The sequence below is a fragment of the Aquabacterium sp. genome, from assembly GCF_036279655.1.
Lineage (GTDB): Bacteria > Pseudomonadota > Gammaproteobacteria > Burkholderiales > Burkholderiaceae_C > Aquabacterium.
Map to the genome: position 1 here is coordinate 1 of NZ_DASUIT010000122.1, position 40,791 is coordinate 40,791.

Annotated in this window: 41 protein-coding genes; 12 read left to right on the forward strand and 29 right to left on the reverse strand. The window is 65.4% G+C overall.

Annotated elements, in window-relative coordinates:
* The 8 genes from VFW84_RS13730 to argS all read right to left on the reverse strand — a co-directional run.
* Window positions 1-1,268: THUMP domain-containing class I SAM-dependent RNA methyltransferase (locus tag VFW84_RS13730; protein WP_329681024.1), on the reverse strand; the 1,268-nt coding region annotated here is incomplete at its 3' end.
* A 55-nt stretch (window positions 1,269-1,323) separates the two neighbouring features.
* Window positions 1,324-2,061, reverse strand: coding sequence for a DUF599 domain-containing protein (locus VFW84_RS13735; protein WP_329681025.1), 738 nt, complete (start codon window positions 2,059-2,061; stop codon window positions 1,324-1,326).
* 23 nt (window positions 2,062-2,084) lie between these two features.
* Window positions 2,085-3,626, reverse strand: a complete 1,542-nt coding sequence (locus VFW84_RS13740) for an RNA polymerase factor sigma-54 (protein ID WP_329681026.1) — start codon at window positions 3,624-3,626, stop codon at window positions 2,085-2,087.
* A gap of 15 nt (window positions 3,627-3,641) precedes the next feature.
* Window positions 3,642-4,424, reverse strand: coding sequence for an LPS export ABC transporter ATP-binding protein (lptB, locus tag VFW84_RS13745; protein WP_329681027.1), 783 nt, complete (start codon window positions 4,422-4,424; stop codon window positions 3,642-3,644).
* On the reverse strand, window positions 4,424-5,098 hold the full coding sequence (lptA, locus tag VFW84_RS13750; RefSeq protein WP_329681028.1) for a lipopolysaccharide transport periplasmic protein LptA: 675 nt from the start codon (window positions 5,096-5,098) through the stop codon (window positions 4,424-4,426). Before lptA ends, lptB begins: the two co-directional genes overlap by 1 nt.
* Before the next feature lie 129 nt (window positions 5,099-5,227).
* Complete coding sequence (locus VFW84_RS13755) at window positions 5,228-5,887, reverse strand: thiol:disulfide interchange protein DsbA/DsbL (protein WP_329681029.1); 660 nt, start codon at window positions 5,885-5,887, stop codon at window positions 5,228-5,230.
* 29 nt (window positions 5,888-5,916) lie between these two features.
* Window positions 5,917-6,582, reverse strand: a complete 666-nt coding sequence (locus VFW84_RS13760) for an SPOR domain-containing protein (protein WP_414638997.1) — start codon at window positions 6,580-6,582, stop codon at window positions 5,917-5,919.
* Between the two features lie 35 nt (window positions 6,583-6,617).
* Window positions 6,618-8,306, reverse strand: a complete 1,689-nt coding sequence (gene argS / locus VFW84_RS13765; protein ID WP_329681031.1) for an arginine--tRNA ligase — start codon at window positions 8,304-8,306, stop codon at window positions 6,618-6,620.
* A 140-nt stretch (window positions 8,307-8,446) separates the two neighbouring features.
* Between argS and VFW84_RS13770 the strand changes: the two genes are divergently transcribed.
* Together VFW84_RS13770 and VFW84_RS13775 are read left to right on the forward strand one after the other, a co-directional pair.
* Window positions 8,447-9,787 carry a serine/threonine-protein kinase gene (locus VFW84_RS13770; RefSeq protein WP_329681032.1) on the forward strand — a complete coding sequence of 447 codons (1,341 nt, stop codon included), beginning with the start codon at window positions 8,447-8,449 and terminating at the stop codon, window positions 9,785-9,787.
* Window positions 9,788-9,914: 127 nt separating this feature from the next.
* Window positions 9,915-10,184, forward strand: a complete 270-nt coding sequence (locus tag VFW84_RS13775) for a hypothetical protein (protein WP_329681033.1) — start codon at window positions 9,915-9,917, stop codon at window positions 10,182-10,184.
* Window positions 10,185-10,186: 2 nt separating this feature from the next.
* Here the strand turns inward: VFW84_RS13775 and VFW84_RS13780 are convergent, their stop codons facing one another.
* Together VFW84_RS13780 and VFW84_RS13785 are read right to left on the reverse strand one after the other, a co-directional pair.
* The gene (locus VFW84_RS13780; RefSeq protein WP_329681034.1) at window positions 10,187-10,642 is read right to left on the reverse strand and encodes a DUF2214 family protein; all 456 of its coding nucleotides are present in this window, start codon (window positions 10,640-10,642) and stop codon (window positions 10,187-10,189) included.
* Window positions 10,636-11,568 (reverse strand): LysR family transcriptional regulator, encoded by a 933-nt coding sequence (locus tag VFW84_RS13785; protein ID WP_329681035.1) that lies wholly within the window; start codon window positions 11,566-11,568, stop codon window positions 10,636-10,638. Before VFW84_RS13785 ends, VFW84_RS13780 begins: the two co-directional genes overlap by 7 nt.
* A 58-nt stretch (window positions 11,569-11,626) precedes the next feature.
* On the opposite strand from VFW84_RS13785, the gene VFW84_RS13790 reads away from it, so the two are divergent.
* A complete protein-coding gene (locus VFW84_RS13790; protein ID WP_329681036.1) occupies window positions 11,627-13,930 on the forward strand; it encodes a putative bifunctional diguanylate cyclase/phosphodiesterase in 2,304 nt (767 codons plus the stop codon).
* A gap of 175 nt (window positions 13,931-14,105) precedes the next feature.
* On the forward strand, window positions 14,106-16,292 hold the full coding sequence (locus VFW84_RS13795; RefSeq protein ID WP_329681037.1) for a malate synthase G: 2,187 nt from the start codon (window positions 14,106-14,108) through the stop codon (window positions 16,290-16,292).
* Between the two features lie 74 nt (window positions 16,293-16,366).
* Here VFW84_RS13795 and VFW84_RS13800 read toward each other — a convergent pair whose 3' ends face one another.
* Window positions 16,367-16,672 (reverse strand): hypothetical protein, encoded by a 306-nt coding sequence (locus VFW84_RS13800; RefSeq protein ID WP_329681038.1) that lies wholly within the window; start codon window positions 16,670-16,672, stop codon window positions 16,367-16,369.
* A 255-nt stretch (window positions 16,673-16,927) separates the two neighbouring features.
* On the opposite strand from VFW84_RS13800, the gene VFW84_RS13805 reads away from it, so the two are divergent.
* On the forward strand, window positions 16,928-18,037 hold the full coding sequence (locus VFW84_RS13805) for an acyltransferase (RefSeq protein ID WP_329681039.1): 1,110 nt from the start codon (window positions 16,928-16,930) through the stop codon (window positions 18,035-18,037).
* Here VFW84_RS13805 and VFW84_RS13810 read toward each other — a convergent pair.
* The 6 genes from VFW84_RS13810 to VFW84_RS13835 all read right to left on the reverse strand — a co-directional run bounded on the left by VFW84_RS13810 (window position 17,994) and on the right by VFW84_RS13835 (window position 23,787).
* A complete protein-coding gene (locus VFW84_RS13810; RefSeq protein ID WP_329681040.1) occupies window positions 17,994-18,746 on the reverse strand; it encodes an SDR family oxidoreductase in 753 nt (250 codons plus the stop codon). The genes VFW84_RS13805 and VFW84_RS13810 overlap by 44 nt on opposite strands.
* Entirely contained in the window at window positions 18,743-19,696 is a 954-nt protein-coding gene (locus VFW84_RS13815; RefSeq protein WP_329681041.1) for an alpha/beta hydrolase, read from the reverse strand. The genes VFW84_RS13810 and VFW84_RS13815 overlap by 4 nt, the downstream gene beginning before the upstream one ends.
* Before the next feature lie 30 nt (window positions 19,697-19,726).
* Window positions 19,727-20,419 (reverse strand): histidine phosphatase family protein, encoded by a 693-nt coding sequence (locus VFW84_RS13820; protein WP_329681042.1) that lies wholly within the window; start codon window positions 20,417-20,419, stop codon window positions 19,727-19,729.
* A gap of 10 nt (window positions 20,420-20,429) precedes the next feature.
* Window positions 20,430-21,518 (reverse strand): phosphotransferase family protein, encoded by a 1,089-nt coding sequence (locus VFW84_RS13825; protein ID WP_329681043.1) that lies wholly within the window; start codon window positions 21,516-21,518, stop codon window positions 20,430-20,432.
* Window positions 21,519-21,530: 12 nt separating this feature from the next.
* A complete protein-coding gene (locus tag VFW84_RS13830; RefSeq protein ID WP_329681044.1) occupies window positions 21,531-22,763 on the reverse strand; it encodes an acyl-CoA dehydrogenase family protein in 1,233 nt (410 codons plus the stop codon).
* 85 nt (window positions 22,764-22,848) lie between these two features.
* On the reverse strand, window positions 22,849-23,787 hold the full coding sequence (locus VFW84_RS13835) for a LysR family transcriptional regulator (RefSeq protein ID WP_329681045.1): 939 nt from the start codon (window positions 23,785-23,787) through the stop codon (window positions 22,849-22,851).
* Between the two features lie 295 nt (window positions 23,788-24,082).
* On the opposite strand from VFW84_RS13835, the gene corA reads away from it, so the two are divergent.
* Together corA and VFW84_RS13845 are read left to right on the forward strand one after the other, a co-directional pair.
* Entirely contained in the window at window positions 24,083-25,042 is a 960-nt protein-coding gene (corA, locus tag VFW84_RS13840; protein WP_329681046.1) for a magnesium/cobalt transporter CorA, read from the forward strand.
* Between the two features lie 47 nt (window positions 25,043-25,089).
* Window positions 25,090-26,208, forward strand: a complete 1,119-nt coding sequence (locus tag VFW84_RS13845) for an MFS transporter (RefSeq protein WP_329681047.1) — start codon at window positions 25,090-25,092, stop codon at window positions 26,206-26,208.
* Here VFW84_RS13845 and VFW84_RS13850 read toward each other — a convergent pair.
* The 5 genes from VFW84_RS13850 to VFW84_RS13870 form a co-directional block, all read right to left on the reverse strand.
* Window positions 26,153-28,000, reverse strand: coding sequence for a hybrid sensor histidine kinase/response regulator (locus tag VFW84_RS13850; RefSeq protein ID WP_329681048.1), 1,848 nt, complete (start codon window positions 27,998-28,000; stop codon window positions 26,153-26,155). The genes VFW84_RS13845 and VFW84_RS13850 overlap by 56 nt on opposite strands.
* Window positions 27,997-28,704, reverse strand: coding sequence for a response regulator transcription factor (locus tag VFW84_RS13855; RefSeq protein WP_329681049.1), 708 nt, complete (start codon window positions 28,702-28,704; stop codon window positions 27,997-27,999). The genes VFW84_RS13850 and VFW84_RS13855 overlap by 4 nt, the downstream gene beginning before the upstream one ends.
* 67 nt (window positions 28,705-28,771) lie before the next feature.
* Window positions 28,772-29,887, reverse strand: coding sequence for a 3-deoxy-7-phosphoheptulonate synthase (locus VFW84_RS13860; RefSeq protein WP_329681050.1), 1,116 nt, complete (start codon window positions 29,885-29,887; stop codon window positions 28,772-28,774).
* Window positions 29,888-30,145: 258 nt separating this feature from the next.
* Window positions 30,146-31,261, reverse strand: a complete 1,116-nt coding sequence (ald, locus tag VFW84_RS13865; protein WP_329681064.1) for an alanine dehydrogenase — start codon at window positions 31,259-31,261, stop codon at window positions 30,146-30,148.
* 61 nt (window positions 31,262-31,322) lie between these two features.
* Entirely contained in the window at window positions 31,323-32,534 is a 1,212-nt protein-coding gene (locus VFW84_RS13870) for an oxygenase MpaB family protein (RefSeq protein WP_329681051.1), read from the reverse strand.
* Between the two features lie 151 nt (window positions 32,535-32,685).
* Between VFW84_RS13870 and VFW84_RS13875 the strand changes: the two genes are divergently transcribed.
* Window positions 32,686-33,744, forward strand: coding sequence for an AraC family transcriptional regulator (locus tag VFW84_RS13875; RefSeq protein WP_329681052.1), 1,059 nt, complete (start codon window positions 32,686-32,688; stop codon window positions 33,742-33,744).
* A 106-nt stretch (window positions 33,745-33,850) separates the two neighbouring features.
* The gene (locus VFW84_RS13880) at window positions 33,851-34,225 is read left to right on the forward strand and encodes an HU family DNA-binding protein (RefSeq protein ID WP_329681053.1); all 375 of its coding nucleotides are present in this window, start codon (window positions 33,851-33,853) and stop codon (window positions 34,223-34,225) included.
* Between the two features lie 79 nt (window positions 34,226-34,304).
* Here the strand turns inward: VFW84_RS13880 and yegQ are convergent, their stop codons facing one another.
* Entirely contained in the window at window positions 34,305-35,681 is a 1,377-nt protein-coding gene (gene yegQ, locus VFW84_RS13885) for a tRNA 5-hydroxyuridine modification protein YegQ (RefSeq protein ID WP_329681054.1), read from the reverse strand.
* 62 nt (window positions 35,682-35,743) lie between these two features.
* Here yegQ and VFW84_RS13890 point away from each other — a divergent pair, with 62 nt between their 5' ends.
* Window positions 35,744-37,207, forward strand: coding sequence for an aminoacyl-histidine dipeptidase (locus tag VFW84_RS13890; RefSeq protein ID WP_329681055.1), 1,464 nt, complete (start codon window positions 35,744-35,746; stop codon window positions 37,205-37,207).
* A 7-nt stretch (window positions 37,208-37,214) separates the two neighbouring features.
* Here VFW84_RS13890 and VFW84_RS13895 read toward each other — a convergent pair whose 3' ends face one another.
* Window positions 37,215-37,568 (reverse strand): hypothetical protein, encoded by a 354-nt coding sequence (locus tag VFW84_RS13895; RefSeq protein ID WP_329681056.1) that lies wholly within the window; start codon window positions 37,566-37,568, stop codon window positions 37,215-37,217.
* A 148-nt stretch (window positions 37,569-37,716) separates the two neighbouring features.
* On the opposite strand from VFW84_RS13895, the gene VFW84_RS13900 reads away from it, so the two are divergent.
* Window positions 37,717-37,935, forward strand: coding sequence for a SlyX family protein (locus tag VFW84_RS13900; protein WP_329681057.1), 219 nt, complete (start codon window positions 37,717-37,719; stop codon window positions 37,933-37,935).
* A gap of 100 nt (window positions 37,936-38,035) precedes the next feature.
* Complete coding sequence (locus tag VFW84_RS13905; RefSeq protein ID WP_329681058.1) at window positions 38,036-38,551, forward strand: DUF962 domain-containing protein; 516 nt, start codon at window positions 38,036-38,038, stop codon at window positions 38,549-38,551.
* A gap of 22 nt (window positions 38,552-38,573) precedes the next feature.
* On the opposite strand, the gene VFW84_RS13910 is transcribed toward VFW84_RS13905, so the two are convergent.
* From VFW84_RS13910 to rpsC, 5 genes are all read right to left on the reverse strand, one after another.
* Window positions 38,574-39,080: a peroxiredoxin gene (locus VFW84_RS13910; RefSeq protein WP_329681059.1), complete on the reverse strand. Its 507-nt coding sequence runs from the start codon at window positions 39,078-39,080 to the stop codon at window positions 38,574-38,576.
* A 208-nt stretch (window positions 39,081-39,288) separates the two neighbouring features.
* Window positions 39,289-39,564: a 30S ribosomal protein S17 gene (rpsQ, locus tag VFW84_RS13915; RefSeq protein ID WP_329681060.1), complete on the reverse strand. Its 276-nt coding sequence runs from the start codon at window positions 39,562-39,564 to the stop codon at window positions 39,289-39,291.
* Complete coding sequence (rpmC, locus tag VFW84_RS13920; RefSeq protein WP_329681061.1) at window positions 39,561-39,764, reverse strand: 50S ribosomal protein L29; 204 nt, start codon at window positions 39,762-39,764, stop codon at window positions 39,561-39,563. Before rpmC ends, rpsQ begins: the two co-directional genes overlap by 4 nt.
* Before the next feature lie 19 nt (window positions 39,765-39,783).
* Entirely contained in the window at window positions 39,784-40,200 is a 417-nt protein-coding gene (gene rplP, locus VFW84_RS13925) for a 50S ribosomal protein L16 (RefSeq protein WP_329681062.1), read from the reverse strand.
* Between the two features lie 2 nt (window positions 40,201-40,202).
* On the reverse strand, window positions 40,203-40,791 hold a 589-nt coding region (gene rpsC, locus VFW84_RS13930; protein WP_329681063.1), incomplete at its 5' end, for a 30S ribosomal protein S3.

A 40,791-nucleotide genomic window follows, 5' to 3' on the forward strand; every position in this document is an offset into this window, starting at 1 on the left:
TTCCAGTGGCTGGCCAGGCGGCTGAAGAAGTCACCGGCATCACGCTCGGTGAAGTCTTCGCGCACCGCCCGTGCGCCGCCCCCATGGCCCGTGCCCTTGGGGTCGATGCGTTCGCCATAAGGCGGGTTGAACATCATCACGCCGGAGGGACCCGGCGCAGGGCGCTGGAGGGCATCGGCCGTCTTGAATTCGATGGCGTGCAGCACGCCCGCCCGCTCGGCGTTGCGGGTGGCGAAGTCGGTCATGCGGAAGGCCACATCGCCGGTGTAGATGCGCACGGCCGGCGGGTGGACCTGGGCGCGCGCCTGTTCACGCAACTGGTGCCAGAGCGCCTCATGACCTGCAAAGGGGAGCAGGCGCTCGAAGGCAAAGCGCCGCTTCATGCCGGGCGCGATGCCGCAGGCGATCTGGGCCGCCTCAATGGCGATGGTGCCCGAGCCGCAGCAGGGATCCAGCAGCGGCCCATCTTCGGCGCGCCCCTTCCAGCCTGCGGCAGCCAGCATGGCGGCGGCCAGGGTTTCCTTCAGGGGTGCCTCGCCCTTGTCTTCTCGCCAGCCCCGCTTGAACAAGGCCTCACCCGAGGTGTCGACCGAAATGTGCGCGGCCTCGCCGTCGAGGTGCAGGTGCAGATTCAGGTCGGGGTGACGGGTGTCGACGCTGGGGCGCTCGCCGTGCTCCTCACGCAACTGGTCGCAGACGGCGTCCTTGATGCGCAAGCCTGCAAAGTTGAGGCTCTGCAATGGGCTGTTGCGGGCCGTGACGTCCACGCGCAGGGTGTGTCGGGGGGTGATCCAGTCGCTCCAGACCACACAGCGGGCCAGCTGATAGAGCTGCTCTTCACTGGCGTAGGGCCCCAGGGCCACGCGCCAGTACACACGCTGCGCCAGACGGCTGTGCAGGTTGAGCAGGAAAACGGCCTGGACAATGGTGGGGGTGAGTTCGCTGCCCATGTCGTAGGGCAGGTCGGCCGGCAGGCGACCCTGTGAGGTCGGACTGACCAGAACCCCCCCTTTGTCGACGGACACCGTCAGGGGCAGGTGGGCCAGCAAGGGCGCCACTTCTTCCTGCAACAGGGGCTCGACCCCCATGGCACAGGACAGGAACAAGGCCGGCGTCAGATCGCGACGCACAGGAGGGGCGGGGCGCCGGGCGCCGTCGAAGGGGCGCGAGCCGCGCGCATCCGGGCGTGACGGACCACGACGATCGTCGTGACGTGCGGCACTGGCGGGGATGCGGACAGGGGGGCGGCGGGGAGGCGTGGAACTCATGGGCGCAAGTGTCGCAGGAATCGCCCCGGATGCGGGACTGCGATCGTCAGAAGCGTCAGTGGACGGACCCGCCCATGGGGGCGTCGGCACGCAGCACGACGGACACATCGGAGCGGAACTCCCGGCGATAGAGAACGAACAGGACGGCCAGCGTCAGCAAGGCAAAGAGCACGGGGGAGACCAGCCAGCCGATGACGGCAAAGGACATGTAGTAGGCGCGCAGACCATCGGCAAAACTTTCGGCGGCCATGCCCATGAGCTGGCCGGCCCGGTTGGCGAACTCGATGCGATCGGCCTTGCCTTCATCGAAGAGCTCGACGTTGGGGGCCGAGCCCACCATGATGGCGCCGAAGGAGTAGACCCGCATCGACCAGGTGAAACGGAAGAAGGCGTAGACGAAGACCGCCAGCAGCACCATGATCTTGAGGTCAAAGACCAGCATGGAGGTGCGTGCGGCAAAGGGCAGGTCCTTGACCAGCTCGGTCGCTTTCTCGCTGGTGCCCAGCACGGCCAGCAAGCCGCCGAGCACCAGGATGGTGGTAGAGGCCCAGAAGGAGGGGCTGGAGGCCAGGTTCTGCGTGATGGCAGCATCGACGATGCGCTGATCACGGTAGGTGACCTGCATCATCCACAGCTTGCGGTAGTGGTTGGTGCTCGACAGCAGGGTGCGGGCCACTTTGGCGCGCCAACTGGCGAATGCCGCATAGGCAATCCAGCCAAAGACGAACAGGGCCAGCGCAGCCCAGTCCTGCCAGGGCAGAAGGATCAGCAGGCGCTCAAGGAAGACGGGCATGGTTCAGGCTCTCTCGGCGGCGCTCACATCGACTTGCGGAGATTGGCCGGAGCGATCTTGAGGGCTTCACGGTACTTGGCCACGGTGCGGCGCGCCACCTGGATGCCCTGCTCTTCCAGCATCTGGCTGAGCTGACTGTCGGACAGGGGCTTCTTGGCATCCTCAGCCGACACCAGTTGCTTGATGAGGGCGCGCACCGCCGTGCTGGAGGCATTGCCCCCGGCCTCGGTGTTGAGCGAGGAGCCAAAAAAGTACTTGAGCTCGAAAGTGCCGAACATGGTGGCCATGTATTTGGCCGTGGTCACGCGCGAAATGGTGGACTCGTGCAGGCCCAGTTCGTCGGCAATCTCACGCAGCACCAGGGGTTTCATGGCGATCTCGCCATGGGTGAAGAAGTTCTTCTGTCGATCGACGATGGCCTGGGACACCCGCAGGATGGTGTCAAAGCGCTGCTGGATGTTCTTGACGAACCAGCGTGCCTCTTGCAGGCGAGCGCTCATATTGGTGTGCCCCTCGGTGGCCGCCGTGCCACGCGGCGAGCGACTTTGCCGCAAGGCCTGCGCGTACAGGTCGTTGATGCGCAGCTTGGGCATCACATCGGGGTTGAGCACCACCTTGAACCCGCGGCCGGACTTCTGCACGATGACGTCGGGCACGATGATGTTGGCCTCGGCGCGGGTGAAGGCCCGCCCAGGTTTGGGCTCGAGGTGCACGATGAGGCTCTGGGCCTGCTTGAGCAGCTCCTCGTCGGCACCGGTGGCGGCCATCAGCTTCTTGTAGTCGCGCCGGGCCAGAAGATCCAGGTGGCTCTTGCAGATCAGGATGGCGATGGCCTGGGCCTCGCTGCGTGGCTGGGCACGCAACTGCAGGATGAGGCACTCGGAGAGGTCGGCTGCGCCCACCCCCAATGGATCGAGGTTCTGCAGCCAGCGCAGCGCGCAACGCAGGCGGGACATGAGCTCGTCGCGGGTGTCTTCATCGGCCTCGGGCGTCAGCAGGGACTCGGCGATGTCTTCCAGCGGGTCGGCCAGATAGCCATCCTCGTTGAGAGATTCGATGAGCATGTCGACTGCGGCCATCTCCTCGGGGCCCAGGCGGGTGCCGCGCAGTTGCTCGCGCAGGTGCTCTTGCAGGCTGATGGCGACACTGTTGCGCTCGAGCGGGTCGTAGTCATCGTCATCACCACGCGAGGGGGTTTCGCGAATGCCGTCGAAGTCATCGCGCTCGGTGCCGTTTTCCCAGTCGTCGCGCTCGGTGGTGCCCAGCTCGGCGGTGTCCACGCCTGCCGCGTCACCGTCACGCTCGGGGGTCTCGCTGCTGGCCGCACGTTCGTCGCGAACTTCGTCACGGGTCAGGCGCTCGGCCTGCTGGCGTTCGGCGTCGAGGCTGACCAGATTGTCGAAACTGCCGTCGTCTTCAGGCTCCAGGAAGGGATTCTGCTCGAGCATCTGCTCGATTTCCTGGTGCAGCTCCAGCGTGGACAGCTGCAGCAAACGGATCGATTGCTGCAGTTGCGGCGTGAGCGAGAGGTGCTGGGAGAGGCGGAACTGCAGGGCGGGTTTCATGACCGGCTCCAGGCCTCACATGCGGAAATGCTCACCCAGGTAGACCTTGCGGACTTCCGGGTTCTGAACGATGTCGGACGGTCGGCCTTCGGCCAGCACACGTCCTTCGCTGATGATGTAGGCACGATCGCAGATGCCCAGGGTCTCGCGCACATTGTGGTCCGTGATGAGCACGCCGATGCCGCGGGCCTTGAGGAAGCTGATGATGCGCTGGATCTCGATGACCGCGATGGGATCGACCCCGGCAAAGGGCTCGTCCAGCAGGATGAAGCGCGGCTGGGTGGCCAGGGCCCGGGCGATCTCGACGCGACGACGCTCGCCACCGGACAAGGCCATGGACGGGCTGGTGCGCAGGCGCTCGATGCTCAGGTCGTGCAGCAGGGCGTTCAGGCGCCGCTCGATCTCGGCCGAGCGCAGCGGTTTGCCTTGCTCGTCGTGCTGGAGCTCCAGCACGGCGCGGATGTTGTCCTCGACATTGAGCTTGCGAAAGATCGAGGCCTCCTGGGGCAGGTAGCTCAGGCCCATGCGCGCGCGCTGATGGATGGGCAGTCGCTCCACACGCTGCCCGTCGATGTCGATCATGCCCGCATCGGCGGGCACCAGGCCCACGATCATGTAGAAGCTGGTGGTCTTGCCGGCGCCGTTGGGGCCCAGCAGGCCGACGACCTCGCCAGCGCTGACCGCCACGTGGACATCATGGACGACCGTGCGGGCACCGTAGCGCTTTTTCAGGCCTTCGGCGCGCAAACGGCTGACCGGCGCCGCCGTGTCGACGGGAGCATGTTCGGGAGAGGACATCAGCGCGCACTCTCCAGCTCTGGCTTGGACAGGGTGCGCGTGGGGGCCAGGCGGGTCTCGCCCTCCGCCGCACCCGACGGCTCCGCCGAGGTCTTGCGAGGTGCAATGACCCCGCGAACACGCCCGCTGGGAGCGGCGGAGCCCGCCCCGCCCACCACCTGGAAGACTTCGGTCTTGTTGTCGTAGATGATGCTCTGTCCGACGACTTCGTCGGCCACGACACCGCCGCTCAGGCGACGCATCACGGCACGACCATGGAAGCGCACCACATCGGAGCGACCGTCGTACTCGACTTTTTCGGCCTCACCCTCGATGAACTCATCCAGCCCTTCACGGCGCTGACGAAAGAGCGCTCGCCCGCCCTGCCCACCCGAGGCCACGGCCGTCTGGCTGCCATCGGCCCCCTGGCGAACCTCGACCTGATGGGCGCGCAGGACAATGCTGCCCTTGGTGATCTCGACGTTGCCCGTGAGGATGTTGACGCGCTGGTTGTCGTCGACCCGCGCGCTGTCGGCCGCGAAGTTCAGCGGCTGCATGCGATCGGATTTGTCGGCGTGAGCGACGCTCAGCCCGCACAGCAGCCCCAGCGTCAGCACGACGCGCAGACGCACCGTGAATCGAAGGAAAGTCAGCAGGGACAGAGGGGCGTGCATGCGGGGCGATTTCATCGGCATGAAAATTGCATTCATTGTAGCCATGAAGCGGCTTGAACGCACGGATGTCCGAGTGATTTCCGCAGTGCAGCATGCCAAAGCGCACACCAAGGCGCCGGTGACGGGCCCTGGCGCACCAGGGCCGTGCGATCACTTGCTCTTGCGCGCCTGGCCCACGAGGAAATCCGTGGTGGCCAGAGTCTTCTCAGGCGAGCCGTTGAGGGACACCGAGGTGAAGAAGCGCCCGGCAATGCCCAGGGCGGGCACGCCATCGATCTTGTAGGCCTCGGCCAGCGCGCGGGCCTGCTTGATCTTGCTCTGCATGCCGAAGGAGTTGAACATGGCCTGGAACTTGGCTCCGTCCACACCGTGACGCACCACGAATTCGGTGATGGACTCCGGCGTGTCCAGGCGCAGCTTTTCTTCGTGCATGGCATGGAAGACCTTGGCATGCAGGGTCGACAACAGGCCCAGACCCTCCAGGGCATAGAACAGGCGCTGGTGCATGCCGAAGGGGTTCTCGCGGAAGGCCACCGGCACGCGGCGGAAGACCACGTCCGCCGGCAGCTTGGCGATCCAGGGCAGCAGCGAGGGTTCGAAGTGGTAGCAATGCGGGCAGCCGTACCAGAAGAATTCGACGACCTCGACCTTGCCGGCAGGCGCCGACACCGGCGCACGTTGAGACAACTTGACGTAGTTGCTGCCTTCGACCGGATCGGCAGCATGCGCCAGACCCCAGGGGGCCATGCCGGCGGCCAGCCCCAGGCCGGTCATGGCGGCGGTCTGCTTGGAAAACTCACGGCGATTCATGTGGTGCCCTTTCAGACGAGACAGTCAGCTTATTTCTGGATGCGCACCAGGGCGGAGTCGATGCCACTGCCCGACAGCTTGACGCGCGCCTCTTCGGCCTGCTCACGCTGCGAGAAGGGGCCCACCCGGACCCGGTACATCGTGCGGCCGTTGACCTCGCGCTCGGAGATGCGGGGCTCCATGCCCATCATCGACAGCTTGGCGCGCTGCTGCTCGGCTTCGGCGGAACTGCCATAGGCACCCGCCTGCACGTAGTACGTCAACGGATCAGCCGGTGGATTGGTGGACACGGCCTCGCCAGAAAGGATGGCCGCCGGGTTGCGGACAGCAGGTGCCGTCGCACTGGCGGCCTTGGCAGCACGTGCGGCCGATGCCGGCGACACGCCAGCGGATGCGGCCTCGTCCGCCGCTGGCGCCGACGCTGCGGCCAACGGCTCGGAGGCAATCTCTTCGAGCACCGGCTTGGGCACGGCCTTGGGTTTGGCGGGGTTGGCGCCATACAGCGGCGCGTTGGGATCCCAGTTCTTGTTGTGCTCGGCTTCCGCGGCGTCCTGCTCGGCCGTGCGCTGGGGCACCTTGTCCACAAAGGGCAAGGGCACCTTGGTCACGTACAGGGCCACCGCCAGCGCCATGGCCAGGCCGATCAACAGGCCCACGATCATGCCCAGGAAAAAGCCGCCACGTTGGGATTTCATCAAGATAGGTCCTTTGCTTCGGGTCACCGGGGTGCTCACATCTTCTCGGGCGCGCTCACACCCAGCAGTGCCAGGGCATTGCGCAGCACCTGCGCCGTCGCCGACAGCAGGGCCACGCGGGCACGGCTGAGTTCGACATCGTCGACCAGGAAACGTTCCGCCGCGTAGTAGCTATGGAAGGCACTGGCCAGGTCACGCAGGTAGAAGGCCACGTCGTGGGGCGCCAGCCCCTGCGCCGCCTGAGTCAGCATGCCAGGGTATTCGGCCAGACGCGTCATGAGGGCCAGTTCGGTGTCGGCTGTCAGCAACGACAAGTTGGCCTGGGTCAAGGATGACAGATCGCCCCCCTTGTCGGCGTACTGCTGGCGCACCGAGCAGATCCGCGCATGGGCGTACTGCACGTAGAACACCGGGTTCTCGTCGTTCTGTTTGAGCGCCAGATCCACGTCGAAGACGAATTCGGTGTCGGCCTTGCGGCTGATCAGGAAGAAGCGCACGGCGTCCTTGCTGGTCCACTCGATCAGATCGCGCAAGGTGACGTAGCTGCCGGCCCGCTTGGAGATCTTGACCTCCTCACCATTCTTGAGCACGGTGACCATCTTGTGCAGCACGTAGTCAGGCCAGCCCTGCGGGATGCCCACACCGGCGGCCTGCAGGCCGGCGCGCACGCGGGCGATGGTGCCGTGGTGATCCGAGCCCTGGATGTTGACGCATTGCTCGAAGCCGCGCTCCCACTTGGCGATGTGATAGGCCACATCGGGCACGAAGTAGGTGTAGCCGCCGTCGGACTTGCGCATGACGCGGTCCTTGTCGTCACCGTAGTCAGTGGAGCGCAGCCACAGGGCACCGCCTTCTTCGAAGGTCTTGCCGGCGTCGCTCAGGCGCTGGACGGCGTCCTCGACCCGACCGGAGGTGTAGAGGCTGGACTCCAGGTAGTAGTTGTCAAAGCGCACCCCGAAGGCCTTCAGGTCCAGATCCTGCTCATGACGCAGATAGGCCACAGCGAACTGGCGGATGCCATCGATGTCTTCGGGATCGCCCGAGGCGGTGAACTCGCGGTCGTCGGCCTTGACGGTCTTTTTGGCCAGGAAATCCGCCGCGATGTCGGCGATGTAGTCACCGTTGTAGGCCGACTCGGGCCAATGCTCGTCACCGGGCTTGTAGCCCTTGATGCGCGCATGCGTGGACCAGGCCAGGGTGCTGATCTGCACGCCAGCGTCGTTGTAGTAGAACTCGCGGGTGACGTCCTGGCCCTGAGTATCGAACAGATTGCACAGGGCGTCGCCCAGGGCACCCTGGCGACCATGGCCAACGTGCAGGGGGCCCGTGGGGTTGGCCGAAACGAACTCGACCAGCACCTTGCGGCCGGTGGCGGGCTGACGGCCGAAACGCTCGCCCTCGCTCAGCACATCGCTGACGATGGATTGTTTGGCCTCGGGCTTGAGACGCAGGTTGATGAAACCCGGGCCGGCAATCTCCAGTGCAGAGACCCACTGTTGCACGGCGCTCTGGGCCTGCAGCGCAGCCACCAGGGCCGTGGCCAGTTCGCGGGGGTTTTTCTTGAGGGGTTTGGCCAGTTGCATGGCCGCCGTCACGGCGAGGTCACCGTGGGCCGCCTGCTTGGGCGCCTCGAAGACGGGGGTGAACGATGCATCTGCATCGGGCGCAACGTTGCGCAGGGCCTCACCCAGGGCCTTCAGGAGTTCACGCTTGGCTTGAATCATCCCGGGATTCTACGGGGAGCCTCGACTGTCCCCCAAGGACACCGAAAAGCGGTAAATTGCCACGGCCCTCTGGCGCTTTTCGCGCCATGAAAGGCAGGGCGTCGTGAAAAGATCGGCGTATTCACAGGACACAGGCATCCATGGAAGGCATCGACATCGACACGAGCGTGACGGGCCAGATCGGCAAGTACGACGTCATCCGTCGGCTGGGCGAAGGCGCCACCAGCGAAGTCTTCCTGTGTCGCGACGAGTTCTTTCAGCGCAATGTCGCACTCAAGCGCGTGCGATCGGCAGCGCTGATGGATGCCGTGGACGGCCCGGTCTACGCGCGATTCTTCGCAGCCGAGGCCGCCCTGGTGGGCCGCCTGCAGCACCCCAATGTGGTCCAGATCTACGACGCCGTGGCCGACCCCACCGCGCCCTACCTGGTCATGGAGTATGTGCCGGGGACCACGCTCAAGGCCTTCTGCCGACCCGATCAGTTGCTGCCCCTGGAGCTGATCGTGGAAATCGGCTTCAAGCTGGCCATGGCCCTGAGCTATGTCTACCGCGAAGGCCTGATCCACCGGGACGTCAAACCGGCCAACATCCTGGCCATCACCAATGAGCAGGGGCTGGTGACGGATGTCAAGATCACCGACTTCGGCAGCGTGCTCAACATGGCCGCCGACGCCACCCAGGTGCATCAGGTGGGATCGCTGGCCTACATGTCGCCCGAGCAACTGGACGGACAGGTGCTGGACTGCCGCGCCGACATCTATTCGCTCGGGGCCGTGCTCTACCACCTGATCGCCGGCCGTCCCCCCTTCGAGGCCAGCTCGCAGGCCGTGCTGATGAACCTGATCTACAACCAGGATCCCAGCCCACTGTCAGGGCTGCGCTCGGGCGTGAACCAGGCCGTCGACGAGGTCATCCTCAAGGCCCTGGCCAAGGACCCCAAGGACCGCTATGCGAACTGGGATGCCTTTGCCCAGGCCCTGTCGGGGCTGATCGCCGACCATAAGGTGCCTCGCGGCCAGTTGCAGGGGGTGCTCGATTCGGAGCGCTTCAACCTGCTGCGATCGCTGGACTTCTTCACCAGCTTCGGCGATGTCGAGCTGTGGGAGGTGGTGCACCGGGCACGCTGGCAGCGCTTCAGCTTCGGGCATGCCTTGTACCGCCGTGGCGAGGAGGGGCGCACCTTCCACATCATTGCCCAGGGCAGTGTGGAGGTCTTCCGCACGGGCAAGCGCGTGGCGCTGCTGGGGGCCGGCACCTCGGTGGGCGAGATGGCCTACCTGGCGCCCAACCCTGAACTGCGGCGACACAGCACGGATGTGATCGTGTCGGAGCCGGCGACAACGATTTCCTTCACGCCGGAATCGCTGGGGCAGGTCAGCCCCAATTGTCGACATCTGTTCGATGAGGCTTTCATTCGTGTGCTGGTGCGGCGTCTGCACGCCGCGCACGAGGCGCTGGCCCACCCGCGCCGGATCATGTGACACAACACCCTCATGCCGGTGTCAACCGCAGGCCACGCCTGCAGCGTTAAACCCTGGCGCCATCTGTGACCTGAACGTAGACTGCTTTGTCTGCCCATTTTTCGAAACACAACTTAGGAGTGCTGACATGCGCTTGTTGATTGCCTCTCTGACCCTCGCCATGACCGCGAGCCTGGCCCACGCTGACGCCACTTGTGATGCCAAAGTCGCTGAACGCAAGCTGTCTGGCGCCGCCAAAACCAGCTTCCTCAAACGCTGTAACCGTGAGGCAGCCAAGGCCGCTTGCGTGACCACGGCCGCCGACAAGAAGCTCGCTGGCGCCGCCAAGAACAGCTTCATGAAGAAGTGCGAGAAGGATGCTGCAGCACCCGCCGCCTCGGCCGCATCGTCCAAGTAAGCTCAGCGCGTCCAGACCCCTCGGGCCAGCAAGGTCGCGGCCAGAGGCACCAGCACCAGCAGGTGGGTCTGGACCATGATCCGGTGCCTCACGGCCCGGATCTCCGTCTCGGGTGGCAGCGCTCCCGTGAGGTCCAGTTCACGACGCCAGCGGCGGAACTGCCGGGTCGGCTTGATCGACATCAGCGCGACGAGGACAAAGACCGAGACCTTGGCATGCAGCAGGGGCTGACTCCAGTACCACCCCCAGCCCTTGAGTCCCCACCAGGTGCGCGCCAGCCCCGTGAGCAGCACCAGCACCGCTGACACCAGATAGAGTGCATCGAGGCGATTCAGCCGCCGCACGATGGCCGCATTGAGCCACTCGGGCCGACACAAGGCTGCCTCACCGGTGACAAAAACCACCAGCATCAAGATGGCCGCGATGTGCGCATAGGCCAGCAGGGATTCCATCAGCATGTCGAGGCGCCTTCCTGAGCCGGGGCGGACCAATAAGCGGTATCCCCGAAAGTGTTCTTGAGAAAATCGATCCACAGACGCAGACGCAAGGGCAAATGCTTGCGCTGCGGAAAGACGGCGTAGATGCCCGTGGGCGGAGCGGCAAAGTCCTCCAGCACGCTCACCAGCCGACCGCGGCGCAGATCGGACTCCACCTCCCAGAGCGAGCGCCACGCCAGCCCCAGCCCTTCCAGGCACCAGGCATGCAAGACCTGGCCATCGGAGCAGTCGAGCCGGGCGGGGGGGCGCACATGGCTGACCACGCCGTCCACGGTGAAGGCCCAGCCCCGCGTCTGGCTGGCTTCCGAACTCAGGGTGAGGCACTCGTGGCGCACCACGTCCGCGGGATGCGCCGGCACGCCACGCGCCGCCAGGTAGGCCGGACTGGCCACGCACAGGCGCCGGTTGTCCGCCAGACGCACACTCACCAGACTGGAGTCGGGCAGATCGCCCACGCGCACGGCGCAGTCGATGCCTTCGTTGACCAGGTCCACCAGTCGGTCCGACAGATTCAGCGAGATCGACACCTCCGGATGCCGTGCCACGAAATGCGGCACCAGAGGCGCCACATGCCGGCGGCCGAAACCCGCCGGAGCCGTGATGCGCAAGTGGCCACTGGCCTGCACGCTGCCCGCACTGACGCTGGCCTCGGCATCGGCCAGATCCGTCAGCAGACGCTGCGCATCTTCCAGGAAGGCCGACCCTTCGTGGGTCAGGCTGATGCGACGTGTGGTGCGCACCAGCAGCTTGACGCCCAGGCGCTCCTCCAGCGCATCCAGGCGACGCCCGATCACCGCCGGTGCGACGCCTTCAGCTTGCCCTGCGGCAGTCAGGCTCCCCTTGGTGGCCACGGCCACGAACGATTCAATCTGCTTGAGACGGTCCATCACCAGCACGCCTGATCGATCCGGTCGGAAAGATGTCCGCCGGTGACCTTCATTCTGCATGCAATCCACACCGTGCCCGCCCTTTGTCGACACGCTGTCCATGCGCCCCCTCAAGTCGAGATCTGTGACGCCCGATAACAAAACCCATGGACTGCTGACAACAAACCCCGACCCTGGAGTGGATGTGGCCGCCGAGTACCTGAGCAAGAGCTTCCACGCTGGCAGCGGCCTGATCGCCTCGATCGTCGCGCTGTACGCGTGCGTCATGCTGATCGAAGTGATTCGACGCATTCGGCTGGCCGAGCGTGACCTGGCCATCGGCTGGACCCTTCACGGCGCCCTGAGCATCGGCAGCGGTCTGTGGGCGGCCCATTTTCTGGGCCTGTTCTCGCTGGATCTGCCCATCGAGGTGGGCTACGACAAGACCCTGACCGTCCTGTCGTGGTTGCCCAGCGTGCTGTCCATCGCCGTGATCCTCTCTTTCATGGGGCGACCCCACCAGCCTGCGCACTGGCGCATCGTCGGCGGGCTGGTGTGGGCAGTCGGGGTGAGCCTCACGCTGTACCTGGGCATCGCCTCCATGGGCATCCACACCGGCATCGACTGGGATGCCAGCATCCTGCTGGTCGTGGGCCTGCCGTCCCTGGCGGTCATGGCCCTGGGATCGGTGATGATCCGCCGCACCCTCGATGGCGGCATCCCCATCACCGCAGCGCGGCGGCTGCTGCTGGCCACGCCTTGCGCCATTGGCGTGCGCGGTGTGCAATACGCGGCACTGGCGTCGGCCAACTTCCCCTTCGAAGCACAGAGCCTGTCATCCGGTCAGTTGTCGGGCGATGCGATGGTCGGGCTGGTCACCGGCGCCATCGTGCTGCTGTTTGTCAGCACCCAGATGGCCATCCTGCTGGACCAGCGCATGCGTCAGCAACACGACCGGTTGACCCACACCCTGCAGGATGCCCACCACGAACTGCAAGACTCCGCCCACCGAGACACACTGACGCGACTGCTCAACCGCCAGGGGGTCGAACGCCACCTGCATCAGCTGCTGTCCGCCGCGTCATCCATGCCTCACGATCTGGTGCTGATGTTCATCAACCTGGATGGCTTCAAGATGGTCAACCAGTCGCTTGGACACGGGCAGGGCGATGCACTGCTCAAGCAGGCGGCCCAGCGGCTGGGCGACCTCATCCGCCGGGATGATCTGGTGGCACGGGTGGCGGCCGACGAGTTCGTGATGCTGTTTCAGGGTCAGATCGACCGGGGCAGCGCCAGCAACCTTGCACGCAGGGTGGATCAGGCCCTGTCTTTGCCCTTCTTGCTGGACAAGCACGAGATCACCTTGTCGAGCTCCATCGGAATCATGCTGCATCCACCCACCGGCACATCCTCACCCGAGCTGGCGCCTGGCGATGTACCCCTTGATGCCTGCACACTGATCCGTCGGGCTGAAACGGCCATGCGCCATGCCAAGGCGGCCGGCGGCGGCGTCCAATGCTTTTACGAAGCGGGCATGACGACGAGCAACACCGAAGAGCTGGATCTGCAGCGCGATCTGCGCCAGGCCATCGATCGCCATGAGCTCATGCTCTTTTATCAGCCCAAACGCCATGCGCGCTCAGGCCAATGCAGTGGCGCCGAGGCCCTGCTGCGCTGGAAGCACGGCACACGGGGCATGATCAGTCCGGGTGTCTTCATCCCCCTGGCCGAACGCTTTGGCCTGATCAGCACCCTCGGCGCCTGGGTGATCACCGAAGCCTGCCGCCAGATCCGCGCCTGGCAGGATGAGGGCATCGAGCTGCAGGTGGCCGTGAATCTGTCGGTTCACCAGTTGCGCCAGCCCGATCTGGCCGACCGCATCCGCGACACCATCGAGCAGCATGGGATCGAAGCTCGGCTGCTGATCTTCGAGATCACCGAGTCGGTGGCCATGGACAACGTTCAGGCATCCCTGAAAGTGTTCGAGCGGCTGGCCGCCATCGGCGTGCAGTTGTCGATCGACGACTTTGGCACGGGCTACTCCAGCCTGAGCTACCTGAGCAAGCTGCCCGCCAGCCAGCTCAAGATCGACCGCAGCTTCGTGATGGAGCTCGAAGACAGCCACCATGCCCAGGCCATCGTGGAGGCCGTGGTGCGACTGGCCCATGCCCTGCGCCTCAAGGTCGTGGCCGAAGGGGTGGAAACCGAAACCCAGCATCAGGCGCTGCTGGCACTGGGTTGCGATGAACTGCAGGGCTTCCTGTTTGCTCGACCCATGCCGCCCGAGGAGTTGAGCATCCTGCTGCATCCCCAGCCACAACCGTCTGCCGTCCGCCCCGTTCAAGCCCGCACCAGTGACAGCGATTTTGCGGTGCTTCACTGAATTCCCAGGCAATTACATGTCATTTGGTCATCAATCAATGACTTTTTTGACTGGTAATGCGCGGATAAGTATCGAATAAACTCTCGTCATGGGGAAGGGGCACACTCCGCCTTGCGCCGAGCCATCCGCCTGACTTCCTCCCCCGCTTCCATCCCATCCTTTGACGAGGTTCACCATGACCGCACGCACCACCGTCCACGGCCTCCAAGTGGCCACCGAGCTTTACCGTTTCATCGAAGACAAGGTGCTGCCGGGCACCGGTGTCGAGAGCGCCGCCTTCTGGGCCGGTTTCGACAAGATCGTGACTGATCTGGCCCCCAAGAACGCCGCCCTGCTGGCCGAGCGCGACCGCATTCAGGCCGAGATGGACGCCTGGCACACGGCCCACCCCGGTCCGATCGCCGACATGGCCGCCTACCGCGCCCACCTGGAGAAGATCGGCTACCTGGTGCCCGTGCCTGCCGACACCCAGATCACCACCTCCAACGTGGACGCCGAGCTGGCCACGATGGCTGGACCTCAGCTGGTGGTGCCCATTCTGAATGCCCGTTACGCCCTGAACGCCGCCAACGCCCGTTGGGGCAGCCTGTATGACGCCCTGTATGGCACCGATGCCATCAGCGAGGCGGACGGTGCAGAAAAGGGCAAGGGCTACAACCCCGTGCGCGGCGCCAAGGTCATTGCCTTCGCCCGCAACCTGCTGGATCAGGCCACACCGCTGGAAGGCGCCTCGCACAAGGAGGCCGCAGGCTACCGTGTCGAGGGCGGCACGCTGGTCGTGGCCCTGATCAACGGCAAGACCACCGGCCTGAAGAACCCGGCCCAGTTCGTGGGTTTCCAGGGTGACGCCACCGCACCGAGCAGCGTGCTGCTGGTCAACAACGGCATGCACATCGACATCCAGATCAACCGTGACACCCCGATCGGCAAGACCGACGCGGCAGGCGTGTCCGACCTGGTGCTGGAATCGGCGGTCTCCACCATCCTGGATCTGGAAGACTCCGTGGCGGCCGTGGACGCGCAAGACAAGGTGCTGGGCTACAGCAACTGGCTGGGCATCCAGCTGGGCACCCTGACGGAAGAAGTGAACAAGGGTGGCAAGACCTTCACCCGCGCTCTCAATGGCGATCGCGTGTACACCGGCGCCAACGGCGGCGAGGTCAAGCTGCATGGCCGCTCGCTGATGTTCGTGCGCAACGTCGGCCACCTGATGACCAACCCCGCCATCCTGTGGGGCGCCGAAGGGCGTGAGATCCCCGAAGGCATCATGGACGCCGTGGTGACCACCACCATCGCCCTGCACGACCTGCAGCGCCATGGCCGCAACGGCATCACCAACTCGCGCACGGGCTCGGTCTACATCGTCAAACCCAAGATGCACGGCCCCGCGGAAGTGGCCTTCGCCAACGAGCTGTTCGGCCGTGTCGAACAACTGCTGGGCCTGCCCGACAGCACCGTCAAGCTGGGCATCATGGACGAAGAGCGCCGCACCAGCGCCAACCTGAAGGCCTGTATCGCTGCAGCCAGCAGCCGTGTGGCCTTCATCAACACCGGCTTCCTGGACCGCACCGGCGACGAAATGCACACCGCCATGCTGGCGGGCCCGATGATGCGCAAGGGCGACATCAAGAACAGCGCCTGGATCGCTGCCTATGAGCGTCGCAATGTGCTGATCGGCCTGCAATGCGGCCTGCGCGGCCGCGCTCAGATCGGCAAGGGCATGTGGGCCATGCCCGACCTGATGGCTGGCATGCTGGAGCAGAAGATCGCCCACCCCAAGGCTGGCGCCAACACGGCCTGGGTGCCCTCGCCCACGGGTGCCACCCTGCACGCCACCCACTACCACCAGGTGAACGTGGCCGCCGTCCAGATCGAGATCGAGAAGCTCAACGAGTCTCCCGAAGCCCTGCTGGACAAGCTGCTGACCATCCCTGTGGCCCCTGAAGCCAACTGGTCTGCCGCCGACAAGCAGCAGGAGCTGGACAACAACATCCAGGGCATCCTGGGTTATGTGGTGCGCTGGATCGACCAGGGCGTGGGTTGCTCCAAGGTGCCCGACATCCACAACATCGGCCTGATGGAAGACCGCGCCACGCTGCGCATTTCCAGCCAGCACGTGGCCAACTGGCTGCACCATGGTGTGGTGACCGAAGCCCAGGTGCGCGAGACCTTCAGCCGCATGGCCGCCGTGGTCGACGGCCAGAACGCGGGCGATCCGCTGTACAAGTCCCTGGTGGCCCACCCCGAAGGCTGCGCTTTCCAGGCGGCCCTGGATCTGGTCTTCAAGGGCAAGGAGCAGCCCAGCGGCTACACCGAGCCCCTGCTGCACGCCTGGCGTCAGAAGGCCAAGGCGCAGGCCTGATCCCTGGCGCGGCCCGTGCCGCGCTTCACAACCCCAAAGGCCCCTCGCGGGCCTTTGTTGCTTTCAGAGCCGGCTCATTCACCTTCGCCCACGGGCTCCGCCCCGGTGCCCAGGAAGCCGCGGCCCTGCGCGAAATACACGTTGATCGGCTTTTCATGGCGCAGCACGTCCAGCACGTTCTGGAACATGGTGGATGGCAGATGCATCCGGATGATGCCGTTCTCTTCGACATCGTTCTCGAAAATCATGCCCGGGTCATTGAAACGCACCCACGCCACCGACTTGCCGGCCGCATCCATCAACTGGATCTGCGCCCGGTTGGTCTGATAGCCCTCCGGGGACCCGTAAAACAACACGCTGTAGCTGGCGACCGCTGGCATGACATCACTCCTCAAGGATGAATACCGCCCCGACATGGGACGACCAACCCATCCTAGACCTGCGCTCCTGCCTTCGATACCCCTAGCTTGTGGCTGACCCTCCCCCCTCAAATGCAGAGGGCCTTTTTTTCATCTAAGGGAAAACGCTTGCCAGGCGTAGCAATGCTTACAAGTTGGCAAGGTTGTTCCTCCCTCCATCCGGTCAGAATTCACACAAAGAACGAAATCACAACGACACAGCCAGGGGAAAACCGTATGCGCATTGCAGCCATCGACATCGTCAGGGGTCTGTGCATCGTCCTGGTGGTGTTCGGGCACAACCCCGTGTTCTCCGACAGTGTGCTCGACACGATGCTCAGCACCGTTCGCATGCCCTTGATGTTCTTCATCGCAGGGGCTTTTCTGAACACCCGCATGTCCTGGCGTGACATGCTGATCGACAAGGCCGATGCGCTGCTCAAGCCCTTCGTGGTGATGGCCCTGCTGCAGGCCCCGCTTCGACTGATGCTGGGACATACCTCACCCGAAGCTCTGACCGCAGGGGTGCTGGCCGGCGGCGGCGCCTATCTGGTCTGGATCTTCCCGCTGTGGTACCTCACCCATCTGTGGTGGGTGTTTGCCGCAGGGCACGCCCTGGTGGTGCGCGGCCAGTTCCATCGATGGTCTGCGCCCGTTCAGGTGCTCTTCCTGCTGGGGTGTTTTGCCCTGGGGCACACCCTGAACGCCCAGCACTGGCTGAGCGACATGCCCGCCACACAAGCGCCCACAGAGGCCCATTGGCGAGGCGTGCCCTTCCAGTTGGATCAGCTGCCCTGCAATCTGGTGTTCTTCCTGCTGGGCCAACGCTGCCAGGCGCTCTTGCGACACTGGCAGTTTTCGGCCTGGCGTCTGATCGGAAGCAGCGCCTTGTTCCTGGCCACCTACACCCTGGCCCACGGCCTGCCTGGCACACCGATCGCAGAGCCGTCCCCTTCACCCTGGTCGGTGCTGGTGCCGCTGGCGGGCATGGCCATGCTGGTGACTGTGGCCACCGGATTGGCCCATCTGCCCCTGCTGCGCTCAGGCCTGGCACAGTGCGGACGCGACAGCCTCTTCATCTTGCTGTTCCACTCGCCCTTGCAGACCCTGAGTTTTCAGCTCTGGAGCATGGCACTGCCGCACTCGCCTTGGCTGTGCGGCACCCTTGGCTGGGCCAGCAGCCTGGGTCTGAGCCTGGGCCTGGCCCACGTGATTCGCCAACACCACTGGATCGCCCTGCTCTGGCTGCCTCGGCGCCAGGTTCAGGCGCGGCGGACAGCCCCCGGGGTCCGCCTGCCGGGGCTCACGAGCTTCGTGCCACCCAAGCCAGGGGCGCATTCCTCATGAACCAGCCCACCAGGGTCCAGGGCCAGGCGGGCACACAGGCCGTGGCGGGTTCACGCTCGATCGCCGCCACCAGGGCCTTGCAACCCGAGACGGTGTCCACCATCAAGGGCGTTTTCTGTGCCTTGCTGCTGAGCTCGGTCTCGATGTAGCCCGGAAAGATCGTGGTGACCCGGATGGGCGTGTGCATCAGCTCCGCACGGATGCCCTCGGTCAGCGCTGCCAGCCCCGCCTTGGTTGCTGCGTAGGTGGTGAGGTTGCGCGGCAGACCCCGCATGGCGCTCATCGATGAGATGCTGACCAGATGACCGCTGTTTTGCGCACGGAAGATCTCCACCGCCGCCTCGCACTGCGCCAGCGCCGCGATGAAGTTGGTCTGTGCGGTCTGCAAATTGGCATCGAAGCGCCCCTTGCCGATGGGCTGGCCCTTGCCCAGACCCGCATTGACGATCACCCGGTCCAGCGTGCCGAACTCCTGGGCAAAGGCCTTGAACACCTCGAACACCTGGGCGTGGTCATTGACGTCCAGCGAGCGCACGGACACCTTGACCCCAGGGTGCCGCGCCTCCAGCTCGCCCTTGAGCTCCAGCAGGCGGTCGATGCGCCGTGCGCACAGCGCCAGGTGGCGGCCCATGGCGGCGAACTGACGCGCCATGCCTTCCCCCAGGCCCGAGCTGGCGCCCGTGATCAGGATGGTCTGACGTGTGCTCATCGCGGGGTCTCCAGAAACGCTTGCGCCACGGTCACGGTGTGGGCTGGGTCTTCTTCATGGGGAACGTGTCCCAGGGTGTCAAATACCACCAGTGCACTGCCCCGGATGTCCTGCCGGAAACGCTGTGCCGTACTGGGGGGAATCAGGCGGTCGCGGCCACCCCAGAGGATGAGCGTGGGCGCCTGGATCTGCGGGATCTGCGCAGCAAACTCGCCACCGGGCGACTGCCGGAAACGCTCGACCAGGGCCTGCCGGTTGCCCGCACGCAGGGTCAGCTCGTAGTAACGCTCGACCAACTCGGCCGTGACACGCTCGGGATCCCCGTAGACGTTGCGCACGCTGGATTCGATCATGCTGCGAGGCAGCACATTGTTGAGAATGGGCGAGAGCGCGGGATAGCGCGCCAACCGAAACCCAATGGGGACGGACGCAGATTCATAAGGGTAGCCACCGGCATCGATCAGGATCAGGCGGCTCACACGTGCGGGGTGGTCTGCGGCGGTTTTCCAGGCCACCGCGCCGCCGAAGGAGTTGCCGACCAGCACGGCGCGCTGCACACCCAGTTGGTCCATCAGGTGGGTGACAAAGGTGGCGTAGCGCGGCAGGCTGTAGTCCCCATCCGGGGCAGGCCCGGTCAAACCGAAGCCCGGCAAATCCATCCGGATCACGCGGCGGCCCGGCGCCAGGGCGGCCACCCAGCCATCCCAGGTGTGCAGGCTGGCCGAGGTGCCATGCAGCAGCACGATGGGTTCGGGGTCATCGCGACGGCCCTCGTCGCGCAGGTGGACCTGCATGCCGTCGATGAGGACAAAACGCGAGGGCTGGGGCGCCCAGCGGGGCGAGAGTTCGGCCACGCTGCGATCAGGCGCCCAGTTCATGGCCAGCCCCACGCCCAGCGCCAACAGGGCCAGCAACACCACCCCCAGGGTGGCCTTCAACAATGTCTTCATGGGCAGCGGTCCGGATGAGTCAGCAGGGCCTCAACGATACGTCAACAAGCCGGGCTCACCGCCCTCCAGGTGCGCGTGTTCATTGATCGACACCAGATGCAGCCCATCTCGACCCGACAGGATCTTGGTGATGCCAGCGTTGGCCAGGGTCCAGTTGATGGTGAAGGCCTGCGCGTCATTGAGCCCCAGCAGGTGGGCGCAGATCACGCTGATGGTGCCCCCCGAGGTGAAGACCAGGGTCACGCCCTTGGGCGGCGTGAGCTGCACCAGATCCTCCAGCGCACTCACGCAGCGCAGCTTGAAGACCGACCAGGGCTCCTGGTATTCGTCGTCGTGGTTGCCGCCCACCCAGCGCGAGACGGCATCTTGAAAGAACTTCTGAAAGGCGCGACGAGGATCGCCCGAGGCGGCCATCTCGCCCATCATCACGAGCTTGTCGGCATAACGGGGCTGGGCCACTTCGATGACGTTTTCGTGATCGAACTCATTGACCCCGGGGTGTGGCTGCAAGTCCTTGGTGAGCTCCAGGCCCGCCAGGGCACCGGCCGCAGTCTCCTGGTGGCGCTGCATGGTGCCGCTGATGACGACATTCGGCAGGACACCCCGACGCCGCAGGGCCTCACCCAGCACCCGGGACTGCCGTTGCCCCATCGGCGAGAGCTGGTCGTAGTTGTTGCTGCCAAACGAGGCCTGGCCGTGGCGGAGAAGGTAGATGGCACCCATGGTGTGTGGCTCACTGCTTGGCGCGTTTGATCAAGCCCTTGCAGCGCCAGTCCAGGTAGTTGGCCAGGATCCAGAAGTTCTTGAACGCAGGGTTGCGGGTCTGATGGTGGTGGTAGCGGTAGTAGATCTGCTGCACGATCACCGCCAGGCGGAACAGGCCATAGACCTCGTAGAAGGTCCAGTCGGCGCGGTCGACTCGGTAGCCGCTCTTGTCCAGGTAGTACGCCACCACCTCTTCGCGGCGCAGCATGCCCGGCAAGTGGGTGGGCTGGCGGCGCACGGCCTTGAACAGCATGTTGTCATCGGCATGCACCCAGTAGGCCAGGGAATTGCCCAGGTCCATGAGCGGATCGCCCAAGGTGGCCATCTCCCAGTCCAGCACGCCGATCACGCGGGTGGGGTCCTGCTCGTCCAGCACGACGTTGTCAAAGCGCCAATCGTTGTGGATCACGACGTTGGCCACATCCTCGGGCGTGCGCTCCTTCAGCCAGGCCATGACGCGGGCATAGCTGGGCACGTTCCAGGTACGGGCACGGGTGTAGCGCTCGCTCCAGCCCTCGATCTGGCGGCGGCAGTAGCCGCTGCCCTTGCCCAGGGACGCCAACCCGGCGGCCTGCACATCCACCTGATGCAGCTCGACCAGCTTGTCGAGCACATTCGTGCACAGGCGGCGGGTGGTGCCCGCGTCCAGCACCAGACCGCGCGGCAAGTTCTTGCGCGGGATGATGCCGGCAATGCGCTCCATCACGTAGAACTCGGAGCCCGTGACGGCCTCGTCCTCGCACAAGCCGATCATGGTGGGCACAACCGGGTAGACCGGCTTGAGCGCCTGCTGGACGCGGAACTCGCGGCCCATGTCATGCGCCCCCTTGGCCTTGGTGCCCTTGGGCGGTCGGCGCAGGATGTAGTCGCCGTTGGGGTACTTCAGGCGATACGTCCAGTTGGATGCCCCTCCCGAGAACTGCGTGACCTCGGGCAGGCCCTGCAACGACGGAACCCGGGCCTTGAGCCAGGCATCGACCCGGGCGGTATCGAGTTCTTCCCCGGCCCGAACGCGGCCGCCCTGGTCTTGCAAACCGGTGTGGTGTGTGTCGCTCAAGCTTGGTCCCACTTATTTCATGACGCCGTATTTCATCAGCTCCAGACGGGCGATCATGCCCTTGTGGACCTCATCGGGGCCATCGGCCAGACGCAGGCTGCGCGCCTGGTTGAAAAAGGCCGTCAGGGGCACATCATGGGAGACACCCATGCCACCGTGCATCTGGATGGCAAAGTCCACCACGTTCTGCAGCATGGTGGGGGCCACCACCTTGATGGCCGACACATCGGTCAGCGCGGCCATGACGCCCAGGTTGTCGATCTTCCAGGCCGCCTGCAGGGTCAGCAGACGGGCCTGATCGATGGCCACGCGGGCATCGGCGATACGCTCGCGGTTTCCACCCAGATTGATGAGCTGCTTGCGGAAGGCCGTGCGCGCGATGCCCCGCTGGATGGCCAGCTCCAGGGATTTTTCGGCCGCACCGATGCAGCGCATGCAGTGGTGGATGCGGCCCGGACCCAGGCGCCCTTGCGCGATCTCGAAGCCGCGGCCGGGGCCGGCGATGAAGTTCTCGACGGGCACACGCACATTGGTGAAGTGGACCTCACCGTGGCCATGGGGCTCATCCCACTCGCCAAAGACAGGCAGCATGCGCTTGATCTCGACACCCGGGGTGTCCATGGGCACCAGCACCATGGAGTGCTGGTTGTGGCGCCCGGCCTCCGGGTTGGGCGTCAGGGCCATGAAGATGCCGATCTTGCAGCGCGGATCACCCACACCGGAGGACCACCACTTCTTGCCATTGAGCACGATCTCGTCGCCATCGACCACCGCCGTGGCCTCCATATTGGTGGCGTCCGACGAGGCCACATCCGGCTCCGTCATGAAGAAGACGGAACGGATCTCGCCGGCCAGCAAGGGCTGGAGCCACTGCGCCTTCTGCTGTGCATTGCCGTACTTCCAGAGCACTTCCATGTTGCCGGAGTCGGGCGCGTTGCAATTGAAGATCTCGGGCGCCATCATGCTCTTGCCGGTCTCTTCGGCGCTGAAGGCGTATTCCAGGGTGCTCAGGCCGGCGCCCAGTTCGGGATCGGGCATGAACAGGTTCCACAGGCCCTCGGCACGCGCCTTGGCCTTGAGCTCTTCCACACGGGGCGGGATGGTCCACTGGGTCCAGTCCTCACCATGGCGCTCACGGAAGATGCCCTCCCAGTGCTCCTTCTCGACCGGCTCGATGTAGGCCTTGATGAAGTCGCGCACCTTCGCTGCCGTCTTGGCGGCGCGCTCGCTGGGCTGGAAGTTCATGTCCGTCTCCTGAAAGGGGCCCCAAGGGCCGGTGGGAATGGCGAGATGCTACGCCCCGCCAGGTTGTGCAGCAAATGATGAATTTTCATCGCAAGTCATGCATTTGCTGCATGGCATCGCGAGCGCCTTGCGCCACACTCTCGCGCATCCAGCGGTGCACCGGATCGCCTTCCCGATCGGCATGCCAGTACATCCAGATGGCGATGGGCGGCACCGGCACGGGCAACTCGCACACGGTCAGCGGCAAGGTCTGCGCCAGTTGCTCGGCATAGGTGTGCGGCAAGGTCAACAAGGCATCGCTGTGGGCCACCACCTTGGCCGCGGCAAAGTAATGCTGGCAGCGCAGCGTGACCCGTCTGGTGCCCAGCCCCAGGGCATCCCAGACCGCCTGCAGAGGATCGTCCTGATCCGGCCGGAGTGTGACCATGACATGGGATGCCTGAAAGTAATCACTCACACTCAACCCATGCTGCAAGGCGGGATGCCCTTGCCTCAGGATCACGGCCAGGCGCTCCTGGGCCAGCGGCTCGCCATGCACCCGGGCACTGACACGGCGCTGCCGGTCGATCACCAGATCGACCTCGCCCAGCGTGAGGGCCCGCTCCAGCGTCTCGCGCGGCACCCGCACGCTGCTCAGGCGCACCCCGGGCGCCACTTCGGCCAGTCGGGCCATGAGCGGCGGCAGGGTGATGGCTTCGAGCACATCGCGCATGCCCAGCCTCAAGGTCATGTTCAAGGTGCGTGGATCAAAGGCGTCCGCCTGGGCCAGGCAGGCCTGCAATCCGCGCAGATGGGCCTGCACCTCGCCAATCACCCGGCGGGTCAACTCCGTGGGCACCATCTGATTGCCGTGGCGCACAAAGAGCGGGTCACCCCACAGTCGGCGCAGGCGGGCCAGGGCGTGGCTCACGGCTGGCTGGCTCAGGTGCAGATGGCGGGCCGCGCCCGAGATGCCTCCATGCTCATGCACTGCATCGAGCACACGAAAAAGATTGAGATCGACGCGCGAAGCCGGGGTGGTCATGGCTGGATTATCGAGGCGTGGGCCATAATATGGGCATGCCGACACATCGGCGCTTTTGGAGCCATCACCTTGGACAGTCACCCTCGGTGACCGCCCACTCCAGCCACCAGGTCAACCCGCCCCGAGCTTGATGAGGGTGTGGAGCCCGGTGACTCAGGCCCCGGCCAGCCCCTGACGATCAGGGCCGCCGCGCGGGCCTGTCCTGCGGGAGGGGGCGGTACACACCTCACCCCCTTTCGACCCTGTGAGCGCGCTCAGGCCTGATGCGGTCTGGCGCCCACGTGCTGGAGTTTCCATGCTCAACGTCTTCACGCTGGCCAACGGCCGGCTGTTCCAGGAAGAAATCGACCAACTGGCCGATCTGCCGCCGGTCAACCCGGTCTGGGTCGACCTCGAAGACCCGACCCCGGAAGAAAAAGGCTGGATCGCCCTGCGCTTCAACCTCGTCATTCCCCAGGACATCATCGACGATGACCTGGAAGAATCCGCGCGTTTTTATGAAGAAGACGGCGCCATCCACATCCGCTCCGACTTCCTGATCGACGACGACGAGACCCCGCGCAACGTGCGCGTGGCCTTCATCCTGCACAACAACGTGCTGTTCTCGATCCACAAGGAAGACCTGCCGGTGTTCCGCCTGCTGCGCATGCGCGCGCGCCGCATCCCCGCCCTGATCGAGGATGCCAAGGACGTGCTGCTCAAGCTGTACGACGCCGATGCGGAGTACTCGGCCGACACGCTGGAGGGCATCTACGACGACCTGGAAAAGGTCAGCAAGCGCGTGCTGCAGGACGAGGTCCATGACCAGGCCGCCGCCGAAGCGCTGGCCGCCATCGCCCGCCAGGAAGACTTGAACGGCCGCATCCGGCGCAATGTGATGGACACCCGCCGCGCCGTGAGCTTCATGATGCGCGCGCGCATGCTGAGCGCCGAGCAATTCGAAGAAGCCCGCCAGATCCTGCGCGACATCGATTCACTCGACAGCCACACGGCCTTCCTGTTCGACAAGATCAACTTCCTGATGGACGCCACGGTCGGTTTCATCAACATCAATCAGAACAAGATCATCAAGATCTTCTCGGTGGCCTCCGTCGCCTTCCTGCCCCCGACGCTGATCGCCAGCATCTACGGCATGAACTTCAACGCCATGCCCGAGCTGAACTGGCGCTGGGGCTATCCGTTTGCGGTGATCGTGATGATCGCCTCGGCCATCACGCCCTTCCTGTATTTCCGTCGCAAAGGCTGGCTGAACTGAACACCGCCGCGATTTTCAAGCAACTGCCCGCCGGCCTGGGGCGCGTGATGCTGGGCACCACCCTGGTGGTGCTGAGCTACAGCCTGCTCAACCCGGTGCTGGCCGTGCGCCTGCAACAGGCGGGCGCCAGCAGCACGGCCATCGGCATCGTCGCCATGCTGCCCTTCGTGGCCGTGGCTCTGCTGGTGCCCATCGTGCCCGCCCTGTTTGCGCGCATCGGCGTGGGGCAGGCTTACCGCCTGGGGCTGGCGCTGGAGCTGGTGGCCTGCCTCGGCTACCTGCTCACGGACCACTATGGGGTGTGGTGCGTGCTGGGCCTGATGGCCGGCATGGGGGCCGCCGCCGCCTGGAACGCCACGGAAGGCCTGATCGCGCACAACGTGCCACCCAGCCACCGAGGGCGCCTGACGGGGCTCTACCAGACCCTGCTGGGTGCGGCCATGGCCGTGGGCCCCCTGCTGCCCGGCCTGTTGCGCCTGAGCCCCGTGATGGCCAATGTCCTGGCGGCGCTGGGGCTGGCGGCAGGTCTGGCACTGACCCTGAGCCCCGCCGTGCGCCACCTGCGTGCCAGCCATGTCGATCAGGCCCACATGAGCCTGCTGTCGGCCTGGCGCTTTCGGCCCGCCCTGGGCTGGGCGGCCGTGGTGGGCGGGGTGTTCGAGGTCGGCCTGGGCTCGATCACCACGGCCTATGGCTCGCAGATCGGCCTCAACCTGGCGGCCGCTACTTCAATCGCCGGGGCGGTGGGCATCGGCAGCTTCATCCTGCAATACCCCACGGGCTGGTTGGCCGACCACGTCCGCTCACGCCACCTCTTTGCCTCGGGGGCGGCGCTGCTGCTGCTGAGTGCGCTGGCCTTCGTGCAGGCTGCACATTGGCCCGTGCTGATCTGGGTGTGTGCCGTGGTCTGGGGTGCGGTGGGCGGGGCCCTCTACACGCTCAGCATGATCCGCGTGGCCCATGATTTTGCGGACACGTCGGCCCTGGCAGGCACCTCGGCCATGATCGCCGGCTACACGGCCGGCGGGGCCCTGGGCCCCCTGGTCAGCGGATGGATGCTGGACCATTTCGGTGTCGGGGGGCAGGGCTGGTGGCTCGGCGCCCTGGCGCTCAGTCTGCTGCTGATGCAGGGCCGACGCCCGTCGTCCCCCACTGACGATTGCTGAGCACATCGCCGCGCAGCAGCTCCAGCAGGGCTTCATGCAACTGCGCGGACGGCACCGGTTTGTGCAGCAAAGGCAGACCACTGGCCTGAGCCTCACGCAAGCGGTCCGCCGCGGTGTCCCCGGTGACCAGCACAGCCGGGATTTCCTGCCCGGCCTGGGCACGCACCATTTCGATGGCTTCGCGCCCGTGGCGGTGCCCCCGCAAGCGGTAATCGGCCACGATGACCTGAGGCGTGAAACGCGCCATCAGGGCCAAGGCATCTTCGGCGGACTCGACCACCTCGCACCAGGCGCCCCAGCTTGTGAGCAGCTCGGCCATGGCCGCGCGCACGCCCTCGTCATCGTCGATGACCAGCACGCGGGCACCGGCCAGATCCGAGCCATCGGGGAGGGGTCGCGCCATGTCCAGCACCGCCTCCTGGCTCAGAGGCAAGGTGAGACGGAACACGGAACCCCGACCAGGCACCGACGCCAGGGTCACCGACACGCTCATGGCGCGCGCCAGACCCTCGACGATCGCCAGCCCCAGCCCCAGGCCCTTGCGGCGGTCACGCTCCGGATTGCCCAGTTGGTGGAACTCACGGAAGATGGCCTCGTGCTGCCCGGCTTCGATGCCCACGCCGGTGTCCCACACCTCCACCACCGCCAGCACGCCCCGCCGACGCACGCCCACCAGGATGCCGCCACGCTCGGTATAGCGCAGGGCATTGCTGATGAGGTTGCGCAGGATGCGCTCGACCAGGGCCGCATCCGCCAGCACAACGGCCTTGGTGTCGTGTGTGCGATAAACCAGCCCGATGGCAGCCGCCTGGGGCGCGAACTCCTGCTCCAGATGGTGCAGCATGGGCTGCAGTGCGAAGGGCTGCGGGTGGGGCGTCACCACGCCCGCATCCACCTTGGAGAAATCCAGCAAGGTACCCAGCATGTCGCGGGCGGCCTCGGCGGAGTGATCGATCTGATCCAGCAACCCGCGTTGCTGCGGCGAGAGATAGGTGCGCCGCAAGGTGCTGGCAAACAGTCCCAGCGCATGCAAGGGCTGGCGCAGATCGTGACTGGCGGCCGCCATGAACACCACCTTGGCGCGGTTGGCCGACTCAGCCTCGATGAGGGCCTCCTCGGCCACCTGCCGCGCATTGAACGCCCGCTGGGTCTGATCCCTCAGGCGTCCTACCAGATCGGCATTCTCGAAGCGCAGCTCGATGGACTCGCGCACCGACCGGGCTGCGTGGTACGAAAAGACCAGCATCACCACCAAGTAGATCAGCACAGCCACACCCAGGGTCTGATCGTGGGGGTTGGGAGAGGCCAGCAGACTGAAGATGGCCGGCGGAATCGTGGTCAGCAGATAGGCCACCGACAAGGGCCAGGCCGGCGCGAACAGCACCATGCCACCGGAGTTGAGCCCTGCGGTGGCCCCCAGCACCAGGTTGGTGGTGTGGGGCACCTCGGTGCGCATGAAGAACCAGGCCAGCGCCCCCCAGGTGCTCCCCATGAGCACCGCAGCGACCTGCAATAGACGGGCCTGCCGCTGCATCTGCAGCTCATGGCCGGGGCTCAGATTCCGCTGCCCGATCCGCCAGCCCAGCACGCTGACCACAATCGCACACACACCCCAGCCGAGCACATACGGATCACGGCTCATGTAGTAGTGCATGGCCGACATGATGGCGCCCACCAGTGCGGACGCCAGCATGGCCAACGGCAGATTGCGATGGATCAGGGCCACCTGGGAGGCCAGAAGGCGCGGCTCGTCAAAGTGGAAGGCCCCGCGCCAGCGTTGCCAGACGTTCACAACAGGCGTCCTTTCTCGAGCGACTGAGGCGACGTGGCCTCCCCGGGCTCGATCCACCCCAGCTTCGTCGCCGCCTTCAGGGCCGCCTCCCGGCTGATGACACCCAGGCGCTCCATCACGGTCGACATTTCGGCGCGCACCTGCTGCTCGCTCATGTTCAAGGCCCGGCTCAACGCCTTGTTGGAGCGGTGAGACGGCCACAGGGTCAGCATGCGCCGCTGCAAGGGCGACGGCGTCCAGCCCCCCGGCTCACCGGCTGCGGTCTCCAGGCTCAGCCCCCCTGTCACAGCAGAGGTGCCCGCCTGCCCGATCCAGACCGACTGGCCTTGCCAGACTCGACGCAAGCCCTCGGCCAGCACATCGGCCGACACGGACTTGGTGAGAAAACCGGCGGCACCCTGCTCACGCACGCGCCGCATCATGGTCTCGTCGCCAAAAGATGACACCACCACCACGGGGACCGGCCCCAGATGGCTCCGCAGGGCCTTGAACCCCGTCATGCCATCCATGCCGGGCAGGTGCAGATCCAGCACGATCAGATCGGGCCGGGGCCAGTCCGGCTCCGCCAGCACCTGATCCAGCGAATCGGCCTCTCGCAGGACAGCCTGCGGCCAGTGATCGGCCAGCAGCAGACGCAAGCCCGTGCGGAACAAGGCGTGGTCATCGATCAACAGCACCAGGGGGGTGGCTTGAGGCGTCTCCATGTTCATGACACCCTAAGCGACAACGATGCGCCTCGGCAAGCCCACCCCCCTGTGTGCAGGGGCGGCATCAAGCCTTGCGGCGCGCCTTGACGGCGTCCGACAGGATCTGCAGTACCTTCTCGGAGTCGTCCCAGCCGATGCAGGCATCGGTGATGCTCTGGCCATAAGCCAGCTTGGCGGGATCGTCCTTGCCCGGAGTGAACTTCTGGGCACCGGCGCACAGGTGGCTCTCCACCATGACACCGAAGACCTTGTCCGACCCGCCGCGCACCTGTTCGGCGATGTCCTCGGCCACGACGACCTGACGCTCGTGCTGCTTGGAGCTGTTAGCGTGCGAGAAGTCGACCATCAGCGAGGGACGCAGCTTGGCAGCCTCCAGATCCTTGCAGGCGGCGTCGACGCTGGCGGCATCGTAGTTGGGCGCCTTGCCCCCACGCAGGATGACGTGACAGTCCGGATTGCCGGCCGTCTCGACGATGGCGACCTGGCCATTCTTGTGCACCGACAGGAAGTGGTGAGGGCGCGCCGCCGCCTGGATGGCATCGGTGGCGATCTTGATGTTGCCATCCGTGCCGTTCTTGAAGCCAATGGGCGCGCTGATGCCCGAGGACAGTTCACGGTGGATCTGGCTCTCAGTCGTGCGCGCACCGATGGCGCCCCAGCTGATGAGGTCGCCGATGTACTGCGGCGAGATCACGTCCAGGAACTCGCTGCCGGCCGGCATGCCCAGGCGGTTGATCTCCAGCAGCAGATGACGGGCCATGCGCAGACCTTCGTCGATCTTGTAGCTCTCGTCCAGGTAGGGATCGTTGATCAGACCCTTCCAGCCCACGGTGGTGCGGGGCTTCTCGAAGTACACGCGCATGACCACTTCCAGCGTGTCGGCGTACTTCTCGCGCTGGGTCACCAGCTTGCGGGCGTACTCGATGGCCGCCGCCGGATCATGGATGGAGCAGGGGCCAATGATGACCAGCAGGCGATCGTCCTTGCCCGTCATGATCTTGCGGATGGCCTTGCGTGTGCCCGAGACCAGTGTTTCCACCGGCGTGCCGCGGATCGGGAAGAAGCGGATGAGGTGCTCCGGCGGGGGCAGGGGGGTCACGTTCTTGATCCGTTGGTCATCCGTGCTGGACGTTCTGTCGGCAGGCGGTTCATAACCGGCGGAGGCGCTGGACTTGCTCATCGTGGGCTCTCTCGAAGGATGAAGGGAAGAGGGTGGGCTCGGGTCGAAAAAAAACCGCCGGGGACTCCGGCGGTCTTCAGGATGTTCAGTGGCTGCTTCAAGCGTTGGCCACTCCTGCGCCGGTGTTCAGCGGGAGTTCAAAGTGCCAAAAATAAAAGCTTGCCATGTGCATGCGTAGAAATGTAGCACGAGCGGAGGGCCCGCGCGCAAGCGACTCTCCACCGGAATGCACGATCTCGCCCAGATGGGTGGCTCCGCTCACGCCGACAGTGCGGCCAGAGGATCCATCAAGGGCAGATCCAGCGCCTGGGCCACACCGGGATGCGTGATCTGTCCGCGGTGCACATTGAGCCCGCGCAGCAGATGGGGATCCTCCCGCAGCGCCTGTCGCCCTTTGGCGGCCAGCGCCAGCACGAAGGGCAGCGTGGCATGACCCAGCGCATGGGCCGACGTGCGCGGCACGGCCCCCGGCATGTTGGCCACGCAATAGTGCACCACGCCATCGACCACAAAGACGGGATCGTCGTGGGTGGTGGCATGCGAGGTCTCGCAACATCCGCCCTGGTCGATGGCCACATCCACGATGACCGATCCCGGCCTCATCCGCCGGACCAGATCCCGCGTCACCAGCTTGGGAGCGGCCGCGCCCGGCACCAGCACCCCGCCAATGACCAGATCGGCCTGCATGCAGTGCTGCTCGATCGCATCACGCGTGGCGTAGACAGTTTGCACGGCATGACCGAACTGTGCCCACAGACGACGCAAGACGTCCAGGCTGCGGTCGATGACCACCACGCGGGCACCCAGGCCTTGCGCCATGGACGCCGCGTGCATGCCCACCACGCCGCCTCCCAGGATCACCACCTGAGCCGGCGTCACACCGGGCACCCCGCCCAGCAAGACGCCGCAGCCACCCTGATGTCTCAGCAGCGACTGCGCCCCGGCCATGATGGACAGGCGTCCTGCCACCTCGGACATCGGCGCCAGCAAGGGCAGGCCCCCTGCAGGCGAGGTCACGGTTTCATAGGCGATGCAGGTGGCGCCGCTGGCAATGAGCTCACGCGTTTGCTCGGGGTCTGGCGCCAGGTGCAGGTAGGTGAACAGGATCTGCCCATCGCGCAGCAGACGCCGCTCGGCGGCCTGAGGCTCCTTGACCTTGACGATCAGCTCGGCAGCGGCGAACACCTGGGCCGCATCGGCGGCGATCACCGCGCCCGCCGCCGCATAGTCGGCATCCGACGCCCCGATGCCCTCGCCCGCGCCGGTCTCGACCAGCACCTCGTGACCCTGCAGCACCAGCTCTCGCACCGCCGAGGGCACCAGCCCCACGCGGAACTCCTGCACCTTGATCTCTCTGGGCACACCCACGCGCATGATGATCTCCAGCCGTCGCGATGACGATGGCTTCATGCTAGCAGCGCCCGCGACGGGTCGGCTAGTGCCCCGCGACACCCGGTTGATGATTTCCAAACATGATGGGCAAATAGGCCACTTGTCGCCGACGTCCACCGCGCACCAGATGCTGGTAAGCCCCAGGCACCAGCCGATGCAGGCCCGTCCACAGCAGGCGCGGCCCGAACGTCAGGGCCGGATACCAGGGCAGCGTCGGCGGCAGGCCCAGATGGCGCATGCCCTGCCGCCCCACAAACAGTCGCGCCACACTCAGATGTCGCTGCTTGTTGAAGCGGCCCACCCAGGCGCCGCCCCAGGGGTAGTGTCGCTGCAGAGGCTCGTCCATCAAGGCGCGCCCCAGGGCCACGCTCGACTCATCGGGAGGGGCCTGGCTGATGACGTTGTGGTACAGGCCAATGCGCCCGGCCATCTCATCGTCATAGAGCAAGCCCTCTTCCACCCCCATCAACCAGCCGATGTAGCGCCACAAGTGCATCATCGCGCGCGCATCGGCGTCCGGCACCACCACCCCGGTCACCTTCAGGGCCAGCAGGTGCACCACACTGAAACCCAGATACGTGGCCTGCATGTCCACCTGATTGATGGGCAGCCCCAGCGCCTGCGCATCCCACTGCGGTCGCTGGCGCACATTCTGACGCACCAGCGCATGCATCACCCGCACGCGCAAGGTCGTCTTGAAACCGGGCGCATGGCGTGCCAGACCACCTTCGCTGGTGCAGTCGATCCACCACGAGGTCGTCTCGGCCACACGCCGCTGAGCCCCGCGCTGCAGGGAGCCTGTCATCACCAGGGTCTGATTGATGGCGCCGGCCTGATAGCCCGCCATCAGGCCGGCATCGCGCAGCACCAGCATGCCGTAGCGCCCGGTGCTGTGGATGAAGCGCGCCCCCGCGGCCAGCAGGTCCGGATCGACCCAGGCGGGCGTGCGCTCCACCGCCTCGATGAAGCGACGCAGGGCCGGTGGCGCATCGGGCACGGCCGCCAGACCCTGCTCAATCGCACGCTCCAGCTTGGGTCGCGCCGAGTTCATGCCTTCGCTGTGCAGCCAGGCCACGACTTCGTCGGCGAGGGGATCACCACGCCACAAGGCCATGCCCAGGGCCTGCCATTGCGCGGGCGACGGTTCGCAATCGCCGCGAATGCTCAGGCGCAATCCGCGGGCGATGCGGCGGGTGGTGGGCAGATCGGCCCCATGGCGCCGGGGAGGGGACGAAGGCACAACGTCTTCAAACATCGCCTGGGCAGTGGACATCGGGACCCTTTCATCAATGCAACGGTATGGCGCCATGGTGGGCAATGACACGCCCCGCGTCACTGTCAGCACACACCAGCGCATTGACCGTGGAGCCTGGCGTGGGCGGAGGGCGCGCTAACATGCACGCCTGATGAACGCACCCCGTCTTCCACAACCCGGCTTCAGCGCGCTGTTCGTGCGCGTGGTGGTCGACTACGTGCAGGCGCAAGGCATCGAGACCGCCCCCCTGTACGAAGCCTTCGGGCTGAACGATGCCCAGTTGAGCGACCCCAGCGAACGGGTGCCGTCGCAGACCCTGGCGCACGTGATCCACATCGCTGCACGCCTGTGCAACGACCCGCTGGTGTCACTGCGCATTGGCTGCTTCGTGCGGCCCGCGCACATGGGAGCCCTGGGCTATGCCTTGATGAGCTGCACCGAAGGGCGCGTCGGTCTGGCCATGTTCGAGCAGATGCAAGCGCTGCTGTGCAATGAAATCCGGGGCCACCACCAGGTCACGGCCTCCTTGCTGGAGACACGCCACGAGTTGCTGGGGCCCGTGCCTCGCGACACAGGCTTCTGGATCTTCTTTGTGGCGGCACGCCTGGCGTTCGCGCGCTGGGTGTCGGGTCGGGTCATGTCACCGCTGCGCATCGATCTGCCGTGCCCGCCCCCTGTCGACCCCACCCCTTTGCAGCAGTTCCTGGGCGGACCTGTGCGCTTTGACACCCCGGATTGCCGCGAAGTCTTCCCTGCGGACTGGCTGGACTGGGCCAACCCCAATGCCGACCCCCAGGTCCACGGCCTGATGTCCTCGCTGGCCAGCAGTCAGTGGCAGGCCATCCAGCACCGTGGCGATGAAGTCGTGGCCTTGCTCTCACAGCGCATCGTGCTGAGCCTGCGTGAGGGCAGCGTCCCCACCCTGGAGAGCATGGCGCAGCAACTGGCCACCCCAGGGCACGCCGACACCGGCCCCTCCATGCGGCAACTACAGCGGCGTCTGGCCGAGCAGGGTCTGAGCTTCAAGGATCTGGTCGAGCAGGTGCGTAAGGAGCAGGCCCTCAGCCACCTACGCCACACCGACATGCCCCTGGCCGAAGTGGCCCAGCGCGTCGGCTATGCCGAGCCCAGCTCCTTCCACCGCGCTGTGCGTCGCTGGACAGGTCTGACCCCGCTGGCGGTGCGTGAAGAAGCGAAAAAGACCCTCTGATCGCCATCCGACCCATCTCATCGGGTCCCTGCGGGTCAGAACGGGTGCACAACCGGTGCACAATCAGAAGGCCCACACCGTGTGGGTATAGCCACATGACCACATCATGAATAAAACCGATCTGATTCAGCAACTGGCTGACAAGCACCAACTGTCCAAGGCCGAAGCAGGCCGCGTTCTGGAAACGCTGCTGGACACCATCGTGACCGCCGTCAAGAAGAACGACGCCGTGACCATCCCCGGCTTCGGTTCCTTCAAGCAGCACGCACGTGCCGCACGTTCGGGCGTGAACCCCAGCACCGGCGAGAAGATCAAGATCGCCGCAGCCAAGCTGCCCAAGTTCACTCCTGGCGCCACCTTCAAGGCCGCCGTGGATCCCAAGGCTGCGGCTCGCAAGGCCGCCAAGGCTGCGGATGCCAAGCCCGCTGCCAAGCCTGCCAAGAAGGCCGCCGCTCCGGCCAAGAAGGCCAAGAAGGGCTGATCCCTTCGCCTTCAGGCGCCCAACGCAGGCAGGGCCATGTCCCGGCCCATCGCCCTGCGTTGACGCCGCCCTTGCAGGCTCAGTCCGCCTTCAGGCGGCGTGCCAGCAAGGCGCCCGCAAAGCGCTCCTGCAAGGGGATGCGCACCCGCCAGGGGCTGCCTGGCGCCACCTCGATGGCCTCCCCCTCCAGATCGCGCATCGTCTCCAGCGTCAGCACCTGATTGCCGCCCGGATGGATGACCTCCAGCGTGTCGCCCACCTGGAAACGGTTCTTGACTTCGACCTCGGCCCAGCCCCCCGCCAGGGCCTTGACCTCGCCCACGAACTGACTGCGCTGGAACTCCGAGTGTCCGGTGATGTAGTTCTGATAATCCTGTGCAGGATGACGCTCCAGGAAGCCGCCGGTATAGCCCCGGTTGGCCAGTCCTTCCAGCTGCAGCAGCAGATCAGGATTGAAGGCGCGCCCCGCCGCCGCGTCGTCGATGGCACGGCGGTAGACCTGGGCCACACGCGCCACGTAGTACAGGGACTTGGTGCGTCCCTCCACCTTGAGTGAATCCACCCCGATGCGCACCAGGCGCTCCACATGCTCCACGGCCCGCAGATCCTTGGAGTTCATGATGTAGGTGCCATGCTCGTCTTCCATGATGGGCATGAGCTCACCGGGGCGCTCGGACTCCTCCAGCAGATACACGCGATCGGCCAGCGGGTGACGCGCCACATCGCCACAGGCCGAGAAGCTGTCCGCAGCCTGGCCTTGCTCCTGCTCGAAGTTGAAATCGCCCTCCAGTCGCAGGGCCTGCGCCTCGCCCGTGTCCGTGTCATCCGTGCCCGCGTGGGTCTTGTAGCTCCAGCGGCAGGCATTGGTGCAGGTGCCCTGATTGGAGTCGCGGCGGTTGAAATAACCCGACAGCAGGCATCGCCCGGAGTAGGCAATGCACAGCGCACCGTGCACGAAGACTTCGAGTTCGATCTCGGGGCATTCCTGACGGATCTGAGCGATCTCGTCCAGACTCAGCTCACGCGACAGGATGATGCGCTTGAGGCCCATGCGGTGCCAGAACTTCACGGCGGCATGGTTGACCGTATTGGCCTGCACGGACAGGTGCACGGCCACCTCCGGCCATGTCTCCCGCACCATCATGATCAAACCCGGATCGGCCATGATCAAGCCATCCGGGCGCATGGCGATCACAGGTTCGATGTCGCGCAGATAGGTGCGCACCTTGTCGTTGTGAGGCAGCAAGTTGCTGGTGACGTAGAACTTCTTGCCCCGTGCACGGGCCTCGTCGATGCCCTGCTGCAACTGCTCCAGGCGGAACTCGTTGTTGCGCGCTCGCAGGCTGTAGCGGGGCTGGCCCGCGTAGACGGCATCGGCACCAAAGTCATAGGCCGCACGCATCTTGTCGAGCGAGCCGGCGGGCAGGAGCAGTTCAGGGGTCTTCATCACAGTCATGGCCGATATTGTCGCGCCCCGCCGTACCATAGGCCATCCCCCATCACGCCAAGCCCTCCCCGATGTCCCGCGAAGACCTGCCTTTTGCCACCCTGACCCCGGCCATCGTGTGGTCGCATTTCGCCACGCTGTGCCGCATCCCCCGCCCCTCCAAGCAGGAGGGCGCACTGCGCGATCACCTGCGGCAATGGGCCACGCAACGCAGCCTGTCCACCGAGGTGGATGGCGCCGGCAATCTGCTGGTGCGCAAGCCGGCCAGCCCCGGGCATGAACACGCCCCCGGCGTCGTGCTGCAAGGGCATCTGGACATGGTCTGCCAGAAGAACAGCGACAGCAGCCACGACTTCAGCCGTGACCCCATCCGCCCGGTTCTGCAGGAGGGCTGGCTGCGCGCCGAACACACCACCCTGGGCGCCGACAATGGCATCGGCGTGGCCCTGATCCTGGCCGCCCTGGAGGATGACACCCTCCCACACGGGCCGCTGGAGGCCCTGTTCACCGTTGACGAAGAAGCCGGCATGGGCGGGGCACACGGCCTGCAAGGGGGACTGCTGCAAGGGCGCCTGCTGCTCAATCTGGACACCGAGGAGTGGGGCGAGTTCTATCTGGGCTGCGCCGGCGGTCTGGATGTCAACGTCCAGCGCCCCGCGGCCGCCGAGGCGGTGCCGAAGGGTCACCGCGTGCATCGCCTGCATCTGCGCGGGCTGCGAGGCGGTCACTCCGGCGTCAACATCCACGAGGAGCGAGGCAATGCGATCAAGTTGCTGGTGCGGGTGCTGTGGGATCTGCAGCAGCGCACTGGCTTGCGCCTGATCGAGTTGCGCGGAGGCACGGCCCGCAATGCCTTGCCCCGCGAGGCCAGCGCCGTCATCGCCATCCCGGAGGAACATGCGGCGGCACTGCCTGCGGGGCTGGCGCTGTGGCAACAGCTGTTGCGCCGAGAACTGGTGGGCGTGGAGCCGGATCTCAGCCTGACCGTGGAGGCCTGCGAGGCCGACCAGACCCTGACCCTGGCAGAGCAGGCCCTCTGGCTGAACACCCTGCACGCGGCGCCACACGGCGTCAAGCGCATGAGTCAGCAGGTCGCCGGTGTGGTCGAGACCTCGAACAACCTGGGCATGGTGGACCTCGGCCCCGAAGGCGGACACTGCAATTTCATGGTGCGCTCCTTGCTGGACAGTGGCAGCCGTGCGCTGGCCGACGAAATCGTGAGCCTCTGGGCCCTGTCGGGCACCCGGGCAGAGTGTTCCGGGGCCTACCCGGGCTGGACCCCCAACCCCCACTCTCCCCTGCTGGCCACCTGCCAGCAGGTCTACCTGGACGAGTTTGCTCAGGCGTCCACGGTCCAGGTCATCCACGCGGGACTGGAGTGCGGCATCATCGGCGCCACTTACCCCGACATGGACATGGTGTCCTTTGGGCCCACCATCCGGGGAGCACACGCGCCGGGAGAGGCGGTGGACGTGGCCTCGGTTGCGCGGACCTGGCAGTTGTTGCGAGCCATCCTGAGCGCGATCGCACGCTAGCCGCAGGTCACGGCGTGGGCGTGGGCGTGGGCGTGGGCGCAGCCTTGCACGCCACGGCCATCTGCACCTGGGTGTCGTCGTCGTCCAGCCATGCTGCAGCGCGGTTCCACCAGCGCGCCGCCATGTGGTCGCCCGCGACCCGAGTCTGGCGCTCCGACTGACGCAGCACCTCGTGTCCATGCGGACACAGACGAGACACCTCAGCCTGAACATGCGCCACGCTGGGGCCTCTGAGCTCGTACGCGGGGGCGTGAGGGCTCGGCGAGACATTGCGCACATGCAATTCCGCACAGGCCGCCAGCAGCCACAAAGGTGCGGTGGCCAGCCAGGTGTGCAGGACGGAACGGCTCAAACGGTTCATGGGGCTCACCAGCCACCTCCATCGCCAAGGGCAGGGGCCGCACACAGGCGGCATCGCCCATCAGTGTGAGCCAGCCCGGCGGCGCCTGAACGCTCGATCAACGCCCGCCTTCATGGTCAATCGCCTCAAATTGACGTCCAATAGCGCCATGAGCACCTCACACGACATCGAACAACGACTGACCGAGCTCGAGATCAAGTCCGGCTTCACCGAAGATCTGGTCGATCACCTCAACGAGATCGTGATCCGCCAGCAACAACAGATCGACCTCCTGCTGCGAGAACTGCGGGAGCTGCGGCAGCAAGGCCCCGATGAAGGCAGTGCGCCGTTTCGCAGTTTGCGTGACGAATTGCCGCCGCATTACTGAACCCGGGTCAGGCCTGCAGGCGCGCGTCCCAAGCGTCCGTTTCGCGACAACTGGAGGCGAGCGGACTTGCTACCATCCAACCAGTTTGGAGTGACTGCCCATGAAATCCCTGACCGATCAACTGGCTCAATATGCCAGCTACCACCGCGACCAGCGCAATGTGTGGACCCACTTTGTTGGCATCCCCATGATTGTGCTGTCCGTTGCCACCCTGCTGTCGCGCTGGAGCGTGCTGTCCCTGCCCATTGGCAGCGCAGGGATGGAGCTCACCGTGGCCGCGCTGGTCAGCGCCGTGATGGCGGTGTTCTACCTGCGACTGGATCTGCGCTACGGACTCGTCATGTCGGGCCTGCTGGCGCTGGCCTGCACGGAAGGCAGCAGCCTGGCCCAAGGCAGCGTGCTGCACTGGCTGGCCTGGGGGCTGGGACTGTTCCTGGTGGGCTGGATCATCCAGTTCCTGGGCCACTATTTCGAAGGCAGAAAGCCCGCCTTTGTCGATGACCTCATCGGCCTGGCCATCGGCCCGCTCTTTGTGGTGGCCGAACTGGGCTTTCTGCTGGGCTGGCGCCCGGAAGTCCATCAGGCCGTGATCAGCCGCGCAGGTGCGCTGCGCTGATCACGCCTTGGCGCGGTGGGCGTCAGCCCTGGATCTGCTTGAGCAGGGTCTGTGCGTCGCTGACCGCATAGCCACCGCCTTGCTCGTCGTTCAACTGCGTGACCACGCCGTCCTTGACCAGCATGGCGTAACGCCCTGAGCGCAGGCCCAGGCCCTTGGCGCTCAGGTCCAGCGTCAGGCCCGTGGCCTTGGCGAAATCCGCGCTGCCATCGGCCATCATGCGCACCTTGCCCGCGGCCTTGAGTTCACGGCCCCAGGCCCCCATCACGAAGGCGTCGTTGACCGAGACACACCAGATCTCGTCCACGCCAGCGGCCTTGAACTGCTCGTAGGCGTCGATGAAGCCCGGCGCATGCTGGGCCGAGCAGGTGGGCGTGAAGGCGCCGGGCAGGCCAAAGATGGCCACGGTCTTGCCAGCCACCGCCGTGGCGATGTCCACCGGGTTGGGGCCGATGCTGCAGCCCTCACCCTCAACATCCAGATATTCATACAGTGTGCCGCCAGGCAGCTTATCTCCAACCTTGATCATGCTGTGCTCCGTTGTTGATCACGATACCGGGCGTGAGTATGCGGGCAGGCGCCCGCACAGGTGCGAGGGGTGCCCAGATCACCCCGCCCGCATCGGGGTGCCTCGACCCACGATCACGTCGCCTTCGCGAACGCCCAAAAAAAACCGGCTGCCAGTTTCCTGGACAGCCGGTTTTGGGAGGCATGACGCGAACGTCACACCCTGATCATCAGACCGCTTGAGCCTTCTCGACCAGACGGGTCACGACCCAGTTCTTGGTCTTGGACAGAGGACGGCTTTCGGTGATCTCGACCACGTCGCCGATGTGGAACTCATTGTTCTCATCGTGAGCATGGTACTTGCGCGAGTGCGCAACGATCTTGCCGTACAGCTCGTGCTTCGAACGACGTTCGACCTGCACGGTCACCGTCTTGGCTCGGGCGTCGGACACGACCTTACCAACCAGGGTACGGGTGACCTTGGTCTTGGTTTGAGCTTCCGTCATTTGGCGGCTCCTTGCTTCTTCTCGGTCAGAATCGTACGAGCGCGAGCGATGTCGCGACGGGTCTTCTTCAGAGCCGAGTGGTCGTTGAGCTGCTGGGTCGCACGTTGCATGCGCATGTTGAAGTGAGACTTCAGCAGGTCCTTGATTTCGGTTTCCAGTGCGGCCACATCCTTGGCGCGCAGTTCAGAGGCTTTCGCCATAGCTTTCTCCTAGCGCCTATCAGATGCCAAACTGGCGGGACACGAACGTGGTGCTCAGCGGCAGCTTGGCAGCTGCCAGCGTGAACGCTTCGCGAGCGAGTGCTTCGGGCACGCCGTGGATCTCGTAGAGAACCTTGCCGGGAGTGATTTCCGCGACGTAGTACTCGACGTTACCCTTACCGTTACCCATACGGACTTCAGCCGGCTTGTTCGAAATCGGCTTGTCCGGGAACACACGGATCCAGATGCGGCCACCGCGCTTGACGTGACGCGAAATCGCACGACGTGCGGCTTCGATCTGACGAGCGGTGATGCGACCACGTTCGGTGGCCTTCAGGCCGAAGTCGCCGAACGCAACGGTTGCACCGCGCGTGGCCACACCGGTGTTGCGGCCCTTGTGTTCCTTGCGGAACTTGCGACGATTAGGTTGCAACATGTTTATTCTCCTTTCGCCTCGGCTGCGGGAGCAGCCTTGCGAACACGCTTGGCACCGGTGGTGTCAGCGGCCACGGCAGGCTTGTCGCTGCCATCGCTCGGAGCACCATCAGCACGGGGCGCGCCACGGCCAGGACCACCACGACCGGCGCCAGGACCACGACGGTCATTGGGGCGATCGCCACGGGGGCCGCGACGGTTGCGACGGTCGTCTTCACGATCGTCACCCTTGAGCACGGGAGCCTCGCCATTGGCCAGACGGTCACCGCGGTAGACCCACACCTTCACACCGATCACACCGTAGGTGGTGTGGGCTTCGGAGAAGCCGTAATCGATGTCGGCGCGCAGGGTGTGCAGGGGCACACGGCCTTCACGGTACCACTCGGTACGGGCGATTTCGATGCCGTTCAGACGGCCGCCGGACATGATCTTGATGCCTTGGGCGCCCAGACGCATGGCGTTCTGCATCGCGCGCTTCATGGCGCGGCGGAACATGATGCGCTTTTCCAGCTGCTGCGTGATCGAGTCGGCGATCAGTTGAGCATCGACTTCAGGCTTGCGCACTTCTTCGATGTTCACCGAGACCGGCACG

Excerpts from the sequence above, each read along its gene's own strand:
- VFW84_RS13735 (WP_329681025.1), bottom strand. The coding sequence starts at position 2,061 with ATGCCCGTCTTCCTTGAGCGCCTGCTGATCCTTCTGCCCTGGCAGGAC.
- VFW84_RS13740 (WP_329681026.1), bottom strand. The coding sequence starts at position 3,626 with ATGAAACCCGCCCTGCAGTTCCGCCTCTCCCAGCACCTCTCGCTCACG.
- lptB (WP_329681027.1), bottom strand. The coding sequence starts at position 4,424 with ATGTCCTCTCCCGAACATGCTCCCGTCGACACGGCGGCGCCGGTCAGC.
- lptA (WP_329681028.1), bottom strand. The coding sequence starts at position 5,098 with ATGCCGATGAAATCGCCCCGCATGCACGCCCCTCTGTCCCTGCTGACT.
- VFW84_RS13755 (WP_329681029.1), bottom strand. The coding sequence starts at position 5,887 with ATGAATCGCCGTGAGTTTTCCAAGCAGACCGCCGCCATGACCGGCCTG.
- VFW84_RS13760 (WP_414638997.1), bottom strand. The coding sequence starts at position 6,582 with ATGAAATCCCAACGTGGCGGCTTTTTCCTGGGCATGATCGTGGGCCTG.
- argS (WP_329681031.1), bottom strand. The coding sequence starts at position 8,306 with ATGATTCAAGCCAAGCGTGAACTCCTGAAGGCCCTGGGTGAGGCCCTG.
- VFW84_RS13770 (WP_329681032.1), top strand. The coding sequence starts at position 8,447 with ATGGAAGGCATCGACATCGACACGAGCGTGACGGGCCAGATCGGCAAG.
- VFW84_RS13775 (WP_329681033.1), top strand. The coding sequence starts at position 9,915 with ATGCGCTTGTTGATTGCCTCTCTGACCCTCGCCATGACCGCGAGCCTG.
- VFW84_RS13780 (WP_329681034.1), bottom strand. The coding sequence starts at position 10,642 with ATGCTGATGGAATCCCTGCTGGCCTATGCGCACATCGCGGCCATCTTG.
- VFW84_RS13785 (WP_329681035.1), bottom strand. The coding sequence starts at position 11,568 with ATGGACCGTCTCAAGCAGATTGAATCGTTCGTGGCCGTGGCCACCAAG.
- VFW84_RS13790 (WP_329681036.1), top strand. The coding sequence starts at position 11,627 with ATGCAATCCACACCGTGCCCGCCCTTTGTCGACACGCTGTCCATGCGC.
- VFW84_RS13795 (WP_329681037.1), top strand. The coding sequence starts at position 14,106 with ATGACCGCACGCACCACCGTCCACGGCCTCCAAGTGGCCACCGAGCTT.
- VFW84_RS13800 (WP_329681038.1), bottom strand. The coding sequence starts at position 16,672 with ATGCCAGCGGTCGCCAGCTACAGCGTGTTGTTTTACGGGTCCCCGGAG.
- VFW84_RS13805 (WP_329681039.1), top strand. The coding sequence starts at position 16,928 with ATGCGCATTGCAGCCATCGACATCGTCAGGGGTCTGTGCATCGTCCTG.
- VFW84_RS13810 (WP_329681040.1), bottom strand. The coding sequence starts at position 18,746 with ATGAGCACACGTCAGACCATCCTGATCACGGGCGCCAGCTCGGGCCTG.
- VFW84_RS13815 (WP_329681041.1), bottom strand. The coding sequence starts at position 19,696 with ATGAAGACATTGTTGAAGGCCACCCTGGGGGTGGTGTTGCTGGCCCTG.
- VFW84_RS13820 (WP_329681042.1), bottom strand. The coding sequence starts at position 20,419 with ATGGGTGCCATCTACCTTCTCCGCCACGGCCAGGCCTCGTTTGGCAGC.
- VFW84_RS13830 (WP_329681044.1), bottom strand. The coding sequence starts at position 22,763 with ATGAACTTCCAGCCCAGCGAGCGCGCCGCCAAGACGGCAGCGAAGGTG.
- VFW84_RS13835 (WP_329681045.1), bottom strand. The coding sequence starts at position 23,787 with ATGACCACCCCGGCTTCGCGCGTCGATCTCAATCTTTTTCGTGTGCTC.
- corA (WP_329681046.1), top strand. The coding sequence starts at position 24,083 with ATGCTCAACGTCTTCACGCTGGCCAACGGCCGGCTGTTCCAGGAAGAA.
- VFW84_RS13845 (WP_329681047.1), top strand. The coding sequence starts at position 25,090 with ATGCTGGGCACCACCCTGGTGGTGCTGAGCTACAGCCTGCTCAACCCG.
- VFW84_RS13855 (WP_329681049.1), bottom strand. The coding sequence starts at position 28,704 with ATGGAGACGCCTCAAGCCACCCCCCTGGTGCTGTTGATCGATGACCAC.
- VFW84_RS13860 (WP_329681050.1), bottom strand. The coding sequence starts at position 29,887 with ATGAGCAAGTCCAGCGCCTCCGCCGGTTATGAACCGCCTGCCGACAGA.
- ald (WP_329681064.1), bottom strand. The coding sequence starts at position 31,261 with ATGCGCGTGGGTGTGCCCAGAGAGATCAAGGTGCAGGAGTTCCGCGTG.
- VFW84_RS13870 (WP_329681051.1), bottom strand. The coding sequence starts at position 32,534 with ATGTTTGAAGACGTTGTGCCTTCGTCCCCTCCCCGGCGCCATGGGGCC.
- VFW84_RS13875 (WP_329681052.1), top strand. The coding sequence starts at position 32,686 with ATGAACGCACCCCGTCTTCCACAACCCGGCTTCAGCGCGCTGTTCGTG.
- VFW84_RS13880 (WP_329681053.1), top strand. The coding sequence starts at position 33,851 with ATGAATAAAACCGATCTGATTCAGCAACTGGCTGACAAGCACCAACTG.
- yegQ (WP_329681054.1), bottom strand. The coding sequence starts at position 35,681 with ATGACTGTGATGAAGACCCCTGAACTGCTCCTGCCCGCCGGCTCGCTC.
- VFW84_RS13890 (WP_329681055.1), top strand. The coding sequence starts at position 35,744 with ATGTCCCGCGAAGACCTGCCTTTTGCCACCCTGACCCCGGCCATCGTG.
- VFW84_RS13895 (WP_329681056.1), bottom strand. The coding sequence starts at position 37,568 with ATGAACCGTTTGAGCCGTTCCGTCCTGCACACCTGGCTGGCCACCGCA.
- VFW84_RS13900 (WP_329681057.1), top strand. The coding sequence starts at position 37,717 with ATGAGCACCTCACACGACATCGAACAACGACTGACCGAGCTCGAGATC.
- VFW84_RS13905 (WP_329681058.1), top strand. The coding sequence starts at position 38,036 with ATGAAATCCCTGACCGATCAACTGGCTCAATATGCCAGCTACCACCGC.
- VFW84_RS13910 (WP_329681059.1), bottom strand. The coding sequence starts at position 39,080 with ATGATCAAGGTTGGAGATAAGCTGCCTGGCGGCACACTGTATGAATAT.
- rpsQ (WP_329681060.1), bottom strand. The coding sequence starts at position 39,564 with ATGACGGAAGCTCAAACCAAGACCAAGGTCACCCGTACCCTGGTTGGT.
- rpmC (WP_329681061.1), bottom strand. The coding sequence starts at position 39,764 with ATGGCGAAAGCCTCTGAACTGCGCGCCAAGGATGTGGCCGCACTGGAA.
- rplP (WP_329681062.1), bottom strand. The coding sequence starts at position 40,200 with ATGTTGCAACCTAATCGTCGCAAGTTCCGCAAGGAACACAAGGGCCGC.